At 33.1% G+C, this 57671-nt stretch carries 47 protein-coding genes and 1 pseudogene (1 of these 48 running past the window's edge); 32 read left to right on the top strand and 16 right to left on the bottom strand.

Annotated elements, in window-relative coordinates; translation table 11 throughout:
- The 3 genes from dnaK to ACM55F_RS04235 form a co-directional block, all read right to left on the bottom strand.
- On the bottom strand, nt 1-1438 hold the 5' portion of the coding sequence (gene dnaK / locus ACM55F_RS04245) for a molecular chaperone DnaK (RefSeq protein ID WP_416852476.1). 449 nt of this gene lie to the left of the window's left edge; only the first 1438 of its 1887 coding nucleotides appear in the window; its start codon is at nt 1436-1438; its stop codon lies beyond the left edge, outside the window.
- 341 nt (nt 1439-1779) lie between these two features.
- Nucleotides 1780-2418, bottom strand: a complete 639-nt coding sequence (locus ACM55F_RS04240; protein WP_416852475.1) for a nucleotidyl transferase AbiEii/AbiGii toxin family protein — start codon at nt 2416-2418, stop codon at nt 1780-1782.
- Between the two features lie 3 nt (nt 2419-2421).
- The gene (locus ACM55F_RS04235; RefSeq protein ID WP_416852474.1) at nt 2422-2889 is read right to left on the bottom strand and encodes a helix-turn-helix transcriptional regulator; all 468 of its coding nucleotides are present in this window, start codon (nt 2887-2889) and stop codon (nt 2422-2424) included.
- Between the two features lie 301 nt (nt 2890-3190).
- On the opposite strand from ACM55F_RS04235, the gene ACM55F_RS04230 reads away from it, so the two are divergent.
- The 6 genes from ACM55F_RS04230 to ACM55F_RS04205 all read left to right on the top strand — a co-directional run bounded on the left by ACM55F_RS04230 (nt 3191) and on the right by ACM55F_RS04205 (nt 8151).
- Entirely contained in the window at nt 3191-3700 is a 510-nt protein-coding gene (locus ACM55F_RS04230; RefSeq protein ID WP_416852472.1) for a hypothetical protein, read from the top strand.
- Nucleotides 3701-3704: 4 nt separating this feature from the next.
- Nucleotides 3705-4193 carry a hypothetical protein gene (locus ACM55F_RS04225; protein ID WP_416852471.1) on the top strand — a complete coding sequence of 163 codons (489 nt, stop codon included), beginning with the start codon at nt 3705-3707 and terminating at the stop codon, nt 4191-4193.
- Nucleotides 4194-4329: 136 nt separating this feature from the next.
- Nucleotides 4330-4869 carry a hypothetical protein gene (locus tag ACM55F_RS04220; protein WP_416852469.1) on the top strand — a complete coding sequence of 180 codons (540 nt, stop codon included), beginning with the start codon at nt 4330-4332 and terminating at the stop codon, nt 4867-4869.
- Between the two features lie 129 nt (nt 4870-4998).
- Nucleotides 4999-6135 (top strand): hypothetical protein, encoded by a 1137-nt coding sequence (locus ACM55F_RS04215; RefSeq protein WP_416852468.1) that lies wholly within the window; start codon nt 4999-5001, stop codon nt 6133-6135.
- 178 nt (nt 6136-6313) lie between these two features.
- Nucleotides 6314-6637: a nucleoside triphosphate pyrophosphohydrolase family protein gene (locus tag ACM55F_RS04210; protein ID WP_416852466.1), complete on the top strand. Its 324-nt coding sequence runs from the start codon at nt 6314-6316 to the stop codon at nt 6635-6637.
- A 41-nt stretch (nt 6638-6678) separates the two neighbouring features.
- Nucleotides 6679-8151, top strand: coding sequence for a serine hydrolase (locus tag ACM55F_RS04205; protein WP_416852464.1), 1473 nt, complete (start codon nt 6679-6681; stop codon nt 8149-8151).
- 111 nt (nt 8152-8262) lie between these two features.
- On the opposite strand, the gene ACM55F_RS04200 is transcribed toward ACM55F_RS04205, so the two are convergent.
- Nucleotides 8263-8643, bottom strand: a complete 381-nt coding sequence (locus tag ACM55F_RS04200) for a hypothetical protein (protein ID WP_416852462.1) — start codon at nt 8641-8643, stop codon at nt 8263-8265.
- A 263-nt stretch (nt 8644-8906) separates the two neighbouring features.
- Between ACM55F_RS04200 and ACM55F_RS04195 the strand changes: the two genes are divergently transcribed.
- From ACM55F_RS04195 to ACM55F_RS04180, 4 genes are all read left to right on the top strand, one after another.
- Entirely contained in the window at nt 8907-9344 is a 438-nt protein-coding gene (locus tag ACM55F_RS04195) for an acyl-CoA thioesterase (RefSeq protein ID WP_416852461.1), read from the top strand.
- Nucleotides 9345-9473: 129 nt separating this feature from the next.
- Entirely contained in the window at nt 9474-10484 is a 1011-nt protein-coding gene (locus tag ACM55F_RS04190) for an aldo/keto reductase (RefSeq protein ID WP_416852460.1), read from the top strand.
- Between the two features lie 69 nt (nt 10485-10553).
- Nucleotides 10554-11474, top strand: coding sequence for a helix-turn-helix domain-containing protein (locus ACM55F_RS04185; RefSeq protein ID WP_416852459.1), 921 nt, complete (start codon nt 10554-10556; stop codon nt 11472-11474).
- An 88-nt stretch (nt 11475-11562) separates the two neighbouring features.
- Complete coding sequence (locus ACM55F_RS04180; protein WP_416852458.1) at nt 11563-12117, top strand: OB-fold nucleic acid binding domain-containing protein; 555 nt, start codon at nt 11563-11565, stop codon at nt 12115-12117.
- Between the two features lie 34 nt (nt 12118-12151).
- Here ACM55F_RS04180 and ACM55F_RS04175 read toward each other — a convergent pair whose 3' ends face one another.
- Entirely contained in the window at nt 12152-13000 is an 849-nt protein-coding gene (locus tag ACM55F_RS04175; RefSeq protein WP_416852456.1) for a transglutaminase-like domain-containing protein, read from the bottom strand.
- A 348-nt stretch (nt 13001-13348) separates the two neighbouring features.
- Here ACM55F_RS04175 and ACM55F_RS04170 point away from each other — a divergent pair, with 348 nt between their 5' ends.
- The 7 genes from ACM55F_RS04170 (at nt 13349) to ACM55F_RS04140 (ending at nt 26358) form a co-directional block, all read left to right on the top strand.
- Nucleotides 13349-14197 (top strand): carboxypeptidase-like regulatory domain-containing protein, encoded by an 849-nt coding sequence (locus ACM55F_RS04170; RefSeq protein WP_416852455.1) that lies wholly within the window; start codon nt 13349-13351, stop codon nt 14195-14197.
- A gap of 15 nt (nt 14198-14212) precedes the next feature.
- Entirely contained in the window at nt 14213-15013 is an 801-nt protein-coding gene (locus ACM55F_RS04165) for an NIPSNAP family protein (RefSeq protein WP_416852454.1), read from the top strand.
- Between the two features lie 164 nt (nt 15014-15177).
- A complete protein-coding gene (locus ACM55F_RS04160) occupies nt 15178-16860 on the top strand; it encodes a Na/Pi cotransporter family protein (RefSeq protein ID WP_416852453.1) in 1683 nt (560 codons plus the stop codon).
- A 167-nt stretch (nt 16861-17027) separates the two neighbouring features.
- Nucleotides 17028-22031 carry a translocation/assembly module TamB domain-containing protein gene (locus ACM55F_RS04155; RefSeq protein ID WP_416852452.1) on the top strand — a complete coding sequence of 1668 codons (5004 nt, stop codon included), beginning with the start codon at nt 17028-17030 and terminating at the stop codon, nt 22029-22031.
- Nucleotides 22024-24315: a translocation and assembly module lipoprotein TamL gene (gene tamL / locus ACM55F_RS04150; RefSeq protein ID WP_416852451.1), complete on the top strand. Its 2292-nt coding sequence runs from the start codon at nt 22024-22026 to the stop codon at nt 24313-24315. The genes ACM55F_RS04155 and tamL overlap by 8 nt, the downstream gene beginning before the upstream one ends.
- A 175-nt stretch (nt 24316-24490) precedes the next feature.
- On the top strand, nt 24491-25762 hold the full coding sequence (locus tag ACM55F_RS04145) for an NRAMP family divalent metal transporter (RefSeq protein WP_416852450.1): 1272 nt from the start codon (nt 24491-24493) through the stop codon (nt 25760-25762).
- 173 nt (nt 25763-25935) lie between these two features.
- Nucleotides 25936-26358 (top strand): DoxX family membrane protein, encoded by a 423-nt coding sequence (locus ACM55F_RS04140; protein WP_465245381.1) that lies wholly within the window; start codon nt 25936-25938, stop codon nt 26356-26358.
- A 20-nt stretch (nt 26359-26378) separates the two neighbouring features.
- On the opposite strand, the gene ACM55F_RS04135 is transcribed toward ACM55F_RS04140, so the two are convergent.
- The gene (locus ACM55F_RS04135) at nt 26379-26780 is read right to left on the bottom strand and encodes a heavy metal-binding domain-containing protein (RefSeq protein ID WP_416852448.1); all 402 of its coding nucleotides are present in this window, start codon (nt 26778-26780) and stop codon (nt 26379-26381) included.
- A 440-nt stretch (nt 26781-27220) separates the two neighbouring features.
- Here ACM55F_RS04135 and ACM55F_RS04130 point away from each other — a divergent pair, with 440 nt between their 5' ends.
- Both ACM55F_RS04130 and ACM55F_RS04125 read left to right on the top strand, forming a co-directional pair.
- Nucleotides 27221-28648, top strand: coding sequence for an L-serine ammonia-lyase (locus tag ACM55F_RS04130; RefSeq protein WP_416852447.1), 1428 nt, complete (start codon nt 27221-27223; stop codon nt 28646-28648).
- A 57-nt stretch (nt 28649-28705) separates the two neighbouring features.
- Nucleotides 28706-28876, top strand: a complete 171-nt coding sequence (locus ACM55F_RS04125) for a hypothetical protein (protein ID WP_416852446.1) — start codon at nt 28706-28708, stop codon at nt 28874-28876.
- A 123-nt stretch (nt 28877-28999) separates the two neighbouring features.
- Here ACM55F_RS04125 and ACM55F_RS04120 read toward each other — a convergent pair whose 3' ends face one another.
- The 4 genes from ACM55F_RS04120 to ACM55F_RS04105 form a co-directional block, all read right to left on the bottom strand.
- Complete coding sequence (locus tag ACM55F_RS04120; RefSeq protein WP_416852445.1) at nt 29000-30934, bottom strand: KUP/HAK/KT family potassium transporter; 1935 nt, start codon at nt 30932-30934, stop codon at nt 29000-29002.
- 141 nt (nt 30935-31075) lie between these two features.
- On the bottom strand, nt 31076-31762 hold the full coding sequence (locus ACM55F_RS04115; RefSeq protein WP_416852444.1) for a response regulator: 687 nt from the start codon (nt 31760-31762) through the stop codon (nt 31076-31078).
- Nucleotides 31755-32867, bottom strand: a complete 1113-nt coding sequence (locus ACM55F_RS04110; protein WP_416852443.1) for a sensor histidine kinase — start codon at nt 32865-32867, stop codon at nt 31755-31757. Before ACM55F_RS04110 ends, ACM55F_RS04115 begins: the two co-directional genes overlap by 8 nt.
- 199 nt (nt 32868-33066) lie before the next feature.
- Nucleotides 33067-33813 (bottom strand): NUDIX hydrolase, encoded by a 747-nt coding sequence (locus ACM55F_RS04105; protein ID WP_416852442.1) that lies wholly within the window; start codon nt 33811-33813, stop codon nt 33067-33069.
- A gap of 158 nt (nt 33814-33971) precedes the next feature.
- Here ACM55F_RS04105 and ACM55F_RS04100 point away from each other — a divergent pair, with 158 nt between their 5' ends.
- The 10 genes from ACM55F_RS04100 to ypfJ all read left to right on the top strand — a co-directional run bounded on the left by ACM55F_RS04100 (nt 33972) and on the right by ypfJ (nt 46709).
- Complete coding sequence (locus ACM55F_RS04100; RefSeq protein WP_416852441.1) at nt 33972-36437, top strand: glycoside hydrolase family 3 N-terminal domain-containing protein; 2466 nt, start codon at nt 33972-33974, stop codon at nt 36435-36437.
- Between the two features lie 133 nt (nt 36438-36570).
- The gene (gene panB / locus ACM55F_RS04095) at nt 36571-37389 is read left to right on the top strand and encodes a 3-methyl-2-oxobutanoate hydroxymethyltransferase (RefSeq protein WP_416852440.1); all 819 of its coding nucleotides are present in this window, start codon (nt 36571-36573) and stop codon (nt 37387-37389) included.
- An 88-nt stretch (nt 37390-37477) separates the two neighbouring features.
- Nucleotides 37478-37828 (top strand): four helix bundle protein, encoded by a 351-nt coding sequence (locus ACM55F_RS04090; protein WP_416852439.1) that lies wholly within the window; start codon nt 37478-37480, stop codon nt 37826-37828.
- A gap of 110 nt (nt 37829-37938) precedes the next feature.
- Nucleotides 37939-38628 carry an RluA family pseudouridine synthase gene (locus ACM55F_RS04085; protein ID WP_416852438.1) on the top strand — a complete coding sequence of 230 codons (690 nt, stop codon included), beginning with the start codon at nt 37939-37941 and terminating at the stop codon, nt 38626-38628.
- A 75-nt stretch (nt 38629-38703) separates the two neighbouring features.
- A complete protein-coding gene (locus tag ACM55F_RS04080; RefSeq protein WP_416852437.1) occupies nt 38704-40032 on the top strand; it encodes an aldehyde dehydrogenase in 1329 nt (442 codons plus the stop codon).
- Nucleotides 40023-40760, top strand: coding sequence for a nitroreductase family protein (locus ACM55F_RS04075; RefSeq protein ID WP_416852436.1), 738 nt, complete (start codon nt 40023-40025; stop codon nt 40758-40760). The genes ACM55F_RS04080 and ACM55F_RS04075 overlap by 10 nt, the downstream gene beginning before the upstream one ends.
- A 36-nt stretch (nt 40761-40796) precedes the next feature.
- Entirely contained in the window at nt 40797-41567 is a 771-nt protein-coding gene (locus ACM55F_RS04070; RefSeq protein ID WP_416852435.1) for a DUF2189 domain-containing protein, read from the top strand.
- Nucleotides 41568-41708: 141 nt separating this feature from the next.
- Nucleotides 41709-42698 (top strand): PAS domain-containing protein, encoded by a 990-nt coding sequence (locus tag ACM55F_RS04065; protein WP_416852434.1) that lies wholly within the window; start codon nt 41709-41711, stop codon nt 42696-42698.
- A 30-nt stretch (nt 42699-42728) separates the two neighbouring features.
- Nucleotides 42729-45764 carry a PAS domain S-box protein gene (locus ACM55F_RS04060; protein ID WP_416852797.1) on the top strand — a complete coding sequence of 1012 codons (3036 nt, stop codon included), beginning with the start codon at nt 42729-42731 and terminating at the stop codon, nt 45762-45764.
- An 87-nt stretch (nt 45765-45851) separates the two neighbouring features.
- Nucleotides 45852-46709, top strand: coding sequence for a KPN_02809 family neutral zinc metallopeptidase (ypfJ, locus tag ACM55F_RS04055; protein ID WP_416852433.1), 858 nt, complete (start codon nt 45852-45854; stop codon nt 46707-46709).
- Between the two features lie 124 nt (nt 46710-46833).
- Here the strand turns inward: ypfJ and ACM55F_RS04050 are convergent.
- A pseudogene (locus ACM55F_RS04050) lies at nt 46834-46950 on the bottom strand (magnesium chelatase subunit ChlI family protein); the annotation flags it as partial.
- 294 nt (nt 46951-47244) lie between these two features.
- Between ACM55F_RS04050 and ACM55F_RS04045 the strand changes: the two are divergent.
- The gene (locus ACM55F_RS04045) at nt 47245-48534 is read left to right on the top strand and encodes a DEAD/DEAH box helicase (RefSeq protein ID WP_416852431.1); all 1290 of its coding nucleotides are present in this window, start codon (nt 47245-47247) and stop codon (nt 48532-48534) included.
- A 237-nt stretch (nt 48535-48771) separates the two neighbouring features.
- On the opposite strand, the gene ACM55F_RS04040 is transcribed toward ACM55F_RS04045, so the two are convergent.
- The 4 genes from ACM55F_RS04040 to ACM55F_RS04025 all read right to left on the bottom strand — a co-directional run bounded on the left by ACM55F_RS04040 (nt 48772) and on the right by ACM55F_RS04025 (nt 53638).
- Nucleotides 48772-49371, bottom strand: coding sequence for a hypothetical protein (locus ACM55F_RS04040; protein ID WP_416852430.1), 600 nt, complete (start codon nt 49369-49371; stop codon nt 48772-48774).
- A gap of 290 nt (nt 49372-49661) precedes the next feature.
- Nucleotides 49662-50447 (bottom strand): pseudouridine synthase, encoded by a 786-nt coding sequence (locus ACM55F_RS04035; RefSeq protein WP_416852429.1) that lies wholly within the window; start codon nt 50445-50447, stop codon nt 49662-49664.
- A 472-nt stretch (nt 50448-50919) separates the two neighbouring features.
- The gene (locus tag ACM55F_RS04030; protein ID WP_416852428.1) at nt 50920-51705 is read right to left on the bottom strand and encodes a pseudouridine synthase; all 786 of its coding nucleotides are present in this window, start codon (nt 51703-51705) and stop codon (nt 50920-50922) included.
- Nucleotides 51706-52102: 397 nt separating this feature from the next.
- On the bottom strand, nt 52103-53638 hold the full coding sequence (locus ACM55F_RS04025) for a YifB family Mg chelatase-like AAA ATPase (protein WP_416852427.1): 1536 nt from the start codon (nt 53636-53638) through the stop codon (nt 52103-52105).
- Nucleotides 53639-53731: 93 nt separating this feature from the next.
- On the opposite strand from ACM55F_RS04025, the gene ACM55F_RS04020 reads away from it, so the two are divergent.
- Nucleotides 53732-54109, top strand: coding sequence for a PH domain-containing protein (locus tag ACM55F_RS04020; RefSeq protein WP_416852425.1), 378 nt, complete (start codon nt 53732-53734; stop codon nt 54107-54109).
- Nucleotides 54110-54470: 361 nt separating this feature from the next.
- Nucleotides 54471-55796 (top strand): ammonium transporter, encoded by a 1326-nt coding sequence (locus ACM55F_RS04015; protein WP_416852423.1) that lies wholly within the window; start codon nt 54471-54473, stop codon nt 55794-55796.
- 486 nt (nt 55797-56282) lie between these two features.
- Here ACM55F_RS04015 and ACM55F_RS04010 read toward each other — a convergent pair.
- A partial coding sequence (locus ACM55F_RS04010) for a T9SS type A sorting domain-containing protein (RefSeq protein WP_416852421.1) occupies nt 56283-57671 on the bottom strand: 1389 nt, incomplete at its 5' end.

Below are 57671 nucleotides of genomic sequence, written 5' to 3'. Positions count from 1 at the left end.
CTTTGATGATACCATTAGCATCAATATCAAAAGTTACTTCAATTTGTGGAACACCTCTTGGTGCTGGTGGAATACCATCTAAATGGAAACGACCGATAGTTTTGTTATCAGCAGCCATTGCTCTAGCTCCTTGTAAAACGTGGATTTCAACTGTTGGTTGAGAATCTGCAGCTGTAGAGAAAACTTGAGATTTTTTAGTTGGAATAGTTGTATTAGACTCAATAAGAGTTGTCATAACACCACCCATAGTTTCGATACCTAAAGATAAAGGTGTAACGTCAAGTAACAATACATCTTTTACATCTCCAGAAAGAACTCCACCTTGAATAGCTGCTCCAATTGCAACAACCTCATCAGGGTTAACTCCTTTAGACGCTTTTTTACCAAAGAATTTCTCCACTTCGTCAGCAATTCTTGGCATACGAGTAGAACCTCCTACAAGAATAACTTCGTCAATATCAGAAACAGATAAACCTGCATCTTTCAACGCTTTAGCAACTGGTGCCATAGAACGTTTTACTAATGAATCAGTTAATTTTTCAAATTGTGCTCTAGTTAATTTTTTAACTAAGTGTTTTGGTCCTGAAGCTGTAGCAGTTACGTAAGGTAAGTTGATTTCAGTTTCAGTAGAAGAAGACAATTCAATTTTTGCTTTCTCAGCAGCTTCTTTCAAACGTTGCAAAGACATTGGATCTAAACGTAAATCAATACCTTCTTCAGTTAAAAATTCAGCAGCTAACCAGTCAATAATTTCGTGATCAAAATCATCCCCACCTAAGTGAGTATCTCCGTTTGTAGATAATACTTCAAAAACTCCGTCTCCTAATTCAAGAACAGAAATATCAAATGTACCTCCACCTAAATCGTAAACAGCAATTTTTTGATCTTTACCTTTTTTATCAAGACCGTATGCCAAAGCTGCAGCAGTAGGTTCGTTGATAATACGCATCACTTTAAGACCTGCAATTTCACCCGCTTCTTTCGTAGCTTGACGTTGTGCATCATTAAAGTAAGCAGGAACAGTAATAACTGCTTCAGTAACTGTTTGACCTAAATAGTCTTCAGCAGTTTTTTTCATTTTTTGAAGAGTCATTGCTGACAATTCTTGTGCAGAGTATAAACGACCATCAATATCAACACGTGGTGTATTGTTGTCCCCTTTTACTACTGAATAAGAAACTCTTTTTGCTTCAGCAGAAACTTCTGAAAAAGAATGACCCATAAAACGTTTGATAGAAGCAATAGTCTTAGTTGGATTAGTTACCGCTTGTCTCTTAGCAGGATCTCCTACTTTAATTTCTCCACCTTCTACAAATGCAATGATAGATGGCGTTGTTCTTTTTCCTTCAGCATTAGGGATAACTACTGCTTCATTACCTTCCATTACAGAAACACAAGAGTTTGTTGTACCTAAATCAATTCCGATTATTTTACCCATTTTTAATATATTTAATTTTATTATATACTCATTTTAATAGCTCGAAGTCGATAAGTCAATCTTTGTGCCAATGCAATACAGCTCCTTAAATTGTCAGTTTATGTTAAAATTGGCGTGAAAAAATCTGACAACATGACATTTTAGAGGGTTTGTCATTATAACCGAAGTTGTCATTCTTTCTGTGACACTAAGCATAACCGAAGATTGGAGTTATTCTGAATTCTTTTTGGGAGCTATTCCCGCTATTCATTGTAATCTTTTTATTTTTAAAGAAAAAATAAAAAGGATTTCCATTGCTATCGGGGCTAGGAAATCTGATTCCTAAATTCTCTTTTTTGGGATTAGGAATTTTTATTGATACTTTCAAAAAAATCCAATTTGATAAGCTCCCAAGATTTATCCAATAAACATAATGGGTCGAAATCAGCATCAGCCAATTCAAAATTTAAAAATTGACTTTTAATTGTAGAGTAATCGTTATAAGGATAGCGCTGTTCATAAAACGAAATCATTTCATCAATAGGCACTTTATCAAGATAATAATGCAAATCCCAAAAATCTTTTTTTCTGCCGCCTCTCAAAACAACATCCAATTTCATTGCAATAATTTCATTTTCAGAAGCCATTCTGATATTGTCCTTAGAAACTGAATCAAAAATAAATTCATCTGTATAATACAAATCTATTTTTACAAAATTCTCTTTTGAATTTCCTACTTCAAAATAAGTTCCAAACGCAACATTATCAAGATTTCTAGAGCTACAATACGGATATTTATTCTCCAGAAAACTTCTTATCTCTTTAAAATCAATCGAACCATAATCAGCAGCTGTAAACAAATCAATATCAACAGACACTCTATGTCCAATTTGCAAACTCAAAGACGTTCCGCCAACCAATCTGAAAGGAGAAAATAATTCTTCTTGCATTAAATCAATTAAAACTTGTTTAAGTAAAGGGGAAACCGTATTCCAATACATAAGCTATCTTGTTAGTAGTTCAGGATGCAATAAATTAATTTTAGAAACTTCCTCTTTTCCATAAAAACGAGTAATTTCTTCTTGTTCCGTTTTATTCCCATAAGCAAAAACTCGTTTCACTATTGAAACCTTCATTAGTTTCCAGTCAATTTTATCAAAATCAGTATCCCAAAATATACCTTTTCTTAATTTTGAAAAATCGGGTTTATAATCACTATCTTTCTTTGCTTCCTTTATGTCATAAAAAACTTGAAGCGTCATCAGGAAACCTTCTTCTAATTCTAGCTTCTCCTCCATTTTAAGAGATAAATCAACATTCATCCTCCTATTACCCTTTATTATGGCACCCAAAGTTTGAGGATGCTCACCAAGAGAAAGCGCAAATTGCCTTTGGTTGATGTTCCTTTTCTTCAATTCCCGCTCCACAATTTTACCGGGATGAATTCCTTTTATGATGTCAATCGTTTTCATAATGCAAATGTAAACAAAATTGTTTACACTTTTGAATTTTAGTGTTTGAAAAACATCTAGCTATTTTAATTTAAATAAAAAATAAATACTTAAAGAACAATGAGATATAATAAATCCAGAGGAAAGGATTTCCATTGCTACAAAGGCTAGGGAATCTAACTCCTAAGTTCTATTTGTTTTTATTCGATTTCTTTAGGAATTTCAACACCGATGATTCGTAATAAATTGATTACATTAGCGAAACGGTAGAAAAGTTATTTGTAGTGTAAAGACAAATTGTGTTCAATTAAAACCAAAATGAATGGATAAGGAAATTAAAGTGGATTATTTATATGGAATTGATAGAGAATTTTTTTTAGAATTAGAAAATTTAGGATACGATACAGAAATTCCAAGTGAATTAGAAAAGCCACCAATTTATGCCTTTGGGAGCAAGCCAGAGGATTATATAATAGTATTTTCAATATACTTTTCCTTAAAAGTGGTGGATGAATTAGCAAAAGGTATTGCGGAACAATTGATTTCAAATTTCACTAAAATAATAAAGAAAATTTGGAAAAAGCATAAAGACAATAAACCAATAATATTACATTCAGGAAAAGAACCAGAATATAAACTTCCAAAAGCTATATTGACTTTCAAGATATCAGAAAATGAAACTTCTATACTTGAAATTACAAATGAAATAAATGATTCTGAATTAGAAAAGTTATTAGAAACTCAACTTGAAGTAGTGAAAATGCAATATAAATACCGAAAAGAAGAGTTGAAACTAGAAAAAAAACAAATGAACAAAATGTTAGGAAATTAAAATTATGAAGGAAATTATTTTAGGATTATCATTAGCTATGGTTTTCGCTTCTTGTACTAAAAATCCCGAAAATCAAGCAAAAGAAAATGTAGAAGAATATATAACTACCAAAATGGATGACCCAAAAAGTTATGAATCAGTAAAATTCGGCAAACTTGAAAAAGGTAAATCATCTTATCAAGATGAAGAAAAATATAAAAAATTAGTTTTAGAATATAATGAAATCGACAAAAGAGTTTCCGATGCTTATGATTTGGCAATGTCAATGACTCACGAAGAAACTATCAAATCAGCAACCAAAAGTTATAACAGCTTAGCATCTATGAGAAGTTCATATCTAACTCAAATAGACCGGTATATGAAAACTTATAAACCCGTCGATATTTTTAAAATAAAACATTCCTTTAGAGGTAAAAATAAAATGGGTGCGCTAATTTTAGACAGTTGTAATGTTATTTTGGATAAAAATTTAAAAGTAAAATTAGTTCAATAAATGTGAGTAAAAATAAAACCGAATTACCAACATTTACTCCAGGAGATTTGGTTTTTAAGGGTAATGAAAAGTCGGTTTTATTAAGGTCTAAACCATAGAGATTTTATGTAAGTGTTAATACTAAAAAAATAATTAAATGGAAATTTTATCCGCAATATTATTTATTTTAATCATTCTGTTTTTAATAGGGCTTCCTTTTGTTTTGGTATATCGTTTAATTATTAAATTGTACGGGGGGAAAAAACCAAAAAAAGGCATTGAAAATTTTGAAAGCAATTTTAAGTTTGAAAAAACAAATTTAATTATTGAATATGCTTTTATGAAAGATTACGGAATGTGGATAAATTTGAAAGAAGAAGAAAGGAAAGAGCGCTTAATGGATATTGATGTTATTTTTAGAGAAACAAAAGATTTATTGAAAAAAGAAATGATAAATCAAGGATTCAAAATAGGTTCAAAAATTATTGATATTAAATATTTTACTGGCTTATCAGAATATGGCCATACAATAACTGGTTTTTTAATACAAAATGAAAATGGAGGTGAAATTCGAGAATTAACAGTACAGATTGATTTGGAAAAAATGAAATTAAACACTATCAGGAATTCATATCATAGTTCTGGTAAAGAAAGATATTTTTATCTTAAAAATCGAAAAGGATTAATTGAAATATAGAAAAATCTAAAGGTTCTACAAAATCCAGATAGCGCAGATTTGCACCAAACCCGCTCTAGTAGTGAGACGTTGTGTTAAAAAAGCAAATACGTAACTCAAACAAACATTCTGTTTCTAAATGAATTGATGATGTCAAAAAAAATAACAGGAGAGGAAATAATATTACGTTTTAAGCAAACTCATGGTGACAAATATGAGTATCGTAATGTTTTATTTTCTAAGATGAAAGAAAAGGTTGAAATAATTTGTCCAAACCATGGTCTATTTTGGCAAACGCCTGACCACCATATTCGGGGAACGGATTGTCCTGATTGTAGTCGGTTACAACAGGGAAAATTAAAAAAAAATAATGCTGCCAAAGACTTCATTTCAAAAGCAATTACTGTCCATGGAGAAGTTTATGATTACACTAACTTTGTGTACGAGGGTAACAAAACAAAAATCGAAATTACTTGTCCAATCCATGGATCATTTAAACAAACACCTAGTAATCACCTCTCTGGATTTGGATGTCCTAAATGTGGTCGTGAGCGAACCGAAATATCCAGAAAATTAAGTGTAGAGGATTTTTTTAATAGATGTAAGGAAGAACATAAAAATTTCTATTTGTACCCGAAAAAGAATTATATTAATCCAGAATCAATAATCACTGTAGTCTGTCCTAAGCACGGAAATTTTTCAATTAAGGCCCGAAATCATTTATGGATTAAACAAGGCTGTCGTGATTGTTATGAAGAAAACCAAGGAATAAATAAGAGAATTCCATGGCCTCAATTTATACAAGCAGCAATAAAATATCACGGAAATACTTATCAATATGACCAATCATCCTTTCAAATATTATCAGAATTTGTTCGTATATACTGTATAAAACATGGATGGTTCGAACAACGTGGTCATCGACATTTATCAGGTCAAGGATGTCCAACATGTGCTCGGCAACTTCATCGAGGAAAATGGAAGTCAGAATTGCTACCACAAGAACTAAGAGATATAAATTGTAATCTTTACTATTTCCGTCTAATTGGTAATTCTGAAGATTTTTACAAAATCGGAATCACGAACGATGTGAACAGAAGAAGAATAACAATTGAACGACAATCTGGCTATACAGTAGAAGTTGTTTCTATTTTGGCTGGAACATTATATTCATCCATGCAATTAGAGGAATCACTTCATGAAGAATACATAGAATGTTCTTATTTACCAAAAATTAAATTCCCTGGGTATACAGAATGTTTTTCAATTGATGTCTTTGGCAAATAATGAACTATCGATCAAGGCAAAATGCTTTCAACACATAGCACCGTTTTCCTCCAGCTAGCCCAATCTTCCCGCTCGTGACCATGACAAATTCAAAACTTTAATATTTTCATTTACCCTGTTTTAATTAAAAAAAACTCATCCAAAAGCCACTACGCAGATTAACCCCAATAAACAACAAATGAAGAATTTAGATTTAAAAGAAATTAAGGAAAGAGCGTTAAAAATCAGACAACAATACCATCAACTGGAAAAGACCCACCACGGCAGTGAATGGACTGTAGAAGAAGATGCTTTGGCTTTTCTTACTGATGCGGGATTAGTAGGACGTTACACAATGTCGCAACAAGGACGCTGGCCAAAAGCAAATACAAATCCTGAACTACAGCATAAATTGGGCGAATGCATTTGGTGGCTCACAGTCCTTGCAGACCGAATGGACATAGACATTAATGAATCAATAGAATCTTTTTTGACAAAAACTGAAAAATTATTAGAGGAATAAAAATTATAAAAAAACATCAATCACTAAAACCAACAATCATCATGAAACAACGTTCCAAGCATTTTGCAGTAAAGACAATCCTAATTTCTCTATTCATCCAGCTAATTACAGTAGCAGTTTCCATTGGGCAAACCAAAACGGAGCAAATCGATAAGTTGATGAATCTGTATTCAGAATACGGGCAATTTAACGGCTCTATCCTTGTCGCTGATGCAGGAAAAATAATTTATAAAAAGGGATTTGGAATGGCAAACATGGAATGGAATATTCCAAATCAACCGGATACCAAACACCGATTGGGTTCCGTTACCAAACAATTTACTTCCATGTTGATACTTCAATTAGTCGAGCAAGGAAAATTAAAGTTGGATGCTCCTATTGCAACGTATCTTCCTGATTATCCCAAAGCATCGGGTGATAAAATCACTATTCATCACTTACTGACACATACATCAGGAATTCCAAATTACACTTCGTTTCCTAATTTCGTGAAAGATTTAAGTATCAATCCGTACAGCCCGGAAGCATTTGTAAAAGTATTCGCTGACTTACCACTCGAATTTAAACCAGGCGAAAAATTTGCATACAGCAATTCCGGTTATTTTTTATTGGGTTACATCATAGAGAAAGCCTCCGGTAAAACCTATGAGCAATGTTTACAAGACAATATTCTTACGCCACTAAAAATGAATAATACTGGATTCGATCACCATGAAACGATTCTGAAAAACAGAGCTTCAGGTTATGAAAAAAACGGTAAAAACTATAGCAATGCCAGTTATCTTGATTTGTCTATTCCTTACGCTGCCGGTTCTTTGTATGCTACCGTAGATGATTTGTATTTATGGGATCAAGCACTTTACACAGAACAGTTACTTTCGAAAAAATATCGAGATTTATTGTTTAATTCCTACATACCTGCAGGACCTGGACATTATGGTTACGGATGGTTCATCAATAAGGCTTTCAATGGAGAAAAGAATGAGAGCATCTTGGTTATTGAGCATGGCGGTGGAATAAATGGATTCAACACGTTGCTTTCCCGTATTCCGTCTGACAAAAATCTGGTGGTTTTATTAAATAATACGGGCGGTACAAACTTAAGCGAGATGAATAAAGCGATTAGAAATATCCTATACAATAAACCGTACAGTTTGCCTAAAAAATCATTGGCTGCTGCTTTCGTAGACGTTATTCTGGAAAAAGGAATTGCATCTGGATTAGCTTATTTTAAAGAAAATAAAAATTCAAACAGCTATGCTATCAATGAAAATGAAATGAATAGTGCAGGATATCAATTATTACAAACCGGAAAAGTAAAAGAAGCAATAGAAGTTTTCAAACTAAATGTCGAAGCGTTTCCGCAATCAGGAAATACCTATGATAGTTTGGGAGAAGCCTATTTAAAAAACGGAGATAAAAATCTTGCCATTCTAAATTATAAAAAATCCGTAGAACTTGATCCAAATAATGAAAACGGGAAAAAAGTATTGGAAGAAATTTCAAAGTCCTAAATTATTAGACCTATTTAAAAAAAACCGCACGCATCATGTTTCACTGCAAAAGCATGACCGTGCGGATAATAATAATAATAATAATAAAACTCCCGCTTGTGAATTCACTTTTTAATTCACTTCTTTAGTAGACTTCCCTACAGTCAAATAAATGTGATTGTTGGGATACAGGAATTCAATTCTTGTATGCTGCTTATTTATTCTCATTTCTACTTGTTCCTGTTCATTTTCTAAAGTATAAAAGGTGTAATTCCTATCCAGAGGAAAAATACCGGAGTCTACAATTTTATATTTCATTTTTGTAGCCGTAAGAAAGAAAACCACATCACGCTTTTTAGTATCTAAGAACACGAAAGAATATTCATTTCCTGCTACATTGCATTCGCCTTGTCTAAAAGGTTTCTCATCTATGCAATACCGTTGCACATTAAACACTTGTTCTTGAGCATACATACCACCGGTCAGCGACATCATCACAATTATTTTTTTCATACACATGGCTATTTCTATTATCCGGAATTGAATAATCCTTTTTTCTAATGCAAAAGACACGCCACAATATTTTTTGGGATAGAATAATCAACAAACACTCCATTTACTTTTACTTGATTATCATAAAAAAGCCTTAAAAAGCAACGTTTACCATTATTGAATTCCGATTTTATTTGTATTTTCGATTTTCTAAAACCTACAAACTTTCATTGAAATGTAATCCTGAAAGTGCCCTAAAAATAATTTAAAAAACAAAAACAACAATGACTTCATTTAGCAAAGAATTATCCTTCCGTTGGTCTGATCTTGACCCTAATTTTCATGTACGACACAGTGCTTATTATGACTTTGGAGCCCAACACCGTATTGAAATTCTGGAAAGTCTTGGTTTAACGATGAAGGTCATGCAAACACAAAGTTTTGGTCCTATTCTTTTTAGAGAAGAATGTGTTTTTAGAAAGGAAATAAAACTTTCTGACAAAATTTTTATGCATACCAAAACCTCAAAAGTAAATGCTGATGCTTCCCGTTGGTCTATTGTGCATGAGTTTTTAAATGAAGACAACAAACTTTGTGCAACCATAACGGTTGACGGCGCTTGGATGGATACCAAACTTCGAAAATTAGCTTCTCCAACTCCTGAAATTGCTATTGAAGCCCTAAGTATTTTCCCTAAAAGTGACGATTTTGTAAGCCTTTAAAGGAATTTAAATAGATAAACCTGATTTCCTGATTTTGGATACAACTATAAGAGATTGGGTTACTTTTAAATTTAGTATCGTACTGACATTTGCATTGTTAATTTAAATCCACAATTAAATAAAAAAAGTATGAATACTAATAAAAAAATCGAATTGGGAAGTCAAGGACTTTTTGTTCCAAAAGTAGGATTGGGTTGTATGGGAATGACCCAAATTGCAGGAATGGATATTTATGGAAAAGCGGATGAAACCGAATCTATCGCTACTATCCACCGTTCATTGGAACTAGGATACAACTTCCTAGACACTGCAGATTTATACGGTCCTTTACTAAATGAAAGGCTTGTCGCCAAAGCCATTAAAGGGAATAGAAATCAATATACCATTGCCACAAAATTTGGTTATGAAATTGATGACAAGGAACAACTTACTTGGCAATTCAACGGTACTAAGGATTATGTAAAAAAAGCCGTGGAGCGTTCGCTTAAAAACTTGGGAACTGATTATATTGACTTGTATTACTTGCATCGTTTAGACCCAAACACGCCAATTGAAGAAACAGTTGCGGCAATGGCTGAATTGGTAAAAGAAGGAAAAATTGGTCACATCGGACTTTCAGAAGTTTCATCGGAGACCATAAAAAAAGCCCATAGTATTCATCCTTTGACTGCGGTACAAACAGAATATTCTTTGTTTGAGCGTGGCGTAGAAGAAACGGGAATTTTAAAAACACTTCAAAATCTTGGAATCGGGTTTGTGGCTTATTCCCCATTAGGCCGAGGATTTATTTCTGGAGACATCAAAAGCCCTGATGATTTTCCTGATACTGACTTTAGAAAAAGTTTACCTCGTTTTCAAGGCGAACAATTTTACAAAAACATTGCCTTGGTAAATGAAATAAAAACATTGGCTACCGAAAAAGAAATAACACCTTCACAATTAGCCATTGCCTGGATTGTTTCAAAAGGTATTTTACCAATTCCAGGAACAAAACGCGTGAAATATGTCGAAGAAAATAATGCTGCTGCCGAAATTAAATTAAGCATTGAAGACCTAAACCGTTTAGAAACCATTATCCCTTTAGGAACTATTACAGGCGATCGTTATGACGCTGCCAATATGGGAGCTATCGATCAATAAAACAACATTATTCAGTAGGAAAAGCTATCTTTACTATTCACTTTTCCTACTGAATTTACAATTTGCATCATGAAAAAAGAGACCAATTCTCCGTATATTATCAATTCAATTTCTGAGTTGCATCGTTTATTGGAACTACCTAAACCAAAGCATCCATTGGTTAGTGTCATTAATCTGAATGAAATAAAATGTCATTTTGATGAAAGCATAAAAAGTTTCGTTTATAATTTTTATTCGGTTTGTACCAAAAAGGGTTTTAAAGGTAAATTGAAATATGGACAAAATTATTATGATTTTGACGAAGGTATAATGACCTTTTTTTCACCGGGTCAGGTAATTTCGACTGTTGTTGATGAAGATATAGCGCTTTCGGGAATATGGTTAGTCGTTCACCCGGATTTTATCCAAAATTATGCCTTGGCAAAAAGCATCAAAGACTATGGATTTTTCTCCTATGCAGTAAATGAAGCGTTACACCTTTCGGATAAGGAAGAAGCAATGATTACGGACATTATGCAAAATATTGATACCGAATATTGCTCTGTAATAGACGGTTTTAGTCAGGATGTTATACTCTCACACATTGAATTATTGCTCAATTATTCCAACCGATTCTATAACAGACAGTTTATTACCCGAAAAAATGCCAGTAATGATTTGTTGAGTAATTTAGAAAAATTGCTTTTGGATTATTTTAATGGCAACAAAGTTCAGGAACTTGGTCTTCCAACCGTTCTATACATTTCAGAGCAATTGAATGTCTCTCCAAATTATTTAAGTGATATGCTACGATCACTCACCGGACAAAGTACGCAGCAGCACATTCACGATAAGTTAATTGAAAAAGCCAAAGAAATTTTGACTACAACTTCTTTATCCGTTAGTGAAATAGCGTACCAATTGGGCTTTGAATACCCGCAGTCTTTTAGCAAATTATTCAAAAGTAAAACCAATGTTTCACCTTTAGAATTTAGAAGTTCCTTCAATTAAACCTAAAAATGTATTATTGATAACGCATTGTATTTGTGAAAAGGAATGATACATTTAGCAATTATTACATCGTAAGAAAACAAAAAAAATGAAAAATTCCATACTAAAGAACAGTATTTTAAGTCTGATTATATTAAGCTTCGTATCATGCTCATCAGGAAAAACAGCTACCGTTAGTGGGAAAGTTTCGGCTATTCAAAAAGGGAAAGATGGCTACACTGCAACAATTGAAAATGCAAAAGGACACATTTATTTTGGAACAATTAGCATTCCTAATTTGAGTAATCCCCAGTTATTCAAACAGGCGGAAATTGGAGATACAATTACCGTGAAAGGAGAAGTTTGGAAAATGGGAAAAGAAAAACAAATTACTGTCAGAGAAATTTTGGAACTGAAACAGAAGAACGTTGCCGAAGCTAAAATCACTGGAACAGTTCAATCTATCGAAAAAGGGAAAGATGGCTATACTGCCAAAATAAAAACAAACGAAGGAGCAATTTATTTTGCCGTAATTAGCATTCCAAATCTTGGAACCCAAGGAAAATTTCGTGAATTTAAAATAGGAGAAAACGTTACTCTGTTTGGTGAAATCTGGAAAATGGGAGACGACAACCGAATCACCGTTAGAAAAATTTTAGATTAAAAACTACTCCAATAAACATTTAAGAAATCGCATTTTAATCATAAGAAATGGCTTCTATTTTATCAAATCCAGTATTAAAAGGTATAAAGTCAGCTGTAGTAGAATTGCATTCAATTTTCATGAAAATACAATTAACATCCCCAAAGTAACTGGCAACCGCTACTTCCGAAGCATCTTTCCCATTTGCAATTTTCACTAATCCATTAGAAACAGCTAATTTAGTGGGGTCAAAAAAGATCCATTTTCCACCAATATACGCTTCAAAACAAGCATGAAAATCAGGTGGATTAAGGTTATAGGCGTATCCGGTAAAATAGCGTGCCGGTATGTCTAACGCTCTGCACAGCGCAATTCCTAAATGGGCAAAGTCTTTACAAACACCAACTTTCTGGAGTAACGTGTCACATGCTGAAGTACTTGAATTGGTAACGCCTGTTTTATATTTGATAGTGTTGAATATCCATTCGTTTATAGCTTTTGCTTTAGCATATTCATTTGGCAAATATCCAAATTCCTTTGTAGCAAATTCTAATAATTTATCAGACTCACAATGTCTGCTAGGAGAAATAAAAGGCAAAACTTCGTGGTCCAAATTTATAATTGGTATGGACTGCAAAAGTGCTTTTTCATCATAAATTGTGTATTGAACATCAATTTCTGCTTGGTATCTTATTGTGAAAAACACCCCTTGCTCCACTTCCATTTTCACAAAACGTGTTCCTGAATTTTTCAAAGTAAATTCCTCAAATTTTATAGCGGGAGTAACAATTAGAGATTCTAAAATAATTATTTGGCTCGCTGATTTTGCTGCCTGTATATTAAAAATAAAGGTAGTTGGAGAAAAGACTTCATATGACAATTCACTATATACTTCAAATTTCATTTTGTAAATTTACCAATTTGCAGTTGGTACTAAATACGATTGTATGATTTATTCTCACCTGATATTCGCTTTTATCAGATTCTTAAATCCGATAGAATCTATTTATGCAATTCCAAAAAAGTGATACTTTTTTTTATACTTTTATAAACACAACAAGAATTTCAATCGGTTTTGAAAAAAGGAATAAAAATTGACAAACAAAAGGAAGATATAGCCGTTCCTATTTTCGACACCGCCATAATTCATTCGGTAGCTGCAGTGGCACTTGCTTTAAGCTGAAAAAGATAACACGATTTGACATGAAACAATTATTGACATCTTTAAATCGAAAAAAACGTACTATTATAAATGAAAAATTTAAGTCTAATAATTTTTGCCGTACTGTATTCCTCTTTTATATCTTCGCAAGAAAAAATAATAAAAGGAACTGTAACTGACAGTCTAAACAAACCAATCAAATATGCCAATATTGGAATCTTAAATAAATCTCTAGGAACTGTATCTAATGAAAATGGAGAATTTAGTTTAGTATTGGATAACTCCATACAATTAGACACTTTAAAAATTTCTTGTCTTGGTTTTAAACCAAAGGAAATAACCATTCAAGATAATTTTAATATTACAATCCCTATTATTATTTCATTAGAAAATACTATTGAAAAACTGGATGAAGTTATTATAACTTCTGGTAACCTTAAAACCTATTCTGTTGGTAAATTTAAAACGGAAACAAAGCATGAAGTACTATTTACTAATCCTAATATAAAAAATCTTAATTTAGGTTCTGAAGTTGGTAAAAGATTTATTTTGGGTAACACAAAACCTAGCTTATTAACATCTTTTAAATTTTTTATTAAAGATAATAATTTTGAAATGGTCCGTTTTAGAATTAATATGTACACGATAAAAAACAACAAACCAGATCAGAGAATTAATCAGTCAAATATAGTCGTTGATGCTTATAAAAAGTATGAAGATTGGGTAACTGTAGATTTATCAGAATTTAAAATCATTACCCAAGAAGATATAATTATTACAGTTGAATGGATAGATCATTCAACTGATGGCAATAGACTAGATCTCCCTATTATAATCCCATCTTTTGGCTCTACACATTATTACAAATTTGGAAGTCAGGGTTCATGGGAAAAATATAGCAATATCTCTTCGGCAATGGTACTAACTTATAAACAATAACATCAAAAATAAAACATGAAAGCAACAAAATTATTATTCCTAGTGGTTATCGCCATAGCCATCACCAGCTTTAAAAGAATAACACCTGATTCTAAAATTGTAGTTCAATCAAGAGAATTCTACCAGATCAAAACATATATTTTCAAAACAGATCTGCAGGTACAAACTACTGATAAATTCTTGAAAGAAGCATATTTGCCTGGACTAAAAAAATTAGGTATTAAAAATATTGGGATTTTCAAACCAAAACCAAATGCTACTGACACGATAAAAAAGATTATAGTACTAATTCCTTTTTCATCCATGTCACAATTTCTTGGATTGGAAGAAAAATTGGCTAAAGACAAAACCTATTTGAATGCCGGAGCAGATTATTTGAATGCAACTTATAAACAAGCAGCATATGTCCGTATCGAATCTATTTTATTGAAAGCATTCGCTGATCATCCAATTTTGTCAACTCCCGTTTTGAATAGTCCAAGAGCAAATCGAGTATATGAATTAAGAAGTTACGAATCAGCAACCGAAGCCATTTATAAAAACAAAGTCGATATGTTTAATGCCGGTGGAGAAATAAAACTCTTTGACCGACTTGCATTTAATGCTGTTTTTTATGGTGAAGTGATTTCGGGTGCCAAGATGCCAAACCTGATGTACATGACCACTTTTGCAGATCAAGCCAGACGAGACGAGCACTGGAAGGCCTTTTCAGCTTCACCGGAATGGAAAGGACTACTAGCTATGGAAAAATATAAAAACAATATTTCCCACATAGACATTACTTTTTTGTATCCAACAGACTATTCTGATTATTAGATTTTATAACTCAAGCATTTCATAAAACAAAACTACAATTCTAAAAAGTTGTAGTTTTTTTATTTAAGATTAGAAAACACGTAGTAATTTTAAAATAGGGGGAGCTGATTCTTTTAGCAAGATTTTACTAATAAATTTAAGTATCTTTAGTGCTATTTACAGCTATGGAAACACTCAATACAATACTAAAACTCGCTGCAGGAATAGGCTTGTTCCTTTTTGCCATGTATCTGGTGGAGGAATCCTTGAAGAATCTCTCAGGGAGAAGTTTCAAACTGTTTCTTCAGCGTATCACAAAAAATAATCTCGGCGCTGTAGCCGGTGGAACAATAGTAACCGGTGTTCTTCAGAGCAGTTCTATGGTTTCGATGATGGTATTGGCATTTGTTGGTGCAGGTGTTTTTACGATGAAAAATGCCATGGCTATTATTCTGGGTGCGAATCTAGGAACTACTCTCGCAAGCTGGCTAGTCGCCACCCTTGGTTTTAAAACCAATATTGAAGTGATTGCCTATCCGGCAGTTTGTCTGGGTGGTTTTCTTCTAATTCTGCTCGGAAACCGTAAGACTATAAAATACGTCTCTTATTTTCTTTTGGGATTTGGATTAATGTTCATCGGCCTTTCTTTTATGAAAACGGCTATGGAATCACAGGTACAGCATTTTGATTTTTTACAATATGCTTCGATGCCATTAATTATTTTTCTGCTTATTGGTTTTTTAATCACGTTGATTGTTCAATCGAGTTCCGTTACCATGGCGCTTACATTGAGTGCTCTCAACGCTGGAGCGATTGGGTTCCCAATGGCAGCCGCAATAGTATTGGGTTCAGAAACCGGTACCATAATTAAAATTCTTGTAAGTGCAATTGGTGGTAATGCTTCCAAAAAACGAGTGGCATTGGGCAATTTATTGTTCAATATCTTCATTACCGCAATTGCTTTTGCACTGCTAAAACCAATTCTTTTACTGATAACCGATATTATAAAAATCAAAGATCCGCTTATTGGGTTGGTTACTTTTTCGAGTCTGATTAATCTGCTGGCTATTGTGCTATTCCTTCCCGTTTTGGATTTATTTACAAAATTTCTGGAGCGTTTTTTCAAAAAAACCGATGGTTCTACAGCAGCTTTTATAGGACACGCCTCAATCTCGGAGCCAGAAACGGCTTTGGATTTATTCCGAAGGGAAACAAGCTATTTTATTCATAATTCAATGCTTTTTAATTTAGAATTATTCAAGATCGACATGCTCACACTTAAGGAGCAAATTGATTACAAAGAAATTAATAAGGAAAGGAATTTTGATTCAAAAACTATTGAAGAAAAATACGAATTCCTAAAACAGTTGCAAGGTGAATTACAGGCTTTTTATTTGAAATTAAGAGTGAAATTAAATAGCGAACAAAATTCTGAACTCAACCAATTAATTTCTGCTGGGCGAAGCTCCATGCACGCCGTGAAAAGTGTGAAAGATATTGGAAGTAATATTACGAATCTCAGTCATTCCTCTAAAGACATTAAATATCAATTTTTCCTGCATCACAAAAATGAAACTGAAAATCTCTACCTGAAATTAAATACGTTACTCAAAAAAGAAAAACCGGTTAGTTTTGAAGAACTGGTATCCTTATTTGATACGATTCAAAAAAACTACACCACTGCACTCAACGCCTTTTATACTGAAGCACAACTCGCCACTATTGAAAACATAGACATTACAACAGTTATCAATTTTAACAGAGAACTTTTTACTTCAAATAAGGCGATGTTAATGGCTGTAAAAGACATTCTATTAGATGAAAAACAGGCAGAAAATTTTAATGAAATTCCGACCTATAAAACATAAACTGAGCATATCTCTTTTTAACACCATCCAAAAATTTTACAATAAAATTTGTAAACTTTGTAATAAATTTCTTTTTATATTTTTCACCTTTGCAGATAATCCTGTTTATGATTGCAATTGCTATTCTGGATTAAATTGGTTAATTTTAGACCTAAAAACAAGACCATTTGAAAAAATACTTAAAGAAAAGTTTAAAGATTTTCCTTTGGATAATAGGATCAGTACTCTTGTTGTTCTTACTATTGGTTGTGGCCATTCAAATCCCTTCGGTTCAAAACTACACCAAAGAAAAAGCGGTAACGTATCTGGAAGGAAAAATTAAAACAAAAATTTCTATTGACCGAATAGAAATTGGACTTCCAAAAAAAGTAATTCTCGAAGGCGTTTATTTTGAAGATCAAAAAAAAGACACTCTTTTTGCTGGAGAGAAATTAGCTGTTGACATTAGCCTTTTACAACTAATGAACAACAAAATAGAAATTAATTTCTTGGAAATGGAAGGTATTTCAGCTAATCTAAACAGAGATTCCAAAGCCATTTTTAATTTTGAATATATCGTTAAGGCTTTTGCTTCACCAGAGAAACAGAAAAGCGATTCACCACCGATGCAATTTTCCCTAGAAGAAATTAAATTGAACCGAATACATTTTAAGTATACCGATGCCGTTACAAAAAATGATATCATTGCTACTCTAAATCAATTTGAAACGAGAATTAAAACGTTCGATTTAGACAAAATGAACTTTGAAATTCCAAAAGCTAAAATTAATGGACTAAAGTTTAAATTAAAACAAGGTTTGGTTCAAATATCCAATGCAACCAAAGTGGCCGCCGCTAAAAACACTCCGGAATCCATCTTAAAATTAAAATTAGGAGAAATTGATTTGGCAAAAATTGATTTCGATTATCAAAGCGAGGAAACTAAATTATCCACTAAATTCTACTTTAAAAAACTATTAGCTAAAATCGACAAAATTGATCTTTACAATCAATTATTATTAGTTGAAAGTATTGATTTGGTTGGTGTAGAAGGCGATTTGACTTTTGGTAAACAAGACAAAAAAAATACAAATAAAGAAACTGCAACCGGTGAATCCAACGACTGGGAAGTCAAAGTAAATAAGACTGAATTTAAACGAGTTATCTTTCGTTATGACAATAACAATATTGCAACTCAGAAAGGAATCGACTACAACCATCTGAATATTACCAATTTAAACCTGCAAGTGGATTTCTTAAATTACAATCCCGAAAACATTTCCGGAGATGTAAATTCGTTAACATTTAAAGACAAAAGCGGACTAAATGTTCAGTCGTTTAACGCTGAATTTTTCTACGGTAAAAAGAATGCTTTTCTTAAAAAATTATATTTAAAAACACCTCAAACAGAATTGAGGGATGAAATCAGAATTGGATATCCTTCTATCCGATCACTAGCAAAAAACCCAGGCGAATTAGGGCTTACGTCTTATTTAAAGAAAAGTAAATTAGGCGTTAAGGATATTTTACTTTTTGCTCCTACTTTAACAAACACAAATCCTTTCATGAGCCATCCCAATGCGATACTGCTCGTAAATGGAATCATTAGAGGAAAATTAAAAAATATTGAATTCCCGAATATACTGATTAGTGGTATTGGAACTACAAAAGTAGCTGCAAGCGGAAGAATCATCGGTTTACCAGATGTCAACAAAGCTTACTTTGATTTGAACATTAAAGACTTAGAATCCGGCTCGAAAGATTTTAATGGATTTCTACCTCCAGGAACGATTCCTAATTCAATTCAATTGCCTGCGAAGTTCAGTGCAGTAGGAACTTTCAAAGGGACTATTGCTAATTTCAATACCAATATGAATTTGATAAGTAGTTTTGGAAATGCCAAAATTAAAGGCGCCTACGACCGTAGAATAAAAAACCAGGAGAAATATGATGCTCAAACGGAGCTGACAAATTTCGATTTAGGAAAATTCATCAAAAATGATTCTATTGGAAAAGTCACTTTAAAAGCAAACATAAAAGGAATTGGTTTCAACCCAAAAACAGCAACAGCTTCTTTGAGCGGAACTATTCTAAAAGCCTATTATAATAAATATACGTATAAGAATCTGGATGTAAAAGGAACTATTCGTAGCGGAAATTTCAATGCAACTGCTTTTGCAAAAGATCCTAACCTTACTTTTGATTTAGTCAGCAGCGGGAGCTTCAGAGATAAATATCCTACCGGTAAACTGAAACTGAATGTTGACATCGCCGATTTGGAAAAACTGAATCTGCATGCAGGTCCAATGAAAATAAGAGGCGTTGTAGATGCCGACATTCAATCGGCTAATCTAGATTACCTCAACGGAACTGTAAATGCGCACAGCATCACCATAGCCAATGCGAATGAACAATTTGTAATTGATTCTATTAATGTATTTGCTACATCCACTTCTGAAAAAAACACATTGCTATTGAAATCCCCATTTTTGGATGGCGAAATAAATGGAAAATACAAATTATCAAAAATAGCGACCGCTTTAAAAAATTCTATTGCTCAATATTATGATGGCAACCCGAATTCAAGAAAAATAGCTGTTGAAAAACAACAATTTGCTTTTAAAGTTAGTGTAAAAGACAGTCCCATTCTATTGAAACTTATACCTGAATTAAAAAGTCTTGAACCTATTACTATAGACGGAAGATACAATTCGGTAAACGATTCTATTGTCCTCAGCGGTGCTATTCCAAAATTAACGTATGGCGAAAATACCATTACAAACGCAACTCTAAAAGTAGATACTCAAGATAAAGCGCTTATGTACACTTTGATTGTAGATGATATCCAAAACAAACAAATTCAGTTGCCTTATACAAACATTTCAGGAAAAGTCGAAAAAAATATTCTAGGCTATACATTGCAATTAAAAGATATAAAAGACGTAGAAAGATACTTGATAACCGGTACATTACAAGCAACAAACGGAAATAATGAAATAAGTCTTGATCCAAATAATCTGTTACTCAACTATGAATCTTGGAAGATATCGCAAGACAATTTAATTCGTTTTGGCAAAAAAGGAATTTATGCTGATAATTTCGAACTGAGTAAAGACGGTAGTAACATCCGAATCCAATCTCAATCTGATAATGTGAATGCACCTATCATGATTGATTTTAAGGATTTTGACATAAAAACCATTACTAGTATGGTTGAAAAAAAGGATTTACAAATGAGCGGTAAAATCAATGGAAACGCATTGGTTAAAAATGTAAATACAACGCCGCTTTTCACTTCGGATTTGAATATTGAAAATTTCACTTTCAAAAAAGATACTGTCGGTAACATTAGTATAAAAGTAAATAATGCAATTGCAAATAGATATGATGCCGTAGTTGGAATTACAGGCCAGGGAAATCAAGTCAATTTGGACGGATTTTACAAAACAAACGAAAGCAGTTTTGATATGAATCTGACTATTGAAAAATTGAATTTGAAAAGCATTCAAGGTTTTACATTGGACAACATCAAGGAAAGCACCGGTTTTTTGACAGGAAATTTTAAAATAACAGGAAATACAAAACAGCCTAAAGTGATTGGGGAATTGCAATTCAATGAAATTGGTTTCAAAGCCACTCAACTCAATTCAACCTTCAAATCTATCAATGATAAAATCGTATTTACAAGCGATGCCATTATTTTTCATAATTTTATTATTAAAGATGAAAAAGACAATGATTTAGTCATCAATGGAAAAATCAATAGTGAGAATTTCAGAAATTTTGGTTTTGACCTAGCCTTAGATGCTGACAATTTTAAGGCTATCAATTCTAAAGCCAAAGACAATGATAAGTACTATGGCGAATTATATTTAGACAATCATTTAAGAATATCAGGTAATTTTGACAATCCTATTGTTGAAGGAAATATCAAAATAAACAAAGACACTGAATTTACTATTGTTATACCACAATCTGATCCGTCAATTGCCGATAGAGAAGGAATTGTGGAATTCATTGACCAAGACCATCCACAATTAATGGACACTATTGTTCTTGATGAATTGAGCAGTGAAATGGATATAAAAGGAATCAATGCCTCCGTAAATATTGAAATAGATAAAGAGGCCGAATTATCACTGGTCATTGACAAAGCCAACGGAGATTTCCTAAAATTAAAAGGAGAAGCACAATTGAATGGTGGAATAGACCCTTCCGGAAAAACGACACTGACCGGAAGATACGAGTTATCTGAAGGTAGTTATGAAATGAATTTTAATGCTATTAAAAGAAAATTCGATATCAAAAAAGGAAGTTATATTCTATGGACCGGAGAACCTACAACGGCAGATATTAGTATTACAGCAATCTATAAAACAGAAGCAGCCCCAATTGATTTAGTGAATGACCAATTAGGAGATGATATTACTGCCGAAGTGAGAAACACCTACAAACAAAAACTTCCTTTTGAAACCGGATTAAAAATGACTGGTGAATTAATGAAACCTAACATTTCTTTTGATATTGTTTTACCGGAAGGAAACAATAGCGTTTCGACTGAAATCATTAATACTACGCAAGCTAAATTGACCCAATTACGTCAGCAGCCGGATGAATTGAACAAACAGGTTTTTGCCTTACTCCTACTGAATCGTTTTATCGGAGAGAATCCATTTGCCAGCGAAACTGGTGGAACAAACGTTTCATCAATAGCCAGGGAAAGTGCCAGTAAAATTCTATCGCAACAACTTAATAATCTCGCAGAAGATTTAATCAGTGGCGTAGAACTTAATTTTGATTTGAATACCTCTGACGATTATACTACCGGGCAGCGAGAAAACAGAACCGATTTGAATGTAGGCATCTCCAAAAAACTACTGAATGACCGGTTAAAAGTTACTGTTGGAAGTAGTTTTGGAATTGAAGGACCGCAACAAGTCAATCAAAATGCAAATAATATTGCCGGTGATGTTTCTATTGACTACCAGCTTTCAAAAGACGGAAGATATAAAATGCGAGCGTACCGGCTAAATAAATATCAAGTGGCGCTTCAAGGTGAAGTTGTGGAGACCGGAATTGCTTTTATAATCACTTTGGATTACAATAAATTCAAGGAATTATTCCGTAAAAGTGAAGCGCAAAAAGCAGCTAAAAAATTAAAAAAGGAATCAAAAAAGAAATCTGATGAATAAGACCCATTTACTATATTTTCTTTTTTTAACATTGTTTGCCACATCGTGCAGCAATACAAAATATTTACCCGAAGGGGATCTTCTCTATATTGGTGCAAAAGTAAAAGTGGAAGGGAATGAAACTTCGAAGAAAGAAAATAAAGCTTTAAAAACGGCTTTAAAAGAAATTCTTAGACCAAAACCCAACTCCTCTTTTCTAGGATTACGTCCAAAATTATACATCTACAATTTAGCGGGAACACCAAAAAAAGAAAAAGGATGGCGCCATTGGCTGAAAACCAAAGTGGGAGAACCACCCGTCTTATACAGTCAGGTCGATTTAGAGTACAGTAAAAGTGTGGTACAAAATTTCTCTGAAAATAGTGGTTATTTCAATGCGAAAACCACCGCAGATTCAACCAGAAAAGGTAAAAGAGCAACTGCAGAATATAGTGTAAAACCGGGAAAACAATATAAAATCAGAGAAGTGAAATTCCCAACAGATTCCTCTATAATTTCAAAGGCTGTCCGCAATACCAGACGCAGAAGTCTGTTAAAAAAAGATCAGGGATACAGTCTTGATGCTATAAAACTGGAAAGAATTCGAATTGACGCCAGACTAAAAGAAAAAGGTTTCTTTTACTTTAATCCCGATTACCTCAAAGTTCAGGTGGACAGTACCGTTGCCGATCATCAGGTTGACCTCATCGTAAAAGTAAAAGACGAAACACCCAAACTAGCCGAAACGCCATTCAAAATTAATAAAATCATTGTTTATCCAAACTACTCTATTGCCTCTGATAGTTTGAAAATTGATTATAATTCAATTAAAAAATACAATGATTTTACCATTATAGATCCTGAAAATTTATTCAAACCACGCGTTTTTGATCGGGCACTGTATTTCAAAAAAGAAGATTTATACAATCGTACCGATCATAATTTATCTTTGAATCGCTTAGTGAATTTGGGTACTTTCAAATTTGTGAAAAATCAGTTTAGGGCTTCTGATACGATTGGAAATTATCTGGATGCCTATTATTACCTTACTCCGTTACCAAAAAAGTCAATTCGGATGGAAGTCCTGGCAAAAACCAATTCCGCTAATTATACCGGAACAGAACTGAATTTTAATTGGAGTAATCGAAATGCTTTTAGAGGTGCAGAATTGCTTACCATTTCTGCATTTGGTGGCGTTGAAGTACAAGTTTCCGGACAAAACAGCGGTTTTAATGTATATCGCGTTGGTACTGAAGCTAATTTGGTCTGGCCAAGATTTGTATCTCCTTTTAAACTAAACCCCGCAAGTGGTTTTGTGCCAAAAACAAAAGCTACAATAGGATATGAATTTCAAAACAGGATTAAATTATATTCCTTACAAACATTCAAAGGCTCCTTTGGTTATTTATGGAAAGAAAATGAGCGAAAAGAACACCTCTTTAATGTTACAGAGATCACTTATGCCAGTCCGCAAAATGTAACGCCCTTATACCAAGAACAAATTTTAGCTAATGCTTCTTTGGGGAAAGTAATCGAAAAACAATTAATCTTTGGACCATCGTATTCCTATACTTACACCAATACATTACAAAAAAGAAAGAAAAATACATTTTACTACAAAGGCACTATAGATCTTGCTGGAAACATTGCCGGATTAGTTACGGGAGCAAATATTCAAAAAGGGGACACCATTAAACTATTTGATGTTCCATTTAGCCAATTTGTTAAAATAGAAAACGATTTTAGACATTATTTAAAATTAGGACCGGACTCCCAACTGGCCAGTAGAATTATTGTCGGAGCTGGATTTGCTTACGGAAATTCGCGTGAAATGCCATTTATAAAGCAGTTCTTCATTGGTGGAACCAATAGTTTAAGAGCGTTCCGTGCACGTTCCATAGGCCCTGGAAGTTTTGATGGTTCTGCTACTACCAGTTCTTTTTTGGCAGATCAATCAGGTGATTTAAAACTGGAATTTAACACGGAATACCGAGCCAAAATTTACGACTTTGTAAAAGGTGCGTTATTTGTAGATGCAGGAAATATATGGCTATTGAAAGATAATCCCGAAAAACCGGGCGCTCAATTTTCTAAAAAATTCCTGAACGAAATAGCCGTTGGGACAGGAGTCGGATTGCGTTTTGATTTCTCTTTTCTTATTCTTAGAACGGACTTCGCCTTCCCTATTCGGAAACCGTATCTGCCCGATGGCGAACGTTGGGTTTTAGATAAAATAAGTTTTGGAAATGGCACCTGGAGAAAAGAAAATTTAGTTTTCAATTTAGCCATTGGATATCCTTTTTAATCCGGAAATTAACAAAGCGCTTATCAAAAAAGTGGTAATCTGTTGCCAATTGACAATCTCGAATTTTAGTCTTCAAAATTTTGCACCTAACTAAGAGATTAAAAACATAGGATATGGTTGTACTTTTACGAATCACAATTGTGTTATCGGTTACTAACTCAAAAGCAGTTAAAAAATGGATGCCAAGAAAAGAATATTAACCAAGTTTATGCGTTTTTGGAAACTCTTAGGACCCGGTTTAATAACAGGTGCCAGTGACGACGATCCTTCCGGAATTGCTACTTATTCTCAGGCAGGTGCTGCATTTGGACTCTCAACATTATGGACTGCGCTTATTGCTTTTCCACTAATGGCTTCAATTCAACAAATGTGCGCCAGAATTGGTCTGGTTACTGCACAGGGTTTAACAGGTACACTTAAAAAAAATTATCCAAGACCCGTTTTGTATCTCATGTTACTTTTCAGTTTCCCTGCTATCATAATGAATATCGGCGCTGATATTGCTGCAATGGGTGCAGTAGGTAATTTACTGTTCCCCACAATTGAAGCCACTTTTTTTAGTGTTGTTTTCACTATCATTCTGTTGGTATTAATTGTCTATTTACCGTATCAAAAAATTGCTTCAACACTCAAATACCTCTGTGTAGTTCTTTTGGTGTATTTAATTGTACCCTTTTTATACGAACAGGATTTAATGGAAATACTCAAGGCAACCTTTATTCCTACGATACAATTTAACAAAGATTATATCGGCATTCTTGTTGCTATCCTTGGAACGACTATCTCTCCTTATCTGTTTTTTTGGCAGGCATCCATGGAAGTGGAAGAAATGAAACATAGGAAAAAGCATTTAATGGTAAATAAAAAAATAATTAATGAGATGAAAGAAGATGTCGACTTCGGGATGTCCTTCTCTGGTTTGGTCATGTTTTTTATTATTCTTACTACCGGAACCGTTTTATTTAAAAGTGGAATTCATCAAATTGAAACTGTGGAGCAAGCAGCAATGGCATTAAAACCATTAGCAGGTAATTCCGCATACCTTCTTTTTGCAATTGGGATTATTGGTACAGGCCTTTTGGCTATTCCCGTTTTAAGCGGCTCCCTTTCTTATATTATCACCGAAACTTTTGGTTGGGAACAGGGGCTGGACAAAAAATTTCATGAAGCAAAAGCATTTTATATTGTTATTGCGATTTCACTGATATTAGGTTTATCCTTAAATTATATTGGTATTTCACCAATAAAAGCACTGCTATACACTGCAATTCTTTATGGCTTGACCGCACCTGTATTAATTGCTATTATTCTGCATATTTCAAACAACAAAAATGTGATGGGAGAATATACAAACGGGAGAACTGCTAATATCCTTGGGATTATAGCATTTCTTATTATGACAACTGCAGCACTCACATTAGTTTACCTGCAAGTGACCGATAATTAGCCCTGAATTTAGGATTTGCGATTCTGTAGTGCAGTACTTCAAAAAAATCACAACAAATAAAAAAATTATAATTTCTGTTCTGTTTTTTTTGCTTTCTTTACGAAGATAAATTTTAATAAATCTTTCGCATGAACCAAGTTTTTCATTCTTTTTATTTTCATTTCAGTAAACAAATGGAAAAGCATAGCATAGACATCATGCGAATTGCCATTGCCATAGTTTTTATTTGGTTTGGAGCTTTGAAGGTTATTGGAATGAGCCCTGCAGAAGAACTCGTTGAAAAGACGGTCTATTGGTTCCGCCCTGAAATATTCATCCCAATTCTTGGTGTGGCTGAAGTAATTATAGGACTGGGACTGCTTATAAAAAGACTTGTTCCTTTTACAATAATCTTATTGTTGTTACATATGGCAGTTACTTTTTTCCCACTTTTTATCTTGCCTAGAATTTGTTTTGACGCTTTTCCCTATTGTCCTACAATGGCGGGGCAATACATTATTAAAAATCTAGTTCTTATAGCCGGAGCATTTGTCGTTGGTGGAAAATACAATATGAAGTATTATGATAATAAAGAACTTGCAAAGAAAGAAATATAATTTTAATTCTTAAGTAAATTTTATTTCATCTCTTCCATTTTAGCGCCACATTTGGAGCATTTACCCTGAGTCATGCTTTCATCCTGCCAACACGTACACACATGCTCTTTTTTAGATAGCCCGTCCTCTTTATGCGATGTAGTTTGCTTAGAACATTTAGGGCATTTACCATCTTTCATTGTTGTTTTTTCCTTGCACATTGGGCAATATGTTTTGGTACTATTTTCAGCTTTAACCAACTCCATTCCGCAGGCAGGGCATTTTCCTTGATACTCTTCCATAACATTAGGATGCATCTCACAGGTGTACTCCATTTTATTATCCATCAGATCATGCATGTTCCCTGTTTTACTCCTATTGTCCTGAGCAAATCCCATAGTGGTAAATGCAACAGCCATTACTAGCGTAAATAAATTTTTCATTCCATTTGAGCATTAAATTATGTACTATTTTTTGGATTCACCCTGAACAATAAAAAATTTGAAATTAAATTTATAACTCCCTGTTAAAAAATAAAATAAAGGGTATAAATAAGCGTCCTTTATTTTACCACAAACACGCTGTGTATCAAAGTTATATATTATTTTTCAAATATGATTTAGAACTATTTACAATTTTTACCTATCCAATAAAATAGTGATTATCAGAATTTATTTTTTCGATTAATTTGAGAAACAGTAAAAACGATTAGTTATTATTTACTGCTTAAACAAAATAGGCAGAGCAATGAAAAATCACAATCTGTTAAGAAATAATTAAAATACAATAGAAATTTTATTAAATATCCATCATTTACCTTCTTTGGCTCGCAATCGGTATTACATTCGATTATATTTGCAGTAAATAAAACCTACTAAATAATATGGAAGAATGTATCTCTGTTTTTGACATGCTAAAAATTGGTATCGGGCCTTCGAGTTCGCATACTCTTGGGCCTTGGCGTGCAGCGGAACGTTTTCTTGGAGAATTGCGAAGCGAAAACTTAATGCATACCGTAAGCAGCGTAAAAATAGATTTATACGGTTCCCTTTCCCTTACAGGCAAAGGTCACGCAACGGACTTGGCAATCATGCTGGGTTTAAGCGGGCAGGATCCTGAATATATTCCAGTTTCAAGTATCGATGGAATTATTAAATCAATCAAGGATAAAAATGAAATCAATTTTGGCAATGAAAAGCAAATTCCTTTTCATTTTTCAGAAGACATTATTTTCAATAAAAACTTCCTTCCTTTTCATGCCAATGGTTTGACTTTTACAGTTCAAACAACGGATGATAAAGAATATTCATCTACCTTCTACTCTATTGGCGGCGGATTTGTAGTAAAAGAAGAACGCATCAATGCCAAGAAAAAAATTGCTATAAAATGCGCTTTTCCTTTCCCAATCGATAAGGCTACTGAACTTTTGGACTACTGCACAAAAGAGCATAAAAAGATATCGGAAATCGTTTATGAGAATGAAAAATCGATGCGTTCCGAAGAAAACATTCATCATGAATTAATGCGCATTTGGAATACCATGTTGGAATGCATGTATATCGGTTGTCATTCTGAAGGGATTTTGCCCGGAGGATTACATGTCCGCCGTCGTGCGTTTGATATGCACCAAAACCTCATTGGCTTAGCAAACTATGATTCTCCGCAAACTTGGTTAGAAGAAATCAGAAAAACCGAAGTGAAATTTCGCCAAATACTAAAATGGGTAAGCTGTTTTGCACTTGCTGTAAATGAAGTTAATGCCGCTTTAGGACGTGTGGTTACAGCTCCAACAAACGGAAGTGCGGGCGTAATTCCATCTGTATTAATGTATTATTTAGTTATCGAAAATCATAATGCTGGCGAAAAAGAAATCAAGCAATTCCTGATGGTAGCCAGCGAAATAGGAAGTATTTTCAAAAAAGGTTCTACTATTTCTGCTGCAATGGGCGGTTGTCAGGCAGAAATTGGCGTTTCATCATCAATGGCAGCAGCAGCTTTATGTGAATTAATGGGTGGAACTCCGGAACAGGTTTTAATGGCTGCCGAAATTGCCATGGAACATCATCTTGGTTTAACGTGTGATCCTATTGGTGGATTAGTCCAGATTCCGTGTATCGAAAGAAATACGATGGGTGCCATAAAAGCCATTAATGCTGCCGAATTAGCATTAGAAACAGACCCTAAAAATGCAAAAGTACCTTTAGACAAAGTGGTGGATACCATGTGGCAAACGGCCAAGGATATGAACAATAAATACAAAGAAACCTCCGAAGGCGGTTTAGCAATCGCTGTGAATATGGCGGACTGTTAAGCGGTTCATTTTTATCCTAAACTTAAAAAATAGTATCGTTAATTTAAAATAAAAGCAATGAAAATCAATTGGATAATAGTAGGTATTGTTGCCGTTTGTGTAGTTATTTTGATCGTATTTATTATTAAAAAAAATCAGAAGGATAAAAAAGAGTATACCAATTTTTTAAATAATGATTACAAAAAAGCAAATAAAGAGGAGTCTGACTTGAATAATGATGACTATTAAATTGTATTCATGGATTAACGATTGCCGTGAATCTTTCAGACTGTAAAAAAATTGATCAGTCGCAGTTTGCGATTCAGATATTTAATAATTTGAATACTGCAAACTGCGACTGAATACTGGAATTTACTTTCTTTTTAATTCCAATTTTAGAATAGGTTGATATACAAAAGGTACCTCCTCAATTTCAACATCACTTTTATCCAATCCAAAGGCTTTTGTGTCCGAAAGTGACCAATTTTTCAACATGTAATAGGAATTTAATAAAAGTCCGTCTTTAACTGTAAACTCATTTTCTACAGATAAGAATTTTTCTAAAATAATAAATTTAAAATCGGGCTCAGCATTGTATTTAGTAGAGCCATCCGGTCGAATGTGTAAATTTAATTCTTTGTTTTGGACCAAATCCTGCACAATTTTCTTAAAATACAATTCCACTTTGGGTTGAATTCGGAAACCAATATTCAATACAATTTTGATGACCTTATCGTCCAACAGCTCAATAACTTCATAATTTAAGGTAAAAGGATCATTGGTTCTGTTAATGTGAAAAAACCAATACACATCAGCTCTTTTTGGTTTTTTAGAAAATATAGATTTCAGTATTTTTTCTTCAACTTCATAATTCCTATCTGCCTTAGATAGATAAATTAAATGGGTTGAATACTTGGAAATCCCAATATCATTACTCAATTCCTGCAGTTGTTGCGTATGCTCCGTTAAATTAGTGAATTTTAGAAATTTATTATTAATTTTTCTGGCAAAAAACCAAGCATACATGGTCATGAAAATAAAAAGTTCAAAGAACAAAAACATCCAACGCTCTTTGATTTTTACAATATTAGCAATGAAAAATGAAATTTCGATAATGACAAAAATTGTAATAATTAAGGTTATCAAAATTCTATTCATCTTTCTTATATAAATCAAATAATAATTTAAAAGAACAGTGGTCATCAGCATCGCAATAGTTATTGAAAAACCATAAGCTGCTTCCATATTTGATGAATTTTTAAAATATAAAATCATCAGAATACAGCCAACCCAAAGAATTGTATTCACCGATGGAATGTAAATTTGTCCCTTTAAATTTGTTGGGTTTCGCATCGCTACTCTTGGCCAAAAGTTGAGAGACATCGCTTCATTTATTAACGTATAGGAACCACTTATCAAAGCTTGTGATGCGATAATAGCCGCAAAAGTGGCAATGATTACTCCCGGAAGCAAAAACCATTGCGGCATGATGGTATAAAAAGGATTTCTTCCATCAAGAAACGTATTTTCCTGATTCATAAGCCATGCGGCTTGGCCTAAATAATTTACAACCAATGCGATTTTAACAAAAATCCATGTGATTCTGATATTCTTTTTTCCACAATGTCCCAAATCTGAATACAATGCCTCCGCACCAGTTGTACACAAAAAAACAGCCCCCAATAACCAAAATCCATGCGGATATTCTACTAATAATTCATACGCATACATTGGGTTTAAAGCAGTTAAAATAGCAGGATGCTCTACTATTTGAGCAGCTCCTAATACAAAAAGCATGGAAAACCAAACTACCATGGCCGGTCCAAAAAAGAAACCTACTTTTTGTGTTCCAAATCGTTGAAAAAAGAACAGTCCTGATAATATTGCAATTACAATTGGTATCGTTGGGATATTGGGAACCACATCTCTTAAACCTTCCACTGCAGAAGCTACAGAAATAGGAGGCGTAATAATTCCATCTGCCAGGAGCGTTGTCGCACCAAGTATCGTAGGAATAACTAATTTTCCTTTTCCAAAACGCTTTACAAGTGCATAAAGGGAAAAAACACCACCTTCGCCATGGTTATCTGCTGAAAGCGTTAGTAAAATATACTTAAAGGTCGTTTGAAATGTAAGGGTCCAAAAAACACACGAAATACCGCCATAAACAAGTAATTCTGATATTTCTCTTTCTCCAATAATGGCTTTCATTACATACAAAGGGCTCGTTCCTATGTCGCCATAAATAATTCCTAGTGCAACCAGAAGTGATGCGGCGCTGACTTTTTGAATTGTTGATTTATTCATTTTAAATTTAATTTTTAGATTGTAGTACGCATTAATTATTAGACAATAGAAATCCTTATTGTGATGTTTTATACATACAATACAATGATTTTTATCTTTTTTGATTAGTACCTAAAGTTGATTACTCTAAGTAAATGAATGTTAACAGCTGTTAAAGCGATAACCTACTCCCGATTCTGTTATGATGTACTTCGGTCGGTTGGGGTCCTCTTCAATTTTTTTGCGGAGTTGAGCCACAAAAACACGCAAATATTGGGTTTGATCAGAGTAGCTATTGCCCCAAACCTGATTGAGCAAATACTGATGTGTGAGTACTCTCCCTTCGTTTTTTACCAAAATGGAAAGCAAGTTATATTCCGTAGTTGTTAACTTTAGTATTTCATTTTTTAACTTGACAATTCTAGCCGTAAAATCAATTAAAATTTCACCAAACTCAATTATGGGTTCATTTTCATTTTGGTTTAAATTTCGTAAAGCAGTGCGAATTCGTGCTAATAACTCCTGAGTTCTAAATGGTTTTACTAAATAATCATTAGCGCCATTATCCAGTGCTTTTACAATTTCTTCTTCGGCATTTTTTACAGTTAAGATCAGAATAGGTTTTGTATACCATTCTCTAACTCTTTTTAAAACTACCTGGCCATCTTCGTCCGGTAAACCTAAATCCAAGATGATTAAATCAGGCTGATGATTTGCTGCAAGCGCTATCCCTTCCTTTGCATTTACAGCACAAATAGTTTTATACCCATTTGACTCTAAAGCGATTTCGAGTAATTTCCTAATTTGGACTTCATCGTCTACGATTAATATTTCGGCTGAATTATTCATTTGAAATGGCTGCTGTATTCATTACTAATGCCGGGAAATATATTTTAAAAACTGACCCGCCTTCTTCTTTATTCTCTAAGGTAATTTTACCATTTTGGGCTTCAACAAAACCTTTCACAATAGATAATCCTAATCCAGTTCCTCCTGTTTTTGAATTTTGCAATCTGTAAAACTTATCAAAGACTTTATCAATTTCGGCTTCAGGAAAACCGTTTCCATCATCGGAAATGGTGATTACACAAGGCATCGCTTTAGAGGAATTATACTCAAAATCAATATCCGGATTGTGCTCCACTTTAATTTCAATTTTAGCTCCTTTTGGGGCGTATTGCGAAGCATTAAAAACCAGATTGTAAATAATTTGTTCTGTCAAACCATAATCTAATTTAAAGAGAGGCAGGTTTTCACCGGCAACAACTTCAACTTTATGAAACTGCAAATCATCCTTCAAACTATCCAAAACATTATATACCAATTCTTTTAAATCACACCAATCCATTTTTGGTTGTATTACCCCCGATTCCAATCTGGACATATTTAATAAATTCTCCACTTGATGATTCAATCGTAAAGATGCTTTTTCGATTTCTGAATACAATTTTTGCTTATTTTCCTCGGAAATAGTTAACGTTTTACTTTGTATCGTATCTATGGAGCCCATAATTGTAGAAATGGGTGTGCGCAATTCATGTGATAATGAATCTAATAAAGCATTGTACAACTTCATTGTATTTACCCTGACTTCTTTTAGTTGCATTATTTTTTCGGCTTTTCTAATTTTATTGGTTAAAACACCATTAATGAGTGCAATTAGAAAGAACAAAAACAATAATAAAGAATCTTCGGCATTACTGATATGAAAAGTATAATAGGGTTTCAAAAAGAAAAAATTCATGATTAAAGCACTTAATACAGCACTTAACAATACTGGCAAAATATCTAAAAATGTAGCTAATAAAGAAACTACAACCAGCAATAAATAACCCACAATTTTGTAATCCAAATAATCTCTGGTAAATAAGCACAATGAAGCAACTATGCTTACAGACAATACACATATCAGGTATTGGTTTTCTCTTTTTATTTGGTTTAAAATACTTTTCACAACTATCTTTCTTATTAACACTACAAAGTTAAATGATATGTTGTAAGTATTTTATAATATATCTGAACAAGACATAAAGATTTTATAAAGATTTCTTTCGCTGGTTTCTTAAAATGATTCCAGTAAAGAAGAAGACGTAATTTTTATTCACCTTCAATGATGAAGATACAAATTCACTCATTTTATCAATTTAAAACTTTTACCAACCTTCATTCAATCCATTTTTAAGTGCTAATCGGTATTTTTCTAAATCAAATTTATATAAATCCGGTGCTTTGTGCGCTCCCCCTTTTCTACTTTCTTCTAATTTTTCGAGAATATCATAACGCAGCATCTTTCTATAAAAATTACCGCGATTCAATTTCTTTGCTAAAATAATTTCATACAATTTTTGAAGTTCAGGCATAGTAAATTTTTCAGGCAATAAACTGTAGCCAATCGGTTTATGATTTAATTGTCTGCGAAGGGTTTCTAATGCTTTATCAAAAATACTTCTGTGATCCATCATAAAATCTGGCAATTCATCAATTGATTTCCATTCGCACGCATCAGAAAAATCATCCATAACTAAATTTACATGATGAAAATCGACTAAAGCATAAAATCCAACGGATAGAAATCGCTGTTTGTTCCATAGCGTGTCCGGAAACTTATCAAAAATTCCATCAGATCGATTTAAATCACTAAAAACTTTAAATTCTTGCAAATAAATATTTTCTGCACCTGTTCTACTAAATAAAATTCTATTGGCCGCCTCTTTAAGATTTTCTGTTTTTAAAACATATCCTCCGGGAAGAGCCCAAAAATCTACCTCTTTTAGTCTTGTAACCAATACTTTTAAGGTAGTGTCGTGAAATCCAAAAACGACACAATCCACGGATAAATTTGGGATATATATGTCCCAAGCTTCAGCTGATTTCCCCTCTATTATTTTATTAAATTCCATTATTTTATGTTGATTGCGAAAATACGAAATTGATTATAATTTTCACTTTAAAAACTGATAATCAAAAAATAAACTATCTTTTTTTGCAAATATTAAAAAAAATAATTAATATTGCTTCATAATGAAGCAATAAAAAAACTATTTACTAAAAAAACCAAATGAAGAACAATTCAATTTCAAAAATCGCAAAGACTTCGCTTCTTTCAGCGCTTGTCATTTCTGGAATTTCTTGGGCAAAAAACCCAGAAATAAAAGAGACTACACCCAACCCAATAATCACTGTTAATGGACTTACCTTTTCTGACTTAAATAAAAATGGAAAGTTAGACCGATACGAAGATTACCGTCTTTCAACTCAAGACCGAATCCAAGATTTAATCAATCAGATGACGGATGACGAAAAAGCGAGTATGCTTATTGGAATTGGGATGCCCGGCTTTGACTGGGCTAAAATGCAGTTTTCCACTGAAAAAGACACCGCTAAAGTTCCCGGTTCTGCAGGAGGAACAACAGCCATTTCTCGTTTAGGAATTCCTTCCGTAATTGTATCTGATGGTCCTGCTGGTTTGCGTATTAAATCCATTAGAGATGAGGATTCGAACACGTATTATGCTACCGCATTCCCTGTGGGAACGGCATTAGCTTCTACTTGGAATATAGCACTTATCAATACTGTTGGTAAAGCAATGGGTAATGAGGTAAAAGAATATGGAGTAGATGTTTTATTAGGTCCAGGAATGAATATTCACAGAAACCCATTATGTGGAAGAAATTTTGAATACTATTCTGAAGACCCATTAATAGCTGGAAAAATTGCAGCTGCAATGGTAAATGGTATACAATCTAATGGTGTAGGAACTTCAATAAAACACTTTGCTGCCAATAATCAGGAAAGAAACAGAATGGGTGTTAATGCACATGTTAGCGAAAGAGCGTTACGCGAAATATACCTAAGAGGATTTGAAATTACTGTTAAAGAGTCACAACCATGGACGGTAATGTCATCTTATAACTTTTTAAATGGTACTTACACATCAGCACGTAAAGATCTATTAACTACCGTACTTCGTGATGAATGGGGTTTTAAAGGATTAGTGATGACAGACTGGTTTGGAGGTTATAATGGGTTTAGAAATATTATGGATAAAGACGTTGTTAGTGATGTTGCCAAACAACTTACAGCAGGAAATGATTTATTAATGCCAGGTTTACCTGCACAACAAAATGCAATTGTTGAAGATATAAAAAGCGGTAAATTATCTAAAGACGAAATCAATATCAATTTAAGAAGAGTATTGGAATTGGTTATGAGATCTCCGGCAATGAGCAATTACAAATATTCTAACAAACCAAACTTAAAAGAAAATGCAGAAGTTACAAGACAAGCTGCTGCAGAAGGGGTTGTTTTATTAAAAAACAATAACAATGTATTGCCTTTTACTTCAAAATCAGCTCCATTAGCCGTTTTTGGTGTAACCTCTTATGATTTTATCTCTGGCGGAACTGGTAGTGGTGATGTTAACGAAGCCTATTCTGTTTCATTAATTGAAGGATTAACCAACTCCGGATTTTCTATTGACAAAGAATTAGAAGGATTATACAAGCCTTTTATGGCTACTCAAAAAGAGATTGAAACAAAAAGACGTGAAAAAGAAGGTTTATTGGCAACTCCAAAAAGACTTCCTGAATTAGAATTAAACCAAGAAGTTATTAAAAATAAAGCGAACACTTCTGAATTGGCATTAATCACAATTGGAAGAAATGCTGGTGAAGGTGATGACCGTAAAGTAGATGAAGATTTTAATTTGGCTCAAGATGAAATCAACTTAATCGATGTTGTTTCAGCAGCTTTTCATGCTCAAGGCAAAAAAGTGGTTGTAGTTTTAAATATTGGTGGTGTAATCGAAACGGCAAGCTGGAAAGATAAAGTAGATGCTATACTTTTACCTTGGCAACCGGGTCAAGAAGGTGGAAATTCTGTTGCAGATGTTTTCTCTGGAAAAGTAACTCCTTCTGGAAAATTAACAATGACTTTCCCAGTAAAATATGAAGATACACCATCAGCTAAAAACTGGATTGGAACACCTGCTGAAAATCCTACAAGTGTAACTTATGAAGAAGGAATTTATGTTGGATACCGTTATTTCAATACATTCCATGTAAAACCATCTTACGAATTTGGTTACGGATTATCCTATACTACATTTGATGTATCTAATTTAAAATTAAGTTCAAGTACATTTACAGAAAATATGAATGTTACCGTAACTGTAAAAAATACTGGTAAAATAGCAGGTAAAGAAGTAGTAGAATTATATCTTTCCGCTCCAGCAAAAACAATTGATAAACCAACCGAAGAACTAAAAGCTTTTGGTAAAACTAACTTATTACAACCTGGAGAAAGTCAAACGATTGTATTGACACTAAATTCAAAAGATTTAGCTTCATTCATTCCTAACAAAAATGCTTGGATTGCCGAAGCAGGTTCTTATAAAGTAGCAATTGGAACGTCATCATTAAACATTAAGCAAACAGCAAATTTTACTTTAGCAAAAGAAAAAATTGTTGAAAAAACAAATTCAGCGTTTGCAGCCGACACAGAATTCACTGATTTGAAGCATTAGTATACTATTTATAAGAATTACTCAAAAATGGGTTCGATTTTTCGGACCCATTTTTTTGTTTCTAAAGAATTTGTTTTACTACTTTTACATTTTATAACCTGTCACCTAAAATTGTGGCAAAAAGTAACAATCCATGTCTGTAGCAAAAAAAGATTACAAAAGAATTACAACAAAGTCATTAATTGAAATGAAAGCCAATGGAGAGAAAATTTCCATGCTGACCGCTTATGATTATACGATGGCTAAAATTGTTGATACTGCTGGAATCGATGTAATTCTTGTTGGTGATTCGGCTTCGAATGTAATGGCTGGGCACGAAACGACTTTACCTATTACTTTGGACCAAATGATTTATCATGCATCTTCTGTTGTAAGAGCGATAGAAAGAGCTTTGGTTGTGGTTGATTTACCTTTTGGAAGTTACCAATCTGACCCAAAAGAAGCGTTGCGTTCTGCCATCAGAATCATGAAGGAAAGTGGTGGACATGCCGTAAAACTGGAAGGTGGAAAAGAAATTAAAGAATCTATCAAGAAAATATTAAACGCAGGAATTCCAGTTATGGGACATTTGGGTTTAACCCCACAATCTATCTATAAATTTGGAACGTATACAGTTCGTGCCAAGGAAGAAGAAGAAGCACATAAACTAATAGAAGATGCTATATTGCTTGAAAGACTGGGTTGCTTCGCTTTAGTTTTAGAAAAAATTCCAGCACATTTAGCGCAACAGGTTGCTCAAAGTATTTCGATTCCAGTTATTGGTATTGGTGCAGGTGGTGGTGTTGACGGACAAGTTTTGGTTATTCACGATATGTTGGGAATGAACAATGAATTCAGTCCTCGTTTCTTGAGAAGATACATGAATTTATACGAAGGAATGACAACTGCAATCAGTCAGTATGTTGCTGATGTGAAATCTAGTGATTTTCCTAATGCTAATGAGCAATATTAATTTAGACATCATAGATTTTTAGATAGTTAGACCATTTAGATTCAATTTCTAAGTAGTTTAAAATTCTAAGAAGTTAAAATTCATAAAAATGCATCGATTCAAAGAGTTGGAAATTTGGAAAAAAAGTAGATTTTTTTGTTCTAAAATTTATAAAGTGACTTTATCTTTTCCTAACGAAGAAAAATTTGGACTAACAAATCAATTAAGAAAGGCTTCTGTTTCAGTTCCATCTAATATTGCTGAAGGATCGTCAAGACAATCCAATAAGGACTTTGCACGATTTTTAGAAATTGCTATTGGTTCAGCTTATGAAATTGAAACACAGATTCTTATTTCATCCGATTTGGGTTTTATCAATTCAGAAGATTTAATAGAATTAACAAATATGTTGGAAGAAATTATTAAAATGACTTCTAGATTTAGAGCAACTTTGTTATAGACTTTCTTAGACAACCTCGATTTTTAGACTGTAATACTAGTCTAAAATCTAAATAATCTAACTAATCTAAAATCTAAAAATCTAAGAAGTCCAACAATCTAAAAATCCAAATGAAAATAATTTCGAATAAAAACAACCTACAAATTCTACATGAAGACAACCATCTTATTGTAGTTAATAAGCGTGTGGGCGATATTGTGCAAGGTGATAAAACCGGTGACAAACCTTTGAGTGAGGTTGTCAAAGAATACATCAAAGATAAATACAACAAACCCGGAGAAGTTTTTCTGGGTGTTGTACATCGCTTAGATAGACCTACAACTGGAATAGTCGTTTTTGCCAGAACAAGTAAGGCTTTAACCCGAATGAATGAACTCTTTAGCAATCGAGAAACTCAAAAAACGTATTGGGCAATCGTAAAAAGCAAACCTTCAAAAGACGAAAATAATCTCGTTCATTATATAAAAAGAAACGAAAAAAATAACACTTCAAAAGCGCATAGTAAAGAAGTTCCTGAAAGTAAATTAGCCAGTTTGGATTACAAAGTATTTAACGAACTCAATAATTATTTTGCATTAGAAATCAATCTCCATACTGGAAGACATCACCAAATCAGGGCACAACTTTCTGCTATAGGTTCGCCTATAAAAGGAGATTTAAAGTATGGATTTGACCGCAGTAACCCTGATGGCGGCATTCATTTACATGCCAGAAAATTAACATTCATCCATCCTGTTACAAAAGAAGCCTTAACCATAACTGCTCCTACTCCATCAGACTCCATCTGGGATGCGCTGTAATTTTTTTAAAGAATAATTCATTATGTAAATTATAAAAATTAACTTGCATAGCACTAAATAAATTGTGCGTACCTAATGAATTACAAAACGACTATAGGATTTAGAAAAGAAACCTTAATAAAGTTACTGAATGTAATTATCACTCATGAAAATGAAATTATTCAGGCTTTATATGATGATTTCAGAAAACCGGCTTTTGAAGCAGTACTCACAGAAACCAATTATGTTATTTCTGAATTAAAAGACACTATAAAGAATTTACATAAATGGGCTAAACCAAAAAAAGTATTCCCTTCCATTCTCAATTTCCCTTCCACCGATTATATTTACAAGGAGCCTTACGGCAAAGTATTAATTATAGCGCCTTGGAATTATCCGTTTCAACTGGCTCTTTGTCCTTTAATTTCTGCTGTCGCTGCAGGAAATCAAGTGGTCCTAAAACCTTCTGAACTCACTCCAAAAACATCCGAAATAATTGCGAAAATTATTAAAAAAACATTCCAAATCAGTCATGTAGCAGTTGTAGAAGGCGGAGTTGAAGTCACTCAGAATTTGCTTTCTCAACGCTGGGATTATATCTTTTTTACAGGAAGTGTTCCGGTTGGCAAAATTGTGGCAAAAGCTGCTGCCGAAAACTTAACTCCCGTAACATTGGAACTTGGCGGAAAAAACCCTTGTATTATTGATGAAACTGCTAATTTAAAACTCGCTGCCAAAAGAATTGTTTGGGGAAAATTCATAAACGCTGGACAAACGTGTATTGCACCCGATTATATTTTGATTCAAAAAAATATGAAAAGCCATTTTTTGGAATTCATGAAAGAAGAAATCACCAAAGCATACGGTGAAAATCCTAAACTATCCCCTGATTACGCCCGCATTATAAATCAAAAGAACTGGCTTCGCCTAGTCAGTATGATTGAGGAAGATAAAGTGGTTTTTGGAGGCCTATCTGAAATTGAAAATTGTTACATCTCCCCTACACTTATTGATGAATCGAGTGCTGACAGCCTTATCATGCAAGAGGAAATTTTTGGACCTTTGCTACCTATTCTTTCCTATGAAAATGAGACAGAAATAAATGCTATAATATCTAAATACGAGAAACCTTTAGCATTATATGTTTTTACGGAAAATCATTCCTTTGCACAAAAAATTATACAAAAATATTCTTTTGGGGGTGGCTGTATTAATGATACTGTAATTCATTTTTCTAATAAAAGATTGCCTTTTGGAGGTGTTGGCCATAGTGGAATTGGCGCTTATCATGGTAGTTTGAGTTTTGACACTTTTTCGCATAAAAAAGGAATCGTAAAAAAAGCAAATTGGCTGGATTTACCGATGCGTTATGCACCTTATAATGATAAATTAAAAACAATTAAAAAAATATTAAAATGGTTGTAACCAATGAAAAATCGGTAAGCGAAGCCATTAAATACCGACGGTCCGTTCGGGTTTTCAAAAACGAACCCATTGATGTACAAAAAGTAAAAGAATGCATTCAATTAGCAACGCTGGCAGCTACGAGCAGTAATCTGCAACTTTGGGAATTTTATCATATTGTTTCTCCTGAAATTATACAAAAAATAACAGAGGCTAGTTTTGATCAAAATGCAGCAAAAACAGCCCAGCAAATGGTTATTGTTGTGACTAGAAAAGATTTATGGAGAAAAAGAGTGCAATCAAACATTGATTATTTAAAATCGTTGTATGGAGACAAACCTGAATCCGCTTATTCAAAAAGAGAAAAATTTGCTTTAAATTATTATCAAAAAATCATTCCTACACTTTACTTTGATTTTTTGGGAATCTTTGGAATGATCAAATTTATTGCTTTTCAAATCATCGGATTATTCAAACCTATTTACAGAGAAGCAAGACAAAGCGATATGCGCATTGTTGCCCATAAAAGTGCCGGGCTTGCAGCCCAAAATTTTATGATTAGCATGGCTGCAATAAACTATGACACTTGTCCTATGGAAGGTTTTGATTCATTAAGAGTAAAAAAAATATTACATTTACCTGCTTCATCCGAAATAAATATGATTATAGGATGCGGTCTTCGGGAGGAAAAAGGCGTCTATGGAGAACGTTTTAGAATTCCTTTTGAAGAAGTCTATTTTAAAATATAAATACATTCAATTCACCTAATAAAACAAAGAAGCTAAATGACTAAAACTACTAAAGAAAAGATAGAAGAAATAAAGAACAATGGATACCAATTAGATTTTGGAAATGTATTTAATCATGCATTTGAAAACTATAAAAAAATTGCCCTATATGCAGGTTTAATGATTTTTGTTTTCTCAATTTTGATAGGTATTCTAATAGCTGGAGTAGTAATTTTTACTTTTGGAATTTCTATAATAAACGAAAAATCATTAGAAAATTTAAAAAATGAAAACGTTTCAGATGTTTTTATGTTAGTTTATGTAGTTGGTGCAATAGTTTTATCTTGTCTGTTAAGTCCTTTTCCTGCTGGCTTAATTAAAATGGCACATTGCGGTGAAAAAGATGAGGAATTTCATGTTTCAACAATTCTGGAATATTACAAAGCCCCATATTTTAAGGAACTGGTTATCGCCACACTACTGATTTCAGTATTTACTACCGGCTTATCCGCATTGGTTGATTATACTGGAATTAAAATAGTTGGATCATTGATTAGCATGATAGTTTCTTTTTTTACTTTTTTAACAATTCCCCTTATTATTTTTGGTGATTTAAAAGCGTTTGATGCTATAAAATCTAGTATGATAATCGTATCAAAACAACCCTTAGTCCTTTTAGGGCTGGTTATTGTATCCATAATAGCATCAATGGTAGGATTCATAGGATGTTGCATCGGAGTATTTCTAACAATTCCGTTTATGTATTCCATGTACTATGCCATCTATGTTGCAATTATAGGAATCGATTCAGAAAATGAGTTTCAATAAATTGTTCTAAATCTAGAATCTTCTTTAAAAAACACACAATTAAAACATTTTTAGTTGTGTTTTTTTTTGAAAAAATTCATATATTTCAAAACTCTTAAGACAACTCCAAATCAGTCTTTCAAACCTAAGCAAATATATTCTATGGTATCATACTGTAGTACTTTACTATTTTTCAAACCTAGCTTTGCTTTTTTAAGTTGGTTCAATAATTTTATCATTTCCAATCATTTTTTATTAATTGATGAATCGGCTATAAGCGATAATTTATTTAGAATTATAGCTCCATTTTCATTTCTGTTGCTTTTTTTATTGATTTATAAATTTTCAAAAATTAAATCTATACTGGACAATAAGTATTTAGAAAACTATTCCAAAGAGGCGTCGAAAAGTGAAGAATACCAACTCTATCTTTTATTTTTAGGCATTGTAATTCCTATTTTCGAAATTACTTTCGAAGTTTTCAACGTAAGGAATAAAAGTTTATTAGTCGTAAATTGTAGTTTAGGAGCATTTTTATTAGCAGTATATTTTATTAGTAAAAAATCATCTTTTGTATTTCGAAACATACAGCAAATTTTCAAGATTCTTTTTGTATTATCGTTTGGTTTTATTTCTAGAAATTTAATTTATTCTTCACCTGATATTTTACCTGGCATTGCTTTTATAATAGCTTTTTTCTTTTCCTACAGCATTCTAAAACCAATAAAATTGTATTGGTTTTTTGTTGTATTAGTTTTTGCCTACTTAATATCCATTTTTATTTTTGAGTTAGTACCGCTGAATACAGCTATTATGCTGTTTAATTACTCCTTACTAGTTTCGGTTGTCAATTACATAAGACATGCTTCTATATCAAACATTAAAGATAAATTTAGCTTTACCAATGAAATTGTAAACAAAGGAAATTCGCTCTCTGTGGCAAGTAATAAAAAAGGAGAAATTATATTTTGTAGTGAAAATATAATACAAATTTTAGGATATACTCCAAAAGAAGTAATGGGATTGGAGTTTTGGAGACTTACTGAAGATCATGAATTCATTGGAGAAAAACACCACGAAAATTATGTTGACGAGAGATTATATACTAGAAAACTAAAATGTAAGGATGGGGACTATAAATACATACAATGAAAGGATAAAAAATTTTTAGATAATTTATTTATAGGAATTGGTCAAGATATAACGAATGAAATTCAAATTCAAAATCAATATAAAAACTTAATTCAAACGGCTACTGATATTATTTTTGAAGTAGATGATGATGGTAATTTTACGTTTATCAACGATTTCACCATTAAAATTTTAGGTTACGACGAGAATGAAATTCTAACCCGAAATTATTCTGAATTCATAAGACCGGATTACATTGATGAAATGATGCATTTTTATCAAAATTTGGAAGAAAACGAATTTGATTTTCCAACTATTGAAATTCCTTTATTAAAAAAGAGTGGCGAAATAGTCTGGATTTCTCAAAAGGTAATGATTCGCAGAAATGATTCCCACAAAATAATCGGTTACTCCGGTATAGCCAGGGACATAACTATTTTAAAAAACATCGAGGCTGAAAATAGAATACGTCAAGAAAAAAACGAAGAGTACAACAAAATAATTAAAAAATTATCTACAACTAATTTTAGCAATTTTGAAAGTTTTGAAATTAGTATAAAGTTAATATTAGAGGCCGCTGCAAATGTTTCTAAATGTAATCGGGTAAGTTTTTGGAAATATACCCAAGACACCATTTGCTGCGAAAATATATATTTATTAGACAGCAATGAATTTGGCACAGGAAATACTTTAGAACAGAAAAATTTTCCAGTTTATTTTGAAGCCATAAAAAACAAAAAACAAATTGTCGCTTCAGATGTTTACAATAAATGGGAAATATCAGAATTCATCGAAAACTATTTTTTTAAAAATCATATTAAATCCACGCTCGATATACCCATTTTAACAAATGGTGAATTAATTGGTATCTTATGCTTTGAAACTACTATAGTTATAAGAAATTGGGATAACGAAGACATCAATTTTGCAAGAACAGCATCTGATATTATATCATTGGCAATCGCATCGCAAATGCGATATGAAGTGGACAAAAAATTAGAATATAAAAGTGAATTACTCTCGGCAATGGCACTTTGCACCGAAAAATTCTTAAATAGTAAAGATATTACTGCTATTTTTTCGGATGTTCTTATAATCATGGGAAAAGCAACAAAATCACATAGAGCGTATTACTATGAAAATGATACAACTACAGGATTGATCAGCCAAAAGTACCGATGGATAATTAACAATCTCAAACTAACTGAGAATAACGTCAAGCTCCAGAATTTACCTCATGAGTTTTTTGAGGAATTGCTAACGCCACTTTTAAATAATCAAATATTTGAAGCGACTGTTTCCAAAATTGAAAATGAATCCTTAAGAAATAAACTATTAAATGTAGATGTTACTTCATTAATTCTTTTTCCGATTTTTGTGAAAAATAAATTTCATGGATTTTTAGGATTTGATGACACTCAGAATAAAAGAATTTGGAGTGAAGATGAAATCAATATCTTACAAACATTAGCAAGAAACATTGCTGCATCAATCGAACGAATTACAAATGAAATAGCAATAAATGAAAGTGAAGAAAAATTTAGATTATTAGCCAATAATATTCCTGGTACTGTTTATTTATCAAAATATGATAAATATGCCACTAAAATTTATATCAACGATGAAATTGAAAAACTGACTGGCTATCCAAAATCAGATTTCCTTACTAATAATTTATCATTTATAGACCTAATCCATCCGGAGGACAAAGAAAAGACACTACAAAGTGAGCAAGATGCCATCGAAAATGAAAGACCAATACATTCAGTTTTTAGAATTCTTCGTAAAAACAAAGAAATTGTATGGGTAGAAGAATTTGGAGATGTTATTTATAAAGACGGAAAAATTGCATTTATAGAAGGTATTTTTATTGATATTACAGAAAGGAAACAAGCTGAAACCTTTATAAAAGCGAAGGAATTAGCGGAAGCTTCCAACAAAGCAAAATCAGAATTTCTTGCTAACATGAGTCATGAAATCAGAACTCCCCTAAATGGAATTATTGGTTTTACTGATTTATTGATGAAAACCAATTTAGGAAGAACCCAAGAAAAATATATGGTAACCGTAAATCAATCGGCACATTCATTATTGGACATCATAAATGACATTCTTGATTTCTCAAAAATAGAAGCTGGAAAACTTGATTTATATATTGAAAAATATGATGTTAAGGAAATATTGAGTCAAATCATTGACTTAATATTATATGAATCCAATCAAAAAAAGTTAGGTCTAGAATTAAATATAGCACCAGATGTGCCTAAATATTTTTGGATTGACAGTGTTCGTTTAAAACAAATTCTAATCAATCTTTTGGCAAATGCAGTAAAATTCACAAAAGAAGGCTCTATAAAATTAAACGTTTCTGTTATTGAAAAAACAGATGATTCCAGAGCCAAAATTAGATTTGCTGTAATAGATACAGGGATTGGAATACTTGAAGAAAATAAAAAGAAAATTTTTCAGGCTTTTTCACAAGAAGATAGCTCAACAACTAGAAAATTTGGAGGAACTGGTTTGGGATTAACTATTTCGAACCAATTATTAGGCTTAATGAATAGCCATTTACAAGTTGACAGTATTATTGAGATGGGCAGCACTTTTTATTTTGATTTGGATTTAGAAATCAGCAATCAAATATTGGAGAATATTGATCCAAACGAAACTCTTATTGCTATAAAGGAGCTACCTATTAAAACAAATAAAAGTTCTAAAAAAATAAAAATAATGATTGTCGAAGATAATAAAGTAAACATGCTATTACTCAAAACAATCCTTAAAAACTTATATTCAGAGGCCACAATTTCTGAAATACCAAACGGTAAAGTTGCTGTTGATCAATTTGAAATCATAAACCCTGACATTATTTTCATGGACATCCAAATGCCGATAATGAATGGTTACGAAGCCACCAGAAAAATACGAAATTTAAAATCCGGTAAAAAAATTCCTATTATTGCAATAACTGCCGGTACGGAAAAAGAAGAAAAAGACAAATGCATTGAAGCTGGGATGAATGATTATATCTCAAAACCAATAATAAAAGGAATTATTGGTGAAACCCTTTCTAAATGGACCAGCTAACATCTTTTAAAAAAAAACTATTTAATCTATAAAATCGTGTAATTTTATGTATATTTCTCTTTTTAAAACTAATAAAAACAGAGTAAGATGAAATGGATAGGAAGACGTCAGAGCGATAACGTTGAAGATAGAAGAGGAATGTCTTCAGGAGGAAAAGGTATTATAGGTGGCGGAATAATAGGGATTATAATTTTATTGTTAAATCTTTTTGGAGGAGAAAATGCTCAAATGTTAACTCCTGTCCTAGAACAATTCAATCAACAATCAACTCAAACTGAATCAAGACCACTAACGGAAAAAGAATTAGAAGAGCAAAAATTCATTGAAACGATATTGGCTGATAATGAAGATGTTTGGACAAAAATATTTCAAGAAAATAATCTTCAATTTAAAGAGCCGGGCTTAGTCTTGTTTTCCAATGCAGTAGAGACTGCTTGTGGAAATGCAACATCTTCTTCAGGACCTTTTTACTGTCCGGGAGATCAGAAAGTGTATATGGACTTAGTGTTTTTTGAAGAATTAAAGACAAGATTTGGTGCTCAAGGAGGTGATTTTGCTACCGCTTATGTAATTGCTCACGAGATAGGTCACCATGTACAGACGTTATTAGGAACTTCCGGCAAAATGAGACAGATGCAAGAAGGTAAAAGTGAAGCCGAAGCCAATAAATTATCGGTAGCCTTAGAATTGCAAGCTGATTTTTATGCTGGTGTTTGGACCCATTACAATCAAAAAATGAATGCTATTTTAGAAGAAGGTGATTTGGATGAAGCTTTAAGTGCGGCACATGCTGTGGGTGATGATGCCATACAATCAAAAATACAAGGACATATCGTTCCCGAATCATTTACACATGGCACATCAGAACAACGTAAATATTGGTTTATGAAAGGATATAAAACTGGAGATATCAAACAAGGTGATACTTTTGCGGAATTAAGATAAAATATCATTCAATTAGAAAGTACATTAAAAATCGGAAATAAAAATCCGATTTTTTTTGTTTTAAAAAAGTGGAGAAGTTGAAATCATAATTTTCAATTCTGTTATCTATCATCTGTAACCTAAATTACCCCAACCAGCCGTCTCGATCTAAACTTCTGTATTGAATCGCTTCGGCAATATGACTGGAAACAACCGTTGGAGCTGCATCCAAATCAGCTATTGTTCTGGCCACTTTAATTATAAAATTCATTATAAGCAGATTTTAGAACTATTTAAGAGCTCAAAAAAATGGGTTTAAGAAACTAATTACTGATATTTCATTCAGTATAAAGGAATAACAATACTACCTCCTCTTTTGAATTTACCATCATTATTAATGTCTCGACTATTGTTTGTAACGGATTAAAACAACGTCCCATCTGTATTCAAGCAAACAAGTAAAGCAATCAAAGGCAGATCGAAAAAAATAGCAGTACCTTTGCACCAACTTAAAGGAGTAAACTAAATAATAGCTTTTACTTCATAATCACAATTTATGTCATTTAATTCATTAGGCCTATCTGATGCTTTACTAAAAGCCATCAGTAAAAAAGGATACACAACCCCTTCCCCAATTCAACAAAAAGCAATTCCTCCAATTTTAGAAGGTAAAGATGTATTAGCATCCGCACAAACAGGAACAGGGAAAACAGCTGGTTTCACGCTACCCATATTGCAAATATTATCGCAAGGAAAACACTTGAGTCACAGACCTATTCGTGCCTTGATACTAACTCCAACACGAGAATTGGCAGCCCAAGTATATGCCAACATAAAAGAATACAGTGAATTTTTGGATTTGCGCAGCGCCGTAATTTTTGGAGGCGTAAACCAAAACCCACAAGTTAGCCAATTGCGTCAAGGTCTTGATATTTTAGTCGCAACTCCGGGTCGATTAATCGATTTGCAAAATCAAGGTTTAGTATCGCTTTCCAAAGTTGAAATTTTGGTTTTAGATGAAGCAGACCGTATGTTGGATATGGGTTTTTTACGAGATATTGAACGTATCATGAAAGTATTACCTTCAAAAAGGCAAAACTTGATGTTTTCGGCAACCTTTTCAAAAGACATCAAAAAATTGGCAATGGGTATTTTGCACCATCCTGTTCAGGTTGAAGCAACCCCAGAAAATACAACTGTGGATGCTATTATTCAAAAAGTATATCCTGTTGCCAAAGAGAAAAAAACAGAATTGATCATTAAACTAATTACGGAAGGCAACTGGAAACAGATTTTGGTATTTACGCGTACCAAACAAGGTGCCAACAAGTTGACTGAAAGCATGATTAGTGCTGGCATTAAAGCAGCAGCTATTCACGGAAATAAAGGTCAAGGTGCACGAACTAAAGCCTTAGCCGGTTTTAAAAACGGAAGCCTAACCGCTTTGGTCGCCACGGATATTGCCGCTCGAGGTTTGGACATTCCATTATTACCGCATGTTATTAATTTTGAATTGCCTAATATTCCTGAAGATTACGTTCACCGTATTGGTAGAACAGGAAGAGCCGGAGCAAGTGGAGAAGCCATTTCGTTAGTTAGTCCAGACGAAACCTCTTTTTTATGCGATATAGAAAAATTGGTCGGCTTGAAATTACCGAAAGAAAACATTAAAGGTTTTGAGCCAGATCCTAATGCTTCAACTGAACCAATTAAACAAGGTCAAGGCAGACAACAACGTAATTCGACTCCTAGGAAACCAAAAACAGATACTACAAACCGTAGCACCAACAATAGTTTTGGTCCAAGACGTCCACAACAAAATAATGACAGACGTTCTAATAGATAATAGCTAAGAGATTAAGATTTTTTAGGAGCAGCATGATTTCGTTTTTTAAGAAAATTACCTCCCGCTATCCACTACAACCTTGTGAGGGCTAAACGCCAGCCCTCACAAGGTTTTTCGTTTCTATCGGGGCTATTTAGAGCGTTTTTATTGGTTTCAAGAACATACAAAAAAAATTCCGCAAAGTCAGGAGACATTTGCGGAGCTTTTCGTTAGGACTCTTTGGGAGTTTGGGGTTAATTATTCACCTAAAAGTTCACGAAACTTAATTTCAATTTGCTTTTTAATCGGAAGTAATTTTTCATTTAGCTGTTTAAGGGAAAACAAATTATCATCAGCAACACCTTCTCTAAAATGTACAGCGAAAATTAGAATTGATTCGGTAAAAAATTCTTGCAATAAGTTTTCTACTGCTTCATCAAAATATATTCTATTATGATTGAAGTACAATGTAAATTCATCAATTATTTTAATAAATTCGTCTTTTAAAAATTCATCTTCATTATCATCAAAAGGTCTATTACTTATTATACGGTTTATTGGAGAAACATAAATCTTCAAAGATTCAGATGCTATATTAATATACATATAAGTTTTTTCCAATACAATTAAACGTTTTTCGTGTAATTTTGTAAACTTAAAATTATCTTTAGATTTTAAATGTGTAAGTTCAGTTTGAAATCTTGAAATTTCAATTGTGTGTTCTTTTTTAACGTCTTCAAGCTTTTTATCAAAACTATTTTTCACATTTCCTTTTACTTTTTCCGTTAGATAAAGCGCAATTAATACTGGAATAATTGAATTTTTAAAAATTTCTAAAATATAATTGTACTGTTCCATTTAAAATATTATCATATTAATTATTATAAATCTGCACTACGCAAAGTGTCCGACTTTGAGTATGTGTTTTTCAGTCGCCGACTGACCTTAAAATTCAAACATTTAAAAAACAAAATCGGTTAAAAACCGAAAGTCACTTCCTCAAAGTCGGAGACTTTGTGGAACGTTGTGATAAACATCTGAAATTAAAAATCGTTGATCAAAAATCTGAAATCTGCTCATCTTTATACTGAAAACTGTTGTTTCCAAATACAACAATAATTTAAAACATTAATTTACAAATTATTATTCTATTCATATGTAGATAATATTTGTTTTTTATAGGAATATGGTATCGCCAGATCTTCATTGGTATTTGCGACAGCTTCTGTCATGGCGATTTCATACTTATTCAAATCTAGCTTAAGAATAGTACCTACTCTGCTAAACTCTTCATTAATCTTTGCATTCAAAATAAGTTGTTCATTTGTTATTGGATGATTAAAAATTAACTGATGTGCATGAAGCATCATTCCTTTCAGTTCAAAATTCTCCAACCATAATTTATTTTGTTTGTTACAACCATGTGGACGACTTCCTAAAATGGGATGAAAAATATGTTTGAAATGTTTTCGTAATTGATGCATACGTCCAGTTTCAGGAATCGCTTCTACCAAACAATATCGTGACGTTGGTTGATTGTTAAATTCTAACTCAATTTCGGTACTTTGCAATCGATGAAAGTATGTTATTGCATTTTGTATAATGCCATCATCATTGGTTAAATCATAATCAATCGTTAGTTCTTCGGGTGACCAACCACGTAAAATTGCTAAATATTTTTTTTCGACTTCGCGTGTAGCAAAACGATCATTCATAATTTTTAAAACGGCTGCATCCAATGCAAATAACAAGACACCAGATGTTTTGCGATCTAACCGATGAATAGGATAAACGTGTCGCCCTCCTATTTGATTTCTCAATTCTTGAATAGCATAAACTTTTGCATCGCGCGCATAAAATGATTTGTGAACCAACAATCCACTTGGTTTATTAATTGCTATAATATATTCGTCTTGGTAAAGAATTTCTAACATTTGGCAAAAATAAAAGAGATTTCTATTGAAATCTTTTTTTTGACTTATTTATTTCTATACTTTTCTTTTTTCATTTTAGTTCGAAAAACAAAATAGAAGATTACGATTGCTAAAACTGTTATTAAAATTGTATCCCAATGTTCTTTTATACAGTTGATTATACTATCCGTATTCTTGAAATTATAGTTAAAATTAATAAAAAAAACTACTCAATCTGCTACTGCAAAGTCTCCGACTTTGAGTATGTGTTTTTCAGTCTCCGACTGACCTTAAAATTCAAATATTTGAAAAACAAAATCGGTTAAAAACCGAAAGTCACTTCCTCAAAGTCGGAGACTTTGTGGAACGTTGTGATAAACATCTGAAATTAAAAATCGTTGATCAAAAATCTGAAATCTGTTCCTCTTTACACTGAAAACTGTTGTTTCAAAATACAACAATAATTTAAAGCATTAATTTACAAATTATTATTCTATTCATATGTAGATAATATTTGTTTTTTATAGGAATATGGTATCGCCAGATCTTCATTGGTGTTTGCGACAGCTTCTGTCATGGCGATTTCATACTTATTCAAATCTAGATTAAGAATAGTACCTACTCTGCTAAACTCTTCATTAATCTTTGCATTCAAGATTAGTTGTTCATTTGTTATTGGATGATTAAAAATTAACTGATGTGCATGAAGCATCATTCCTTTCAGTTCGAAATTCTCCAACCATAATTTATTTTGTTTGTTACAACCATGTGGACGACTTCCTAAAATGGGATGAAAAATATGTTTGAAATGTTTTCGTAATTGATGCATACGTCCAGTTTCAGGAATCGCTTCTACCAAACAATATCGTGACGTTGGTTGATTGTTAAATTCTAACTCAATTTCGGTACTTTGCAATCGATGAAAGTATGTTATTGCATTTTGTATAATGCCATCATCATTGGTTAAATCATAATCAATCGTAAGTTCTTCGGGTGACCAACCACGTAAAATTGCTAAATATTTTTTTTCGACTTCGCGTGTAGCAAAACGATCATTCATAATTTTTAAAACGGCTGCATCCAATGCAAATAACAAGACACCAGATGTTTTGCGATCTAACCGATGAATAGGATAAACGTGTCGCCCTCCTATTTGATTTCTCAATTCTTGAATAGCAAACACTTTTGCATCGCGCGCATAAAATGATTTATGGACCAACAATCCACTTGGTTTATTAATTGCTATAATATATTCGTCTTGGTAAAGAATTTCTAACATTTGGCAAAAATAAAAGAGATTTCTATCGAAATCTCTTTTTTGACTTATTTATTTCTATACTTTTCTTTTTTCATTTTAGTTCGAAAAACAAAATAGAAGATTACGATTGCTAAAACTGTTATTAAAATTGTATCCCAATGCTCTTTTATACTGTTGATTATACTATCCGTATTCTTGAAATTATAGTTAAAATTAATAAAAAAAACTACTCAATCTGCTACTGCAAAGTCTCCGACTTTGAGTATGTGTTTTTCAGTCTCCGACTGACCTAGAAATTCAAATATTTGAAAAACAAAATCGGTTAAAAACCGAAAGTCACCTCTTCAAAGTCTTCGGCTTTGAAGGGCTTTAGCTAAAGATCTGAAATCAAAAATAGTTGATCAAAAATCTGAAAATATCAACCCAGCCAACCATCACGATCCAAACTTCTATACTGAATGGCTTCGGCAATATGACCCGAAATAACATGGGGAGCTGCGTCTAAATCGGCTATTGTTCTGGCCACTTTCAAAATTCTATCGTAAGCCCGAGCCGAAAGATTCAATCGTTCCATCGCATTTTTTAATAATTGTTTGGAGACATCATCCAGCGCACAATGCTCTCTAATGTGTTTGGTATTCATTTGTGCATTGTAATGTATATTTTCCATTTGCTCAAAACGTTCCGTCTGAATTTCTCGCGCCGCAGTCACTCTTTTACGGATATCAACACTACTTTCTGCTTTTTGGTCTTCAGATAATTTTTCGAAAGGAACTGGCGTAACTTCAATATGAATGTCAATTCTATCCAATAAAGGTCCCGAAATCTTGCTCAAATAGCGTTGCATTTCGTGTGGTGAAGAAGTTTGCGGCGAATCAGGGTCATTAAAAAAACCGCTCGGACTAGGATTCATACTTGCAACCAACATAAAAGACGATGGATATGTAACCGTAAACTTAGCTCTTGAAATGGTTACTTCTCTGTCTTCTAAAGGCTGACGCATCACTTCCAGAACATCTCGCTTAAATTCTGGTAATTCATCCAAAAATAGTACTCCATTATGTGCCATAGAAATTTCTCCTGGTTGCGGGTAACTTCCTCCCCCAACAAGTGCCACATTGGAAATAGTGTGATGTGGACTTCGAAATGGTCGTTGGTTCATCAATCCCACTTCTTTTAACTTTCCTGCAACACTATGAATTTTGGTAGTTTCCAATGCTTCGCGCAGAGTCATCGGCGGTAAAATACTCGGTAAACGTTTCGCTAACATTGTTTTTCCTGCACCTGGTGGGCCAATCAAAATAATATTGTGTCCTCCTGCAGCGGCAATTTCCATACAACGCTTAATACTTTCTTGTCCTTTGACATCTGAGAAATCAAATTCTGGAAAATCTAATGTTTTATAAAACTCAGCTCTGGTGTCTATTGTTGTTGGCTCTAAGGTTCCTTTTCCTTCCAAAAAATCAATGACTTCTTGTAAATTTTCTACTCCATAAACATCTAAACCTGCTACAATTGCAGCTTCTTTTACATTTTGTTTTGGAAGAAAAAAACCTTTAAAACCTTCTTCTTTTGCTTTTATTGCTATTGGTAAAGCGCCTCTAATGGGTTGTAAACCGCCATCAAGAGAAAGTTCACCCATAATAATGTATTTATCAATATCATCTGCTTTAATCTGCCCCGATGCAACGAGAATCCCAATCGTTAATGTCAAATCATAAGCTGAACCTTCTTTTCGTAAATCGGCCGGGGCCATGTTAATGGTTATTTTTTTACCTGGCATAGCGTACCCATTATTTTTGAGCGCAGCGGCAATTCTATAACTACTCTCTTTAATGGCATTATCTGGCAATCCTACCAAATGATATCCAATTCCTTTATCAATATTTACTTCAACGGTAATCGTTGTGGCTTCAACTCCAAAAACGGCACTTCCAAAAACTTTAACTAGCATGTATGTTAATTTTGTACGTAAATTAGTAAAATATTGGCATTAATTACACGGAAATTAATTTATTTTTGAAATTCATAAACTAGAAAAAAAAGTATGGGAATATTTAACGCCATTTTAGGCAACGCATCAGAAGTAACTATCGAAAATGTTTCAAAAGAATTCGAACCTATTTTAATTAATGGCGAAATAATCGAGAAAGCATATAAAGTAATTAAAGACATGTTCATTTTTACGAATAAAAGGCTGATTTTGGTCGAAAAACAATTAGTTGGAACCAAAGTAGATTATATGTCGATTCCTTATTCCAGCATAAAAAAATTCTCTAAAGAAAGTGCGGGAATACTGGACATGGATGCCGAATTAAAAATTTGGCTGAACAGTGAGGATAAGCCCATCTCAAAACAATTTGGGAAAGGAGGGAATAATATTAATGAAGTTTATAAAATATTAAGCCAACATATCTTAAAATAGCAATTCCTTAAACTTTGTAAAAAAACGCCTACTACTATCATTGTACTAGGCGTTTTTTCACATACAAGCTATTTTAACAATTTTATTATAAAATAGTTTATATTTGTATAATAATTAACAAATAATCGTTACTATATTAAAAACCTGCCAATATATTATGATAATTTTAATATTTTACAAAACCTTTCATTTTTTACAAAATCAACATTAATAAATCATTAATATTAATGTTTAATTATCGAATACCCATAAATTATAGGGGGGTAAATTGAAAAATTAATAAAAATAAAATAATATGTTCATTTTTTTATAGGGGTTCAAAATCATTTTCTATTTTTATCGAAATTTAAAACTAAAAACTATGCGAAAGATTATTTTAAGTGTGATATTGATCACAATTCTAGTATTATCCATTTTTTCAATTCATCTTTTTGTTGAATCTACAGCACTAGGTGCACACGTTGTTGAATTAAAATTAGATACAGGAGATACAGCTTGGATGATAGTTGCCACAGCTCTTGTATTATTAATGACTCCGGGACTTGGATTCTTTTATGGCGGAATGGTAGGCAAAAAGAATGTTATTAGTACCGTATTACAAAGCTTTATGGCTATGGTTATAGTAACTGTTTTATGGGTTGTTGTTGGATTTGGATTATGTTTTGGACCATCAATAGGTGGATTTATAGGAAATCCTACATCAAACTTATTTTTTCAAGGGGTAAGTGCTAACACTGCTTGGGAATTAGCCCCAACTATTCCATTCATCTTGTTTGCTTTATTTCAAGCTAAATTTGCAATTATTACGCCAGCCTTAATAACAGGAGCTTTTGCAGAACGTGTTCGTTTCTGGGCTTACTTGTTATTTATGGTCTTATTCATATTATTTGTTTACGCTCCTTTGTGCCATATGACATGGCATCCAGATGGATTATTATTTGGATGGGGAGTATTAGATTTTGCAGGAGGAACTGTAGTTCACATGAGTGCAGGATGGGCTGCTCTTGCTGGAGCAATGTTCTTAGGAAAAAGAAAAGTACAAAAAGCAAATCCTGCTCGTATTACTTATGTATTATTAGGAACCGGTTTATTATGGTTCGGTTGGTTTGGTTTCAATGCAGGATCTGCTGTTGGAGCCGGAAGTCTTGCTGCACAAGCTTTAGGAACTACAACAGTTGCTGCTGGAGCTGCTGCAATGGGTTGGGTATTTCTTGACAAAATTCTTGGACACAAACTTTCTGCAATGGGAGCTTGTATTGGAGCTGTTGTAGGTTTAGTAGCCATTACACCAGCTGCAGGATTCGTAAGTATCCCTCATGCAATGGCAATTGGTATTATTGCAAGTATTGCAAGTAACCTTGTAGTGAGCAGATTCCCTAAAGGAAAAATTGATGATGCTCTAGATGTATTTGCTTGTCATGGTGTTGGAGGTATGGTAGGTATGCTTTTAACAGGAGTATTTGCATCAAAATCTGTAAATTCTATTGTTGGTGATAACCAAGGTTTAATTTTCGGTGATGCTACTTTGTTTTTAATTCAATTAAAAGCATTAGTTCTTGTTTCGATATTTGCATTCTCAGTATCGTATTTCCTTTTCTTTGTTGTAAATAAAATTACTCCTTTAAGAGTTACTGAAGAAAAAGAAGAGTTAGGTTTAGACATTTCTCAACACGGAGAATACCTATAAATCATTTTTTATAATAAAGCAAAAACACTCTGAAAATTCGTTTTCAGAGTGTTTTTTTTTACATAGTACTCAATACGTTTTTTCTTTATCTCAAACTTCGCATAATACTATAACAATGGACTTTTTTTGTGGCTTTTCAATAATCATAAATACAATACAGACTTACAATTTTTCAAATTAAAATAAGGTACGGTACTCCAATACAAGTTATAATTATTTGCAATACAAAAGATTCACGTTTATAACTACTGACTATTTCGATCTTCAATACATCGTAATTCAGTTATAAAATCAGGCACTCAAGTAAAAATTTAATTTAGCTACATTCATTGCACTTTTATTTGAAATCCCCCTTATCTGGTACCTTTTGTAAATATTATTTTTATCCAAAACTGATTTCTCAACACATTTTAACTGTTACATAAAAAACTCCATCTCAATTAAAATTGAAATGGAGTTTATTTTAACTTTGATAAAGAACAACTATTATTCTTTTATCAATCTGATAGTTTTTTGGTTAATACCCTGACTGATTATTGCAATGTAAGCACCTGATGGAAATTCTTCTCCTAACTTAATTTCCTGCCCAACACTATTCTCTATGTGTTTCACCATTCTTCCAAGTGCATCATATACTACTACTTCCACTTTTTCATTACTATTACCTTTCATTTCTATGGTAAAGTATTGGCTCGATGGATTAGGATATGCCATAACATTAAATGGAAGAAGTTCTGTAGTTTTCTCAACAAGTTCTACTTTGACTTTTGCGTTTTTCTTCACCTCATGTATTACAATAGAGCCTCCGCCTAGAATTGTTGTTGGTAAATCATTTTCATCGTTGCCCATATTATTATCATAAACAACAGCATTACCGTTATCCTTGTTCCATATTTTTATACGGAACTTATCAGCACCCGCTCCTCCATCAATTGCGGAAACTAAGAATCCATAATTACCTGAACCATTGATTTTACCTACTCCTTTATAGTTAGCCTTTGTACCGGAAATAACCAATCGCATATCATCATAAGAAGAACTATTAAAGTTAAGATTCCCTTCTTTAAACTGAAATTCAGTATTCCCATCTGGTACTGTGGAACCTTTTTTGTATTTCGCTACAAATCCAAAATTGGCTTTTCCTATTACTGCAGGATTCCCTACCCAGGCACCTGCAGGAGAGTTAATCCAGCCGCCACCTGTTACGAAACCACCATTAGGATCATAGACAACAATGTAATCATATTGGACGGTTACTGAACTTGCACCACAGGCATCCGTTAAGGTCACTAGAATTGAATAAACACCAGGAGTGGAGTAAGTATGTGATACCGTGAACGAACCTGAAGCTGGATTTGGAACATTTTGAACAGTCGATGTAGCATCATCCCATTTTATAACAGCATTACTCAGGTTATTGTCGTTATGACTCACCGTGATACTGATTGGAGTATTAATCGTAACTGGTCCAGATGGGCCTGTTATAGAACTAATCACTGGAAGTGTATTAATAACTGTCACCTGAATCACTTCCTCATCTGATAATGCCGGAGAGCCATTGTCGGTTACCTTAACAGTAAAGGTATAAATACCTGCACATTGTAATCCCGTAGGCATCCAAGTGAATACGCCAGTTGCTGCATTAATCGCTGCACCAGCAGGAGCACCAACCAAACTGAAAGTTAAAACATTATTGGGAACATCCGGGTCAGTGGCCGTAGCTGTGAAGGCTAAATTAGCTAATTGATTTACTGATTTGTCTCCAATTGCTGTAAGTACTGGAGCCACGTTTACCTCTGCAACCGCAATACTGAACGTTTCGGTATCGGTAAGATTCGGCAGTCCGCTGTCTGTAACAGTAACAGTTACCGGATA

Source organism: Flavobacterium melibiosi (assembly GCF_048158545.1).
GTDB classification, from domain to species: domain Bacteria; phylum Bacteroidota; class Bacteroidia; order Flavobacteriales; family Flavobacteriaceae; genus Flavobacterium; species Flavobacterium melibiosi.
This window is presented reverse-complemented; position numbering and strand designations above follow the sequence as displayed.

Bases quoted from the DNA above. Each gene is read 5' to 3' on its own strand.
- ACM55F_RS04240 (WP_416852475.1), bottom strand. From the start codon at position 2,418: ATGTATTGGAATACGGTTTCCCCTTTACTTAAACAAGTTTTAATTGAT.
- ACM55F_RS04235 (WP_416852474.1), bottom strand. From the start codon at position 2,889: ATGAAAACGATTGACATCATAAAAGGAATTCATCCCGGTAAAATTGTG.
- ACM55F_RS04230 (WP_416852472.1), top strand. From the start codon at position 3,191: ATGGATAAGGAAATTAAAGTGGATTATTTATATGGAATTGATAGAGAA.
- ACM55F_RS04225 (WP_416852471.1), top strand. From the start codon at position 3,705: ATGAAGGAAATTATTTTAGGATTATCATTAGCTATGGTTTTCGCTTCT.
- ACM55F_RS04220 (WP_416852469.1), top strand. From the start codon at position 4,330: ATGGAAATTTTATCCGCAATATTATTTATTTTAATCATTCTGTTTTTA.
- ACM55F_RS04215 (WP_416852468.1), top strand. From the start codon at position 4,999: ATGTCAAAAAAAATAACAGGAGAGGAAATAATATTACGTTTTAAGCAA.
- ACM55F_RS04210 (WP_416852466.1), top strand. From the start codon at position 6,314: ATGAAGAATTTAGATTTAAAAGAAATTAAGGAAAGAGCGTTAAAAATC.
- ACM55F_RS04205 (WP_416852464.1), top strand. From the start codon at position 6,679: ATGAAACAACGTTCCAAGCATTTTGCAGTAAAGACAATCCTAATTTCT.
- ACM55F_RS04200 (WP_416852462.1), bottom strand. From the start codon at position 8,643: ATGAAAAAAATAATTGTGATGATGTCGCTGACCGGTGGTATGTATGCT.
- ACM55F_RS04195 (WP_416852461.1), top strand. From the start codon at position 8,907: ATGACTTCATTTAGCAAAGAATTATCCTTCCGTTGGTCTGATCTTGAC.
- ACM55F_RS04190 (WP_416852460.1), top strand. From the start codon at position 9,474: ATGAATACTAATAAAAAAATCGAATTGGGAAGTCAAGGACTTTTTGTT.
- ACM55F_RS04185 (WP_416852459.1), top strand. From the start codon at position 10,554: ATGAAAAAAGAGACCAATTCTCCGTATATTATCAATTCAATTTCTGAG.
- ACM55F_RS04180 (WP_416852458.1), top strand. From the start codon at position 11,563: ATGAAAAATTCCATACTAAAGAACAGTATTTTAAGTCTGATTATATTA.
- ACM55F_RS04175 (WP_416852456.1), bottom strand. From the start codon at position 13,000: ATGAAATTTGAAGTATATAGTGAATTGTCATATGAAGTCTTTTCTCCA.
- ACM55F_RS04170 (WP_416852455.1), top strand. From the start codon at position 13,349: ATGAAAAATTTAAGTCTAATAATTTTTGCCGTACTGTATTCCTCTTTT.
- ACM55F_RS04165 (WP_416852454.1), top strand. From the start codon at position 14,213: ATGAAAGCAACAAAATTATTATTCCTAGTGGTTATCGCCATAGCCATC.
- ACM55F_RS04160 (WP_416852453.1), top strand. From the start codon at position 15,178: ATGGAAACACTCAATACAATACTAAAACTCGCTGCAGGAATAGGCTTG.
- tamL (WP_416852451.1), top strand. From the start codon at position 22,024: ATGAATAAGACCCATTTACTATATTTTCTTTTTTTAACATTGTTTGCC.
- ACM55F_RS04145 (WP_416852450.1), top strand. From the start codon at position 24,491: ATGGATGCCAAGAAAAGAATATTAACCAAGTTTATGCGTTTTTGGAAA.
- ACM55F_RS04140 (WP_465245381.1), top strand. From the start codon at position 25,936: ATGGAAAAGCATAGCATAGACATCATGCGAATTGCCATTGCCATAGTT.
- ACM55F_RS04135 (WP_416852448.1), bottom strand. From the start codon at position 26,780: ATGAAAAATTTATTTACGCTAGTAATGGCTGTTGCATTTACCACTATG.
- ACM55F_RS04130 (WP_416852447.1), top strand. From the start codon at position 27,221: ATGGAAGAATGTATCTCTGTTTTTGACATGCTAAAAATTGGTATCGGG.
- ACM55F_RS04125 (WP_416852446.1), top strand. From the start codon at position 28,706: ATGAAAATCAATTGGATAATAGTAGGTATTGTTGCCGTTTGTGTAGTT.
- ACM55F_RS04120 (WP_416852445.1), bottom strand. From the start codon at position 30,934: ATGAATAAATCAACAATTCAAAAAGTCAGCGCCGCATCACTTCTGGTT.
- ACM55F_RS04115 (WP_416852444.1), bottom strand. From the start codon at position 31,762: ATGAATAATTCAGCCGAAATATTAATCGTAGACGATGAAGTCCAAATT.
- ACM55F_RS04105 (WP_416852442.1), bottom strand. From the start codon at position 33,813: ATGGAATTTAATAAAATAATAGAGGGGAAATCAGCTGAAGCTTGGGAC.
- ACM55F_RS04100 (WP_416852441.1), top strand. From the start codon at position 33,972: ATGAAGAACAATTCAATTTCAAAAATCGCAAAGACTTCGCTTCTTTCA.
- panB (WP_416852440.1), top strand. From the start codon at position 36,571: ATGTCTGTAGCAAAAAAAGATTACAAAAGAATTACAACAAAGTCATTA.
- ACM55F_RS04090 (WP_416852439.1), top strand. From the start codon at position 37,478: ATGCATCGATTCAAAGAGTTGGAAATTTGGAAAAAAAGTAGATTTTTT.
- ACM55F_RS04085 (WP_416852438.1), top strand. From the start codon at position 37,939: ATGAAAATAATTTCGAATAAAAACAACCTACAAATTCTACATGAAGAC.
- ACM55F_RS04080 (WP_416852437.1), top strand. From the start codon at position 38,704: ATGAATTACAAAACGACTATAGGATTTAGAAAAGAAACCTTAATAAAG.
- ACM55F_RS04075 (WP_416852436.1), top strand. From the start codon at position 40,023: ATGGTTGTAACCAATGAAAAATCGGTAAGCGAAGCCATTAAATACCGA.
- ACM55F_RS04070 (WP_416852435.1), top strand. From the start codon at position 40,797: ATGACTAAAACTACTAAAGAAAAGATAGAAGAAATAAAGAACAATGGA.
- ACM55F_RS04065 (WP_416852434.1), top strand. From the start codon at position 41,709: ATGGTATCATACTGTAGTACTTTACTATTTTTCAAACCTAGCTTTGCT.
- ypfJ (WP_416852433.1), top strand. From the start codon at position 45,852: ATGAAATGGATAGGAAGACGTCAGAGCGATAACGTTGAAGATAGAAGA.
- ACM55F_RS04045 (WP_416852431.1), top strand. From the start codon at position 47,245: ATGTCATTTAATTCATTAGGCCTATCTGATGCTTTACTAAAAGCCATC.
- ACM55F_RS04040 (WP_416852430.1), bottom strand. From the start codon at position 49,371: ATGGAACAGTACAATTATATTTTAGAAATTTTTAAAAATTCAATTATT.
- ACM55F_RS04035 (WP_416852429.1), bottom strand. From the start codon at position 50,447: ATGTTAGAAATTCTTTACCAAGACGAATATATTATAGCAATTAATAAA.
- ACM55F_RS04030 (WP_416852428.1), bottom strand. From the start codon at position 51,705: ATGTTAGAAATTCTTTACCAAGACGAATATATTATAGCAATTAATAAA.
- ACM55F_RS04025 (WP_416852427.1), bottom strand. From the start codon at position 53,638: ATGCTAGTTAAAGTTTTTGGAAGTGCCGTTTTTGGAGTTGAAGCCACA.
- ACM55F_RS04020 (WP_416852425.1), top strand. From the start codon at position 53,732: ATGGGAATATTTAACGCCATTTTAGGCAACGCATCAGAAGTAACTATC.
- ACM55F_RS04015 (WP_416852423.1), top strand. From the start codon at position 54,471: ATGCGAAAGATTATTTTAAGTGTGATATTGATCACAATTCTAGTATTA.